Origin of the sequence: Bordetella pseudohinzii, assembly GCF_000657795.2 — a bacterium.
In the GTDB taxonomy this organism is placed as follows: Bacteria; Pseudomonadota; Gammaproteobacteria; order Burkholderiales; family Burkholderiaceae_B; genus Bordetella; species Bordetella pseudohinzii.
In genome coordinates this window covers 1-56,081 of sequence record NZ_JHEP02000018.1, presented here as the reverse complement: position 1 = coordinate 56,081, position 56,081 = coordinate 1, and the positions used below count along the sequence as shown (strand labels likewise).

Genomic DNA, 56,081 nt, shown 5'->3' with positions numbered 1-56,081 from the left:
TCCGCGCCTATCGCGACCGCTATCCCGGCGTCCATCTTTCGCTGTCCGAGAGCACATCGCGCGCGCTGCTGCAGGCATTGCGCCTGGGCGAAGTGGACGTGGCCTTTGTGCGCCCCCCTTATGCGCTGGACCCGGAATGCGCCTCCGAGCGCGTGCTGGACGAGCCCATGCTGGTTGCGCTGCCGCCAGGACATGCCTTGTGCCGCAAGCGCAGCGTGCCCATGAAAGACCTGGCCGAAGAAGCGTTCGTGCTGTATCCGCGCCCCATCGGCGCCGGCCTGTACGACGCCATCCTCTCGGCCTGTCTGCGCGCCGGCTTCACGCCCCGCGTCATCCAGGAGGCCCCGCAGATGGCCTCCATCATCAGCCTGGTGGCTGCGGGCGTGGGCATTTCCATTGTTCCGGCCGCCATGCGGCATATGGGCGCCGAAGGCATCGAATACCGGCCCATACGCGGCGATGCGCCGCGGGCCCTGCTCGACATGGCCTACCGGCGCCATGAACGCTCCACGGCCGCCCGCAATGCCATCGCCCTGTTGCGCGAATTGGCGCCGCCGGCCGCCTAAGACCCACGCGGCGCAAACGATCTAGTATCCTTCCCCGGCCAGTTCCATCGCCTATAGAGGATAGTCATGCCCGCCCTGAAAGTCGGAATCGCCGGATTCGGCGCCATTGGCCAAGCCGTCGCCCAAGCCCTGGACCGCGGCCTGCCCGGCCTCAAGCTCGCCGCCATCGCCGTGCGCGACCCGCAGCGCCATGCCGACCGGAGCTGGCAAGGCCCCGCGCCGGTCTACACAGACCTGGCCGGGCTGGCGCAGCACTGCGACATCGTGGTCGAAGCCGCGCCCGCCGCCGTCTTCCGCGAGCTGTCCGAACCGGTGCTGCGGGCCGGCAAGAAGCTGATGGTGCTCAGTTCCGGCGCCCTGCTGCGCAATGAAGACCTGATCGCCCTGGCCCGCGAGCATGGCGGACAGATCATCATCCCCTCGGGCGCCATCCTGGGCCTGGATGCCCTGACCGCCGCCGCCGAAGGCAAGATCCATGCGGTCACCATGATCACCCGCAAGCCGCCGCGCGGCCTGGCCGGCGCTCCCTATCTGGAAACCCACCGCATCGACCTGGACGGCATCACCGAGCCCACGCTGGTGTTCCGGGGCTCGCCGCGCGATGCGGCGGTGGGCTTTCCGGCCAATCTCAATGTCGCGGTCAGCGTCTCGCTGGCCGGCATCGGCGCGGACCGGACCACCCTGGAGATCTGGGCCGATCCCGGCGTCACCCGCAATGTGCACCGTGTCGAAGTGGACTCGGATGCGGCGAGTTTCGCCATGGAGATCCAGAACATCCCCTCCGAAAACCCCAAGACGGGCCGCATCACCGCCCAAAGCGTGGTGGCCGCCCTGCGCAAGCTCACCGCCCCGCTGAGGGTGGGGACGTAAAAAAAGTAGATTGTCGACAATCAGGCGACGCAAAAATCGGATACGCTTTCGCGCTCGCGGATCTTCCGGAATCACGGCCAGCCCCACCCCACCATGTCGCGTCTGCCTGATCTGCCTCGCGGAGGCCTTTAATGCTTGTCGGAAACTACGACCCCACCCTGGTGCTGGTCTCCCTCGGGGTCGCCATCCTGGCTTCCTATACGGCGCTGGGCATGGCCAGCCGCGTGACCTCGGCGCGTGGACTGGCGGCGCGCTTCTGGCTGCTGGGCGGCGCCTGCGCCATGGGCCTGGGCATCTGGTCGATGCATTTCGTGGGCATGCTGGCCTTCAGCCTGCCCATCGCCCTGGGCTATGACCCGGCGCTTACCGGACTGTCGCTGCTCATCGCCATCGCCTGCTCGGCCTTCGCGCTCTGGGTGGTCACGCGCAGCACGCTGCCGCGCTGGCGCCTGGCGGGCGCGGCCATGCTCATGGGCTGCGGCATCGCGGCCATGCACTATGTGGGCATGGAAGCGATGCGCATGTATCCGGCCATTGAATACTCGCCCTGGCTCTTCCTGTTGTCGGTGGTGGTCGCCATCCTGGCCTCGGGCGCGGCGCTGTGGATCACGCATCATCTGCGCCACAACCGGCCTGGCGCGCCGGCCTACCGCGTCTGCGCGGCCGTGGTCATGGGCCTGGCGATCGTGGGCATGCACTATACCGGCATGGCGGCCGCGCGCTTTGACGCCGACAGCGTCTGCATGGCGGTGCTGCACGGCATCAGCGCCGGCTGGCTGGCCGCCAGCGTCACCGCCGTGACCCTGAGCGTGCTCGGCATCGCCCTGGTGGTGGCGGTGCTGGACACGCGCCTGGAGGCGCGCACATCGGCCCTGGCCAGCTCCCTGGCCCAGGCCAATGAAGAGCTGCTGCATCTGGCGCTGCACGACGCGCTGACGCAATTGCCCAACCGCGCCCTGCTCGATGAACGCCTGATCCAGTCCATCGCGCGCGCCAAGGCCGCGCGCGGCCACTTCGCCGTGCTGTTCATCGACCTGGACGGCTTCAAGGCCGTCAATGACGCCTACGGCCACCAGAGCGGCGACAGCCTGCTGCGACAGCTGGCGCAGCGCATCCAGGCCGAGGTGCTGCGTCCGGGCGATTCGGTGGCCCGCCTGGGCGGCGATGAGTTCATCGTGGTGGCCGATGTGGTCGAACCCACCGATGCCGCCAACCTGGCCGAAAAGCTGATCGATGCGCTGTCGCGCGAAATCATCGTCGACGGCCACACGCTGTCGGTCACCGCCAGCGTGGGCATTTCCATCTATCCGGGCGATGGCGAAGACGGCCATACCCTGCTGACCCACGCCGACGCGGCCATGTATCACGCCAAGCGCCTGGGCCGCGACCGGCGCTACAGCTATTTCGAGCCGGCCATGAATGAAAACGCGCGCGAGCAGCTGCAATTGCTGCAGGACCTGCGCCAGGCGCGCGCGCGCGGCGAGCTCGTGCTGCATTACCAGCCCAAGTTCATCGCGCCGGCCGGCCCCGTGGTGGGCGCCGAGGCCCTGCTGCGCTGGAACCATCCCAAGCGCGGCCTGATCTCGCCCTCCGACTTCATCCCCATCGCCGAACGCACCGGCCTGATCTTCTCCATCGGCGAATGGGTGCTGGACGAAGCCTGCCGCCAGATGCGGATCTGGCGCGACCTCGGGCATGGCGACTGGACCGTGGCGGTCAATCTGTCGGCCATGCAGTTTTCCCAGGCCGGCCTGGTCGACACCATCCGCGACACGCTGGCGCGCCACCTGCTGCCGGCCAGCTGCCTGGCCATCGAGATCACCGAAACCACCGCCATGCGCGACGCCGAAGCCAGCCTGACGGTGCTGCGCGAACTGGCCTCGCTGGGGGTGTCCATCTCCATCGACGATTTCGGCACCGGCTATTCCAGCCTGCTGTATCTCAAGCGGCTGCCGGCCAGCGAACTCAAGATCGACCGCGGCTTCATCAACCAGCTCGAACATGACCAGGAAGACGCGGCCATCGTGTCGGCCATCATCGCGTTGGGCCAGCGCCTGAACCTGAAAATCGTCGCCGAAGGCGTGGAGACCCAGGCCCAGCAGCGCTTCCTGACGGACCTGGGCTGCGACTCGCTGCAAGGCTTTCTGCTGGGAAAACCCCTGCCGGCCCAGGACTTTCTCAAGGCGGACTTCGCCCGCCGGGCGGACTGAGCCCACGCCCCGCTTGCCAGGCGAAGCCGCTATCCGCTACAAACGGAAGGCGATCCGCCACGCCCTTTCTTCCGGCCCCTCAGAGACCAAGCCATGCGCCTTCGTCCGGATGTCGATTTTCAACAAGTGCTCTCCCGCAGCCTGCTTGATCTCTTCATCCGGGTCAGCCTCATAGGCGGCCTGGTCTATTGGTGCTACCGCGTCGCCGAACCCTTCATCGGCCTGCTGCTGTGGTCCATCATCCTGGCCGTGACCCTGGCGCCCATCCATCAGCGCCTGGCGCGCTGGCTGGGCGGACGGCCCAAATCGGCCTCGCTGCTGCTGGTCATCCTCACCCTGCTCGCCTTCATGATTCCCGGCGCGCTCCTGGCCGGCTCCCTGGCCGAAAGCCTGCCGCGGCTGTTTCATCATACGGAGGGCCAGCCCACGCTGCGCATCCCCGACCCGCCGGCCTTCGTCTCCAACCTGCCGCTGATCGGCGGCCGCCTGCACGACGCCTGGGCCCTGGCGACCGAAAACGTCGAGGCCGCCCTCAAGCCCCTGCAACCCGCCCTGACCACGGCGGCGAAATGGCTGATCAATAGCGCCACGACGGCCGGCATGGAGTTCCTGATCTTCCTGGCGGCGGTAGCCATCGCCGGGCTGGTGCTCATCTATGGACAGAACAGCAAGCGCATCGCCGACGATATCGCCGCCCGCATCGCCGGCCCGCAGCGCGGCCACGAGCTGGTGCAGCTGACCGCCACGACCATACGCGCCGTGGCGCAAGGCGTCATCGGCGTGGCCTTGATCCAATCGGCCCTGGGCGGGCTGGGCATGCTGGTGGCGGGCGTGCCGGGCGCGGGCATCTGGGCCATCGTGGCGCTGGCCTTGTGCATCGTGCAGCTGCCGATTTTCGTCGTGCTGCTGCCCGCGGCCGTCTACGTCTTCATGAACAACAGCACACCAATGGCGGTGGGCTTTGCCATCTGGTGCGTGCTGGTCGGCCTGCTGGACAACATCCTCAAGCCGTTGATGCTGGCGCGCGGCATCAGCATCCCGCTGCCCATCATCCTGATCGGCGCGCTGGGCGGCGTGGTCGCCGCCGGCCTGGTCGGCCTGTTCCTGGGACCCGTGGGGTTCGCGCTGGGCTATGTGCTCTTCATGCAGTGGGTGCGCGACCCCATGGTCCAGGGCCAGGTCAAGTCTTCAGGCGATAACCCGTCTTGAAGATCCAGCGCACGGTCACCAGGCAGATCGCCAGAAAGAGCAGCGTCATGCCTATGCTCACGCCCAGGTTGACGTCGGCCACGCCGAAGAAACTCCAGCGAAAGCCGCTCACCAGGTAGACCACCGGGTTGAACAGCGTCACGGCCTGCCAGAAAGGCGGCAGCATGTGGATGGAATAGAAGGTGCCGCCCAGGAAGGTCAGCGGCGTGATGATCATCAAGGGGATGATCTGCAACTTCTCAAAGCCATCGGCCCACACGCCGATAATGAAGCCGAACAGGCTGAAGGTCACCGCCGTGAACACCAGGAAGACCGCCATCCAGACCGGATGCTGGATTTCATAGGCGACAAACAGCCTGGCCGTGGCCAGCATGATGATGCCCAGCAGGATGGACTTGCTGGCCGCCGCGCCGACATAACCCATGACGATCTCGATATAGGAAATGGGCGCGGAGTGGATTTCGTAGATGGTGCCCGAAAAGCGCGGCATATAGATGCCGAAGGAGGCATTGGCCACGCTCTGCGTCAGCAGCGACAGCATGATCATGCCTGGCACGATGAAAGCGCCATAGCTCACGCCGCCGATCTCGACCATATGCGAGCCGATGGCCGAGCCGAAGACCACGAAATACAGCGAAGTCGAAATCACCGGCGAGGCCACGCTTTGCATGAGCGTGCGCCAGGCGCGGGCCATTTCGAAGAGATAGATGGCGCGGACCGCGTACCAATTCATGATTGTGCACTCACCAGACTGACAAAGATCTCCTCCAGCGTGCTTTCGGAGGACCGCAGGTCGTTAAAGCCTATGCCCAGGGCGTCGAGCTCGCGCAGCAGGGGCTGCACCGGATTGATCTCGCCCTGGCTGTCGTAGGTGTAGACAAGCGATGCGCCATCCTCGCCCAGCGCCAGGTCGTAATGCGACAAAGCCGCCGGCACGGCCGCCAGCGGCGCGGTGAGGATGAAGACCAGCTGCTTCTTGCCCAGCTTGCGCATCAGCGCATGGGTATGCTCCACCAGGATGATCTCGCCCTTGCGTATCACGCCGACACGGTCGGCCATTTCCTGGGCCTCCTCGATATAGTGCGTGGTGAGGATGATGGTCACGCCCTGCTCGCGCAGGCGCCGCACCATCTCCCACATGCCCCGGCGCAGCTCCACGTCCACGCCGGCGGTCGGTTCGTCCAGGAAGAGGATGCGCGGCTCATGCGACAGCGCCTTGGCGATCATGACGCGGCGCTTCATGCCGCCGGACAGCGCCATGATGCGGCTGTCTTTCTTGTCCCAGAGGGAGAGATCGCGCAGGATGCGCTCGACCAGGGCGGGATTGGGCGGCTTGCCGAACAGGCCGCGGCTGAAGTTCACCGTATTCCAGACCGTCTCGAAGGCATCGGTGGTCAGCTCCTGGGGCACCAGGCCGATGGCCTGGCGGGCGGCGCGGTAGGCCGTCACGTTGTCATGGCCGTCGGCCAGCACCCGCCCGCTGCTGGCATTGACGATGCCGCAGATGATGCTGATCAGCGTGGTCTTGCCCGCGCCGTTGGGGCCAAGCAGCGCGAAGATCTCGCCACGCCGGATTTCCAGATTGATGTTTTTCAGGGCCTGGTGCCCCGAGGCATAGACCTTGGAGAGGTCCTGCACAGAAATCACACTATCGCCGGACACGGCAACCTCGCTGGTTATTCTGGCCACGGGCGGGCCATCCGCAACGATAACGCACTCGCCGCCGGCGCCTCGAAGGCGCGCGGCCAAAGACTGATGTCGCGCCCACCGGCCAATTGAAACATAAGCAAAGCGCCGGCGGGCGCCCGGTCCCGGCTTCAGGCCAGCGTCAGCGTGACGTCGATATTGCCGCGCGTGGCATTGGAATACGGGCACACGATGTGGGCCTTGTCGATGAGCTGCCGCGCGGCGGCGCGGTCCATGCCCGGCAGCGAGATCGTCAGCTCGACCTCGATGCCAAAGCCGGTCGGCAGCGGGCCGATGCCCACCGCGCCCTGCACCGACACATCGCTGGGGATGGCGATATGGTCGCGGCCGGCCACGAATTTCATCGCGCCCAGAAAGCAGGCCGAATAGCCGGCGGCAAACAGCTGCTCGGGGTTGCTGCCCTCCCCGCCCGCGCCGCCCAGTTCCTTGGGCGTGGTCAGTTTGATATCCAGATGCTTGTCGGACGAGACAGCGCGGCCGTCACGGCCGCCCGTGGCCTGGGCGTGGGCACGGTAGAGGACTTTTTCGAGAGACATGGTGTTTCCTTTGAAGTAAGCCGCGCCGGGGCACGGAATGGCGGCAGGCCGCCGGGTTAAAAAATCGCTCGCTATTAAATAGCTCACTACTTATATGACAGGCAAACGCGGTGCCACGGACATCGCCGCGCCATGCAAACGGGATCAGCCCGGTTCGTCCTGCGCCAACTGCGCGCGCAAACGCTCCAGGCGGGCCTTGAGGGCATGCGCCTCCTCGGCCGAACAGGCCAGGGCCTGGGCGATGCCCTGCGGCACCGAGGCCGCCCGGGCCTTGAGGGCCTGGCCTTGCGGGGTCAGGCTGATGATGATCTGGCGCTCATCATGCTGGCCCCGGTCGCGCCGCAGCAGGCCGGCGGCCTCCAGCCGCTTGAGCAGGGGGGTCAGCGTCGCCGAATCCAGGAAGAGGCGCTTGCCGATGTCCGACAGCGTCAACCCATCCTGCTCCCACAGCACCATCATGACCAGGTACTGGGAATACGTCAGCCCCAGCGCGGCCAGCCGCTTGCGATAGACCTTGTTCATCGCCAGCGTGGTCGAATGCAGGGCGAAGCACAGCTGGTCATCGAGCAGCAGCGAAGGCGGGGCGGAGGACGTCTTGGCTTTCATGATGAAGGCATATTAGATCGCGTCCTATACAATAGCAAGCGATTTTTTAAGTTGCCAGGATGGCTAGTCTTCCTCGTCCGCGTCCCGGTCGGGCTGCAGCCACAACGTCAGCGCGCTGGAGCCGGCGCCCATGGCCCAGAGCAGAAAAAACGTCACGGTGTAGAAGCCGCTGCGGCCGACCGTGTGCGCGCCGAGGATGGCCACGTCCAGCGGATCGATGAGGGCGAAGATAAGGCCGCTGGCCAGACCGGCCGCCAGGAAGGACGGCCACAACACTCCTATCCAGAAGCCCAGGCTAGGTGCGCGGCGCATGTTCCACCACCAGGCCGCGCCGGGCCGCCCCTTGCGCCGGCGGATCGTCATGGGCGACCGCGAGATAAATGGTCAGGCCGCAGGCCGCCATGGCCAGGGCCGGCCCGGCCATCAGTAGCCACGGCCAGGGTTCGCGCCACCAGGGGCCGGACGGTTTTTGCATCGCGCTCTCCTTGTTCTGCACGGCGCCCGCCTTATTCGGGCACGTAGAAAATGGCGGCTTCCTCGACTTGCGGCCCGGCGGGGACCGTCCCGGCGCGCAGCACAATGGGATGCGAGCCCGGAGCCGCGCCCTTGCCGCGGATCAGCACGGGCACCAGCGTATTGCTGGCCGCCGGCAGCTTGAGCACCTCCCGCTCCTGCGGCAAGGCCAGCACGCGCAGCCCGGGCAGCCCCTGCGCCGTCAGGCGCAGCGTCAGGGGCCGGTCGGAGGTATTGATGAACTGCAGGCGGTAGACGTTTTCAATCTCGCCGCCAGCCGTCTCGCGGCCCAGCACGCCGCGATCGCGCATGACGTCCAGGCGCAGCGGGCTGCGCATCGCCAGCGATGCGGCCAATCCCAGGCAAAGCAGCAGCAGGAGCGCGCCATAGATCCACACGCGCGGGCGCAGCAGGCGCCTGCGCGCCTGCCCGGGCGACAAGCCCTGCTGCATGGCGCGCTCGGAGGTATAGCGGATCAGGCCGCGCGGATAGCGCATCTTGTCCATGACCGCGCCGCAGGCGTCGACACAGGCGCCGCAGCCGATGCACAGGTATTGCAGGCCGTCGCGGATGTCGATGCCCGTCGGACAGACCTGCACGCACAGGCTGCAATCCACACAATCGCCCATGCCGGCGCCGCGGTGATCAAGGCGGCGCGAACGCCCTCCCCGCGGTTCGCCGCGCGGCCGGTCATAGGTGACGACATAGGTGTCCGGATCCACCATCACGCTCTGGAAGCGCGCATAGGGGCACATGTATTTGCAGACCGACTCGCGCATGAAGCCGGCATTGCCCCAGGTGGCGAAGCCATAGAACAGCATCCAGAACCACTGCCAGGCGCCCAACTGGCCGGCGAACAGCTGTCCGCCCAGCTCCCGTATGGGCGCGAAATAGCCGATGAAGGTCGAACCCGTCCACCAGGCCAGGGCCAGCCACAGCGCATGCTTGGTGATCTTGAGACGCCATTTGCGCGCATCCCAGGGCGCTTCGTCCAGGCGGATGCGCGCCAGCCTGTCGCCTTCGACGCGGCGCTCTATCCACATGAAGAGTTCGGTGTAGACCGTCTGCGGGCAGGCATAGCCGCAGAACAGCCGTCCGGCGATCGCGGTGAACAAGAACAGCGCCAGGGCGCAGATCACCAGCAAGAGCGCCAGATAGATGGCGTCCTGCGGCCAGAGCACCAGGCCAAAAAGGTAGAACTTGCGCGCGCCCAGGTCGAAGAGCACCGCCTGGCGTCCGTCATACCGCAGCCAGGGCAGGCCGTAGAAGACGAGCTGCGTGACGATGACCAGCGCCACGCGCCAGCGCGCGTAGCGTCCGCTGACCGAACGCGGGTGGATCTTGCCGCGCACCTCGTCCAGCGCCTGCTCCACCGATCCCGGCGGCGGCAGCGCCGGTTGCCAGGGCGTCCCGGCGTCGGGCGGGTTCATGCCAGGCACCCCTGGATGGCCGGCCACCTCATGGCCGCTCCCGCGGCTCGCGCCGCGACAGATTCCACACCCAGGCGCTCAACAGCTGGATCTGCTCGGGACTGAGCAGCTCGCGATGCGCCGGCATCCGGTTGTCCCGCCCTTCGAGTATGGTGCGCGTGATGCTGGCCTCGGAACTGCCGTAGAGCCAGATATCGTCGGCGAGATTGGGCGCGCCCAGCGCCGGGTTGCCCCTGGCGTCCACGCCGTGGCAGGCCACGCAGTAGTTGCCGAACTCGCGCCTGCCCCGGAAGACGCGCACGGGATCGGCGGCCAGGCCGGAAAGCGAGCGCACATAGTGGGCGATATCGCCCGCCATCCTGGCGTCTATCGTGCCCTTCCATGCCGGCATCATGCCATGGCGCCCGTCGCGGATGCTCTGCGCGATGGCCTCGGGCGATCCGCCATGCAGCCAGTCATTGTCGGTCAGATTGGGAAAGCCCGGCCCGCCCTTGGCATCGGAGCCATGGCATTGCGAGCAGGTGTTGAGAAACAGGCGTTGGCCGATCTCGCGCGCGCCCGGGTCGGCCGCCAGCTGGGCCGGGTCCATGCCGGCAAAGCGCGCATACAGCGGCTTGACGGACTCGGCCAGCTTGTCCTGCTGTGCCCGGACCTCGCCCGCGCTACTGAATCCCAGCGCGCCCGCATAGGCGCCCAGGCCCGGAAAAAGATACAGATAGGCCAGGGCGAAGACGCAGGTCAGCAGATACATCCAGGTCCACCAGCGCGGCACCGGATTGTTCAGCTCTCTCAGGTCTTCGTCCCAGACATGGCCGGTATCCTCGACCGCGCCGCCCGGGGCCTTGTTCAACCAGCGGCGCTGGGAGAACAGCAGCCAGACGCACCAGGCGATGCCGCCCAGGGCAAGCACCGTGATGAACCGCCCCCAGAAGCCGCTGACGAAATCACTCATGGCAGCCCTCGTCCGGCAGGGCGAAGGGCAGTTGCGCCGATTCGCGGTTGGCTTGCTCGCGGCCGCGGCAACAGGCCCAGGCCACGATGCCCAGAAAGGTCGCCATCGACAGGACGGTCATCGCCGCAGTTATCCAGGCCATCTCATTCCCCTTCCTTTTGGCGCACGCCCAGGCTCTGCAGATAAGCCACCAGGGCATCTTCTTCGGTCTTGCCGGCCAGGGCGGCCGGCGCGCGGGCGATCTGTTCATCGCCATAGGGCACGCCCGCGCGGCGCAAGGCCCGCATGCGGTCCTTCACGTCGGCATCGGCGACGCTGCGCCGCTGCAGCCAAGGATAGGCCGGCATATTGGACTCCGGCACCACGGCGCGCGGGTCGCGCAAATGCATGCGATGCCAGTCATCCGAGTAGCGCTGGCCCACGCGGGCCAGATCGGGCCCGGTACGCTTGGACCCCCACAGAAAGGGATGATCGAATACCGACTCGCCCGCCACGGAGTAAGGGCCGTAGCGCTGCACTTCGGATTGCAGCGTGCGGATCTGCTGGGAATGGCAGCTCACGCAGCCCTCGCGGATATAGATGTCGCGGCCGATCAGGGTCAGCGCCTCGTAGGGCCGCAGGCCCGGCGCGGGCTCGGTGGTCGAATGCTGGAAAAACAGCGGCACGATCTGGGCCAGCGCGGCGAAGGACACCACCACGATACTGGCCACGATCATCAGGCCGATATTCTTCTCCAGCGTCTGGTGCGAAAAGAAACGCGATTGCTCCGACATATGCGCTCCTCAGGCCGCCAGCGCCGGGCGCGGCACCGAAGGGTTGACCGCCCGAGCGCCTCGCACCGTCATCCAGACATTCCAGGCCATGATGCCCATGCCGGACAGGAACAAGCCGCCGCCGAGCAGGCGGATGACGTAGAACGGCACCCGCGTCTTGAGTTCTTCCACGAAGCTATAGACCAGCGTGCCGTCCGGAGCCGTGGCGCGCCACATCAGCCCCTGCTGCACCCCGGCCACCCACATCGCGGCGATATACAGCACCACGCCCAGGGTCGCGATCCAGAAATGCAGCTCGATGGCGCGCACGCTGTGCATGGCCTGGCGGCCGTAGAGGCGCGGGATCAGGTAGTACAGCGAGCCGAAGGTGATCATGGCCACCCAGCCCAGGGCGCCCGAGTGCACATGGCCGATGGTCCAGTCGGTGTAGTGAGACAGCGCGTTCACCGAACGGATGGACATCATCGAACCCTCGAAGGTCGCCATGCCGTAGAAGGACAGCGCCGTCACGAGGAACTTCAGGATGGGGTCGGTGCGCAGCTTGTGCCAGGCGCCCTGCAGCGTCATGATGCCGTTGATCATGCCGCCCCAGGACGGCGCCAGCAGGATGAGCGAGAAAGTCATGCCCAGCGACTGCGTCCAGTCGGGCAGCGAGGTGTAGAGCAGGTGATGCGGCCCGGCCCACATATACGTGAAGGCCAGCGCCCAGAAGTGCACGATGGACAGGCGATAGGAATAGATGGGCCGCCCCGCCTGCTTGGGCACGAAGTAATACATCATGCCCAGAAAGCTCGTGGTCAGGAAGAAGCCCACCGCATTATGGCCATACCACCACTGCACCATGGCGTCCTGCACGCCCGCATAGGCCGAGTAGGACTTCCACATCGAGACCGGGATCTCGATATTGTTGACCACATGCAGCAGCGCGATCGTCAGGATGTAGGAGCCGAAAAACCAATTGGCGACGTAGATATGCTTGACGCGCCGCTTGACGATGGTGCCGAAGAACACCACCGCATAAGCCACCCAGACCAGGGTGATCAGGATATCGATGGGCCATTCCAGTTCGGCGTATTCCTTGCTGCTGGTATAGCCCATGGGCAGCGTGATGGCGGCCGCCACGATCACGGCCTGCCAGCCCCAGAAAGTGAAAGCCGCCAGGCGCGCGCAGAACAGCCGCGTCTGGCAGGTGCGCTGCACCACGTAATACGAGGTCGCGAACAAGGCGCTGCCGCCAAAGGCGAAGATCACCGCATTCGTATGCAAAGGCCGCAGCCGGCCATAGCTCAGCCACGGCGTGTCGAAATTCAATTGCGGCCAGATCAGCTGGGCGGCGATCAGCACCCCCACCGCCATGCCGACGATACCCCAGACCACGGTCATGATCGCGAACTGCCGAACCACGCCGTAGTTGAAGGCCTCTTCCTGTATTGCGACCGGGTCGCTCATGCCCTTCCCCTCACCCAAAGTTGGCGCTGCTTCTTCTCCAGGCAGGGATGATGCGCGAGCGGCATGGCGGCCGGCTTGATTTGCGTCAAGGAGTCTGAGCGTCAGCCTTCTTTGTCGCGCAATATCGACAGCGCGGCGTCTTCGGTCTCTTCGTACTGGCCGTCGAGCACGGCCCACCACAGGGCCGCGCCTATGCCCAGCACGAAGAGCAAGGACAGCGGCAGCAGCAGATAGAGGATGTTCATGCCCATCTCCGGCACAGCCGCCAGGCATGTCCGGCCACGGCCATCGAAGACAGGAACATCGTCAGGGCCGCCAGCCAGGGCGCCACCCAGCCGGCCAGCGCCAGCGGCACCATCATGAGATGCCAGGCCAGGGAGCCGTAAAGACTGCCCAGGGCATTGCGCCGCAGCTCGTGGCGCAGGCGCGCCAGCGCCGCCGGGCTGGCGCAGGCCTGTTCGCCCGCGGCCTTGTGGGCGGCGGCCAGGGCCGCCGGAACCGCCATCGCCATGGCGCAGGGGCAGCTCATGACGAGCAAAGCCACCATGACGGGCAGCGCGCGGGCGGGCTCCCAGTGCATCCAGGCCAGGCCCGCGCCCAAGGCGAGCACCACCTGCGCGGTCACGAACTGCGCGGCCACGCGGTCGGCCCGGCCCGATAGCGCGCGTCCGGTCAGGGCCAGCATCGTGCGCGCCGCCGGTGGCGCCAGCAGGCTGGCCTGGCGCGCGCAGAGATCGAGATAGCGGGCGCTCAACAGAAAGGCCACGAACATCGTGACCGAATCGAAATAGACGGCGCCCTGCCCCAGCCAGGTGGCCTGCGCGCTGGGCAGAAAGGCGGCCAGGATGCCCAGGGCCACCGGCACATCCATGCCGGCGCGGCCCTCGCGCACGCTGCGCCAGGCGCCGGCCCAGACGGGCCAGGCGCAATACAGCACGACCGGCACGCTCACCAGCAGGCTGGCCCAATTCATCAGCACGATCGCCGTGTCCAGGGTAGACAAGGCATCGGCGGGCATGGTCTCGGGCCGGACATAACCAGGCCAGGCGAACATCATGGCCTGCATCATCGCCAGCCAGGCCACGCCCAGGCGCAGCAAGGCATGCCGGCGGGCGAGGCGTTGCGGCGCGGGCAGGGCCGGCGGCAGGGCGAACAGGGAATGGGCGCGCATGGGCGCGATGCTAAGGCCGCCGCCGCCCGCCCCGCTTGACGCAAATCAAGCCGCGCCCATATGGCGCCCCGAAAAAAAGGGGGACCCGCCGGTCCCCCAAACACTCCACCCTACAAACAGGTACTACCGCATCCGAAATCGCGCCGCGCTCAAGCGGCCTGGGCCTCGCCGTGCTCGAACTGGGCCTCTTCGGTCGAGCCGGTCAGGGCCGTGGTCGAGGACTGGCCGCCCTCGATAGTCTGGGTGACGGCGTCGAAGTAGCCGGTGCCCACTTCGCGCTGGTGCTTCACGGCGGTAAAGCCCAGCTCGGCGGCGGCGAACTCCTTCTGCTGCAGCTCGACGAAGGCGCTCATCTGGCGGCGGGCGTAGCCATGGGCCAGCTCGAACATGCCGTAGTTCAGCGAATGGAAACCGGCCAGCGTGATGAACTGGAACTTGTAGCCCATGGCGCCCAGCTCGCGCTGGAACTTGGCGATGGTCGCGTCGTCCAGGTTCTTCTTCCAGTTGAAGGACGGCGAGCAGTTATAGGCCAGCAGCTTGCCCGGATACTTGCGATGGATGGCGTCGGCGAACTTGCGGGCGTACTCCAGATTGGGCGTGGACGTCTCGCACCAGATCAGGTCGGCATAGGCCGCATAGGCCAGGCCGCGCGAGATGGCCTGGTCTATCCCGGCGCGGGTGCGGAAGAAGCCTTCCACGGTGCGCTCGCCGGTAATGAAGGGACGGTCGTTCTCGTCCACATCGCTGGTCACGAGGTCGGCCGCGTCGGCATCGGTGCGCGCCAGCAGCAGCGTGGGCGTGCCCATTACATCGGAGGCCAGGCGGGCGGCGATGAGCTTGGCGACGGCCTCGCGGGTCGGCACCAGCACCTTGCCGCCCATGTGGCCGCATTTCTTCACCGACGCCAGCTGGTCCTCGAAGTGCACGCCGGCCGCGCCCGCCTCGATCATGCCCTTCATCAGCTCGAAGGCGTTGAGCACGCCGCCAAAGCCGGCCTCGGCGTCGGCCACGATGGGCGCGAAGTAATCCACATAGCCTTCGTCGCCCGGGTTCTTGCCTTCCATCCATTGGATCTGGTCGCAGCGGGCCAGGGAATTATTGATGCGGCGAACCACCTGCGGCACGGAGTTGGCCGGATAGAGCGATTGGTCGGGATACATTTCGCCGGCCAGGTTGGCGTCGCCCGCCACCTGCCAGCCGGAGAGATAGATGGCCTTCAGGCCGGCCTTGACCTGCTGCATGGCCTGGTTGCCGGTCAGCGCGCCCAGCGAATTGACAAAGGGCTCGGTATGCAGCGACTGCCACAGGCGGGTCGCGCCGCGGCGCGCCAGCGTGTGCTCGACCTGGGTGGAGCCGCGCAGGCGGATCACCTCGTCGGCCGAGTAGGCGCGCTTGATCCCCTTCCAGCGGGGATTCTCGGCCCAGTCCTGTTCCAGTTTGCGGATATCGGTTTCGCGTTGGCTCATGGTGTCTCTCCAGTAGTGAGGTTTGCGAAGCAAGGGATTCAGGGTCTGTCTTGCCGCGAATCCATGGAGGACAGTCTACGGACATGCTGCGCAGCAGCGTGCCTGCGAAGCCGGTCGTGAAAGGAAAATTTTTCCATTTAAAATCAATGAGCTACAGATTATGTTTCGCATTGCGAAATCATATTGATTGCCATGAAATGCCGCTTCGCTGCTGCGCAGCATGCGCTTTCACATGCCGCGAACGGGATTTCACCATGCAAAAAAAACGCCGCTTCCAAAGCCCTACAATGCGGGCATCGACCTGATTTGCCTTTCGTCCTCTCCATGCCGCTTACCGACGCGCCGCTGGGCCACAGCGTGGCCTATCCCTCCGAATACGATGCTTCGCTGCTCTTTCCCATTCCGCGCGCCGAAAACCGCGCCAGCCTGGGCCTGGACAGCCTGACGCCGCTGCCGGGCAGCGCGCTGCCCTTTCGCGGCGTCGATATCTGGAATGCCTATGAGGTCTCCTGGCTGGACGCCAAGGGCAAGCCGCGCATTGCCATGGCCAGCTTCCGGGTGCCGGCCGACAGCCCCAATATCATTGAGTCCAAGTCCTTCAAGCTTTACCTGAACTCCTTCAACCAGACGCGCCTGCCCAATGCCCAGGCCCTGCGCGAACGGCTTGAGGCCGACCTGTCGGCCGCCGCCGGCGCGCCCATGGAGATGGATTTCATCCTGCCGCAGCGCTTCGAGACGCTGCGCATCGCCGAGCTCGAAGGCATCAGCCTGGACAAGCTGGATGTCGAGATCGATTGCTATGAGCCGGCGCCGCAGCTGCTGGCCTGCACCGAAGGCGAGGTCGTCCAGGAGACCCTGGTCTCGCGCCTGCTGAAATCCAATTGCCCGGTGACGGGCCAGCCCGACTGGGGCAGCGTGCAGATCGCCTACCGGGGCCGCCCCATCGACCGCGCCGCCCTGCTCAAGTACATCGTTTCGTTCCGGCAGCATGCCGAATTCCACGAGCATTGCGTCGAACGCATCTTCTGCGACCTGATGCGCGCCTGCCAGCCCGAGCAGCTCAGCGTCTACGCCCGCTACACCCGCCGCGGCGGCCTGGACATCAATCCCTGGCGCAGCAACACGGCCGCCGGCGCGCCAGCCGATATCCGCACCGCCCGCCAATGAAAACAGGCCCCTCGCGGGGCCTGTTTCATATCAGGGCTGGGCCGGACAGGCTCAGGATGCCTTGCGCGCCTGGATCGCGATCCACTGCGCCAGGATGGCCGCGATCGCGAAGGCCAGGCCCGCCCCTATCCACGGCCCCTGCGCCAGGCCGGCATCCAGCAGGAGGCCGAAACCCAGGGGCCCCAGGGCCGAACCCACGTCCATGCCCGAATAGACCAGGCCATAGACCGAGCCGGTGGAGCCCTTGGGCGTGACGCGGCGGATCAGCATGTCGCGCGAAGGCGCGGCCACGCCCGAGCAGAAGCCGGCCAGGCCGACCACCAAGGCCGCCATCGACGCCGGCACCCAGCCCATGGCCAGCACCACCAGGGTCAGGCCCGCCAGGATGAGGGCGGCCGTCACGGTGCGCTCGGTGCGCGGCGTGGCCGACACCAGGAAGCCGCCCGCGGCCATGCCCACGGCCGAGGCCACCATATAGCCCGACAGCGCCGAGCTGGCCGCGACCTTGGACAGGTCATACAGCTGAGCCAGCAAGGGGATGGTGTAGTTCTGCACCGAGGACAGCGCGATCGAGGTGAAGGCAAAGAACAGGAAAGCGCCCCACAAGGCCGGGCGCGCCAACAGCGCGGTCAGGGTCTGCCAGGCGCTGGGCTGCGGCGCGGCGGCCTTGTCATCGGCGCGCGGCTGGACCTGGCCGCCCAGCAGATCCCGGCCCAGCACGGTCAGCAGCAGGATGACGGCCACCAGCGCCGCGGCCGAAAACGCCGCCACGCGCCAATTGGCCAGCAGCGTGATGGAGGTGATGAAGACCGGCGTGAGCGCCCAGCCCAGGTTGCCCGTCAGGCCATGGGCCGAGAACGCATGGCCCAGGCGGGCCGGGCTGACCCGGTGGTTGATGATGGAGTAATCCGCGGGGTGGAAAATGGAGTTGCCGATGCCGCCGATGGCGGCCGCCAATATCAGCATGCCGTAGCCGTTGGCCGAGCCGATCAGCACGGCCGACAGCACGAAGCAGGACAGGCCGAACCAGAGCACGGGACGCGCGCCGACGCGGTCGACGATAAAGCCCGACGAGGCCTGGCCCAGCCCCGAGACGACATAAAACACCGATACCAGCAGGCCCAGGCGGGCAAAGTCCAGCCCGAACTCATTGCCCAGCGAGACGTAGAGCGAGGGCAGGACAAGCTGGAAGAAGTGCGAGCTGGCATGGGCCACGCCGATCAGCAGGATGATCTGCCAGTCCCGGCGGCGCAGGTTGGGGGAATCGGATACAGCGGTAGCGGTGTTCATGCGCAAACAGGGCCGGCTGCGGCCCCCTGAAAAAGTCTCCGGTCCGTGGCGGCCGCGCCGCCACGCTCATCGGGCCACTCGAATGGCCTCTAGGGATGGGGGGCCGCCGGCGCCCGCGCGCCGTCCGCCCCGAAATCACTCAGCCCGCCTTTTCGCGGATGGCCGGCCAGGCGCGCTGCAGGTAATACAGCATGGACCACACCGTCAGCACGGCGGCCAGCAGGATCAGCCAGTTGCCCAGCAGGCGCGCATCCACGCCCCAGAGCTTCTGGTTGTAAAGCAGGCAGGGGATGGCCACCATCTGCGCGGCGGTCTTGAACTTGCCCAGGCGATGCACGGCCACGCTGGCGCTGGCGCCTATCTTGGCCATCCATTCGCGCAGGGCCGAAATCGTGATCTCGCGGCCGATGATGATGAGCGAGATAAAGGCATCCACGCGGCTCAGGTCCAGCAGCACGATCAGGGCGGCGCAAACCATCAATTTGTCCGCCACCGGGTCCAGGAAGGCGCCAAAGGCCGAGGTCTGGTTCCAGCGGCGCGCCAGCCAGCCATCGAACCAGTCGGTCAGGGCCGCCACGATGAAGGCCACGGCCGCCAGCGTATCGCGCACACCGACCGACATCCAGGCATCGGGGATATAGAACAGCCCGACCACCAGCGGAATCATGGCGATGCGCAGCCACGTCAGGAAAATGGGTACGTTTATCGGCATAGTGCCCCGTATGCTACATCAGCCGCCCAGCGGACGCCCGTCGTCAATGCAGGGCATCATAGATCCGCTGGGCCAATTCTTCTGAAATCCCCTCGACCGAAGCCAGGTCTTCGATGCCGGCCGAGGTCACGCCGGACAGCCCGCCGAAGCGCGCCAGCAGGCGCTGGCGCCGCTTGGCCCCCACCCCCTCGATCTCCTCCAGCCGGGACACATTGCGCGCCTTGGCGCGCTTGGCCCGCATGCCGGTGATCGCGAAACGGTGGGCTTCGTCGCGCACCTGGGCGATCAGCATGAGGGCGGCCGACTCCTTGCCCAGCGCCACGGGCGGACGCCCATCGGCGAAAACCAGGGTTTCGAGTCCGACCTTGCGTCCTTCGCCCTTGGCCACGCCGACCAGGGTGGCGATGTCCAGGCCCAGTTCGGCGAAGACCTGGCGCGCGACCTCCACCTGGCCCTTGCCGCCGTCGATCAGCACCAGGCCCGGCATGGGCGCCTCGCCATCGGCCACTTTGCCGAAACGCCGCGTCAGCACCTGCCGCATGGCGGCGTAGTCGTCGCCGGGCGTGATGCCGACGATGTTGTAACGCCGGTAGAGCGATGGCTGCATGTCATGATGCAGAAAGACCACACAGGACGCCTGGGTCGCCTCGCCCGCCGTATGGCTGATATCGAAGCACTCGATGCGCAGGGCGTCGAGCGCGGCCTCGTCGGTATCCATGTCCAGGGCTTCGGCCAGGGCCAGGGTGCGCGCGGCGCGCGCGCCGGATTCGGTCAGGGCGCGCGCCAGGGCCATCTCGGCGTTCTTCTGGGCCTGCTCCAGCCAGGAGCGCCGCACGCCCTGGGGCCGCGTCAGCAGCCGGCAGCGCGTGCCGGCCTGCTCGGCCAGCAGCCCGACCAGCGCCGGATCGGGCAAGGCGTGCGAGCACACCAGCACCGGCGGCAAGGCATTGTCCGCATAGTGCTGGGCGACAAAAGCCTCCAGCACTTCGGCCGCCGCCTCGCCCTCGGCGTGGGCGGGAAAAAAAGGCTTGTCGCCCAGGTGCCGGCCGCCCCGCACCATGGCCAGGTTGACGCAGACCTTGCCGCCGCCGGCGGCCACGGCGATCACATCGGTGTCTTCGCCGCCGACGTTTTCCATGGTCTGCTGGTGCAAGACCTTGGACAGCGAGCCCATCTGGTCGCGCAGGGCCGCGGCTTCCTCGAAGCGCAGCTCGCTGGAGGCCTGCAGCATGCGGGCCTCGATTTCGTCCATGACCTCGCGCGCCTCGCCATTGAGAAAACGCGCGGCGCGCTGCACGTCGCGCGCGTAGTCGGCCGCCTCGATGGCCTGCACGCAAGGCGCCGAGCAGCGCCCGATCTGGTGCAGCAGGCAGGGGCGCGAGCGGTTGGCGAACACCGTGTCCTCGCAGGTGCGCAGGCGAAAGACCTTCTGCAGGATCTGTATGGTTTCGCGCACCGCCCAGGCATTGGGATAAGGACCGAAGTACTGGCCGCGCTTGTTGGTGGCGCCGCGGTAGTAGGCGATGCGCGGCCAGGCATGTCCGGTGATCAGCAGATAGGGATAGGACTTGTCATCACGGAACAGGATGTTGTAGCGCGGGTGCAGGCTCTTGATGAGGTTGTTTTCAAGAATCAGCGCCTCGGCCTCCGAGCGCGTGACCGTCACCTCCACGCGCGCGACCTTGCCCACCATCTGCGCGATACGCGGACTGGCCAGGTTCTTCTGGAAATACGAAGACACGCGCTTCTTCAGGTCGCGCGCCTTGCCGACATACAGCACCTCCCCGGCGGCATCCAGATGCCGATAGACGCCGGGCAGATGCGGCAGATCAGCCAGAAACGATTTGAGATTGAAGTCGTCGGGCATGCTGATAGCGTGAATCGGCCTGCAGGCCATCCCAATCCGGGCTCGCGAAGGCCGGCGCCAGGCGGCGGATGCGCGCCACCGATTCCGGCGCCGGCGCAAGGTCGAGGCGGCCCAGCAATTCATCGGCCAGGTCCGGGCGGTTGCAGACCAGCACCATGTCGCAGCCGGCCGACAGGGCCGCCTGGGCGCGGGCCAGGATGTCGCCGGCCACCGAAGCGCCTTCCATGGTGAGGTCATCGGAGAACACCACGCCGTCATAGGCGAGCTGGCCGCGCAGGATATCGGTCACCCAGCGGCGCGAGAAGCCGGCGGGCCGGCTGTCCACCTTGGGATAGATCACATGGGCCGGCATGACCGAGGACAGGACGCCGTCGCCCAGCCAGCCATAAGGCGCGGCATCGTCCTTCAGGATGTCGGCCAGCGAGCGCTTGTCGACCGGGATCTCGTGGTGCGAATCGGCCTGGACATAGCCATGGCCGGGGAAATGCTTGCCGCAGGCGGCCATGCCGGCCAGCGCCAGGCCCTGGATCAGGGCACGCGCCAGCATGGCGACCACGCGCGGATCGTGATGGAAGGCGCGGTTGCCGATCACCTTGCTCACGCCGTAGTCCAGGTCCAGCACGGGCGTGAAGCTCATGTCCACGCCACAGGCCCGCAGCTCGGCGGCCAGCACATAGCCGGCCGCGGTCGCCAGCCGCATGGCCGCCAGCGGATCGCGGTCCCAGGCCTCGCCCAGCGCGCGCATGGGCGGCAAGGCCGTGAAGCCATCCTCGCGGAAACGCTGCACGCGGCCGCCTTCGTGGTCCACCGCGATCAGCAGCGGTTCGCCGCGCGCCTCGTGGATCTTGCGCGTGAGCGCCGTCAGCTGGGCGCGGTTCTCGAAGTTGCGCGCGAACAGGATCACGCCGCCCACCAGGGGATGGCGCAGGCGCTGCTTTTCTTCCTTGGTCAGCCGCGTGCCCGCCACATCGACCATGACCGGTCCGGGCGGCAGCTGGCGGTGTTTCTTGGATTTCGACATCAAACGGTCCTCAGTGGGTGGACGTCCCGGTCCGGGACTCCACGATGACATAGGCGGCGGCCATGTCGGATTCATCGGTGATCGAGACATGGGCCGCACCGAAACGCTGCTCGAACCAGGGCCGCAGCGCCGCGTCGATGACGAGCACGGGGCGGCCGCCCGGCGCGTTCAGCGTCTGCACCCGGTTCCAGGTCATGGGCATGCGCATCCCCAGGCCGATGGCCTTGGAGAAGGCTTCCTTGGCGGCAAAGCGCGTGGCCAGGAAACGCACGCCGCGCGCCGGATCGCGGGCGCTGCGGGCGCGGAATTTTTCCATCTCCTGGACGCCGAGTATTTTTTCGGCAAAGCGCTCGCCATGGCGCTCCAGGGCTCGGGAGATGCGATCGACGCGGATCAGGTCCATGCCGATGCCGGCGATGGCGCCGCTGGGGAGGCTGAAAGAGACCATGGCAAACCGGAAAAGGCCGGCGCCGGAAGGCGCCGCAATAGCGAAATCATACGCGAGCCCGGGCGCATCCACACGGCCTCGCCCGCCCATGAAAAAGGCCGCCCCGCGGGACGGCCCAGCCGGCGCCGGCGACGGTTTCAGCGGCCGCGCGCCTGGATCATGAGGGCCTTCATGTCGCGCACGGCCTTCTCCCAGCCGTCGAAGACGGCCCGGGCCACGATGGCATGCCCGATGTTCAACTCGGAAATCCCGTCGATGGCGGCCACGGATTGGACATTGCCGTAATGCAGGCCGTGGCCGGCATTGACGCGCAGGCCATGGCGCAGCCCCTCGCGGACCGCCTCGCGGATGCGCTGCAGCTCGCTGTCGGCCTGTGCGCCCTCGGCCTCGGCATAGGCGCCGGTGTGCAGCTCGATGACGGGCGCCTTGGCGCGCGCCGCGGCCTCGATCTGGGCGGCGTCCGGATCGATGAAGAGCGACACCCGGATGCCGGCCTCGGCCAGCAGGGCCACGGCATCGGCCACGGCGTCGAACTGGCCCAGCACGTCCAGTCCGCCCTCGGTCGTGAGCTCGGCCCGTTTTTCCGGCACCAGGCAGACATCGTCAGGCTTGACCGCGCAGGCGATTTCCAGCATTTCGGGCGTGAGCGCGCACTCCAGGTTCATGCGGGTGCGCAACTTCGGCCGGATCGCGTAGACATCGGCATCCTGGATATGGCGGCGGTCTTCGCGCAGATGCAGGGTGATCAGGTCCGCGCCGGCGTCCTCGGCGCGCACGGCCGCCTCCACCGGATCGGGATAAACAGTGTGGCGCTGCTGGCGCAGCGTGGCCACGTGGTCGATATTGACGCCAAGTTCAATCATTGTTGTTGCGTGGTCGTGGGTTGAGCCTGGGACAGGGCGGTATTTTCCAGCCAGCCGCCTCCCAGGGCCTTGTAGAGTTCGACGCGGTTGACGAGCGAGGCCAGGCCCGCCTGCACCAGGGCGATCTGGGCATTGAAGAAATCCACCTGGGCGGTCTGCACCTGCAGATAGCTGTCAATGCCGTTGACATAGCGCATATTGGACAGCTCCAGCGTGCGGGCCGAAGAGGCCTGCAGGCCGCGCTGCGCATCCAGCTGGGCGCTATAGGTCGCCTCGCCGGCCAGCGCGTCGGATACCTCGCGGAAAGCCTGCTGGATGGTCTGCTCGTACTGCGCCACGGCGATGTTGTCGCGCGCCTTGGCCAGGTTCAGGCCTTCGATGATGCTGCCGCCGGCGAACAGCGGCGTGGTGATCTGGGGCGAGAAGCTCCAATAGCCCTGCCCTCCCCGGAACAGCGTATCCAGCGAGGGGCTGGCCACGCCCAGCAGGCCGGTGAGCGAGATCGTCGGAAAGAAAGCCGCCCGCGCCGCGCCGATATTGGCCTTGGCCGCGCGCAGCTGGTTTTCGGCGGCCAGGATGTCGGGCCGCCGCTCCAGCAGGTCCGAGGGCAGGCCGGCCGGCACGGTCGCCAGAATCTGGTCGCGGCCGAATTCGGCCGGCTGCGGCAGGTCGGCCGGCAGGCTGGGCAGGCCCACGAGCACGATCAGCGCATTGAGCGCCTGGGCGCGCGCGCGCGCCAGCTGGGCCAGATCGGAAGACGCCGAGTCCAGCAGCGACTTGGACTGGTTCAGGTCGAGTTCGGAAGCCACGCCGCCGTCAAACCGCGTTTTGACGAGGTTATAGGACTCCTGGCGGGACTGCAGCGTCTTGCGCGTGAGATCCAGCTGGACCTCGGCCGCGCGCAGATTGAAATACGACTCCGCCACCGCCCCCACCAGGGTGATGTGCACCGACCGCTGGGCCTGCTCGGTCGACAGATATTGCTGGTACGCCGCTTCCGACAGATTGCGCAGGCGGCCGAACAGGTCGATCTCGAAAGTCGTCAGGCCGATGCCGGCCTGGTACTGGCTGCTGATCGACGTCGAATCGGGCCCGCCCACACGCATATTCTTGGGCAGATGCTGGCGCGTGCCCTGGACGCCGGCGCCGATGGACGGCCATTGCGCCCCGCGCTGGATGCCGTATTGCGCGCGCGCGACTTCGACGTTCTGCACGGCCACGCGCAGATCGCGGTTGTTGTTCAGCGCCAGCTCGATCAGCGCCTGCAGCCGCGGATCGCGGAAGAAACTGCGCCAGCCGATTTCGGCGGCCGCCGTTTCGGCCGGCGGCGCCACGGCGGCGGCCGGCTGCGTGCCCAGTTCGGTGGGCTGACTGTAGGCGCCGTAGCGGATCCTGGGCTGATCCGGCCAGTCGGCGTTCACCGGCGCTTGCGGACGATGGTAGTCCGGCGCCAGCGAGCAGCCGGCCAGGCCGGCGGCCAGCAGCACCGCCAGGGCGCCGCGCTTATGCATCAGGGCCGTCATTCCTTGTTCTCCTGACCGCCTTGGTTTTGGGTATTGGCTGCCTGTTTTTCCTCTTCGGCCTTCTTGGCGGCCTGCTCGGCCTGGAAGGCGCGAAGCTCGGCGCCCAGCAGGCGCGGACGGGTCTTGACCAGGCTCATGACGACCACGAAGAAGGTCGGCACGAAGATCACCGCGAAAGGCGTGGCCGCCAGCATGCCGCCCAGCACGCCGATACCGACGGCGCGCTGGCTGGCGGCGCTGGCGCCGGTGGCGATGGCCAGCGGCACCACGCCCAGGATGAAGGCCAGCGAAGTCATCAGGATGGGGCGGAAGCGCAGGCGCGCCGCCTCCACCGCCGACTCGTACAGGCCGTTGCCCCGCGCGTACTGGTCCTTGGCGAATTCGATGATCAGGATGGCGTTCTTGGCCGCCAGGCCGATCACGGTCACCATCCCCACCTGGAAGTACACGTCGTTGGACATCCCCATCACGGTGACCAGCCCCACCGCGCCCAGCATGCCCAGCGGCACCACCAGCATGACCGACAGCGGGATGGCCCAGCTTTCATAGAGGGCCGCCAGCACCAGGAAGACCACCAGCAGCGCCAGGGCCATCAGGATGACGGCCTGGTTGCCGGCCAGGCGCTCCTGGTAGGACAAACCATTCCATTCGTAGCCGAAGCCCGAGGGCAGTTGGGCGACCAGGCGCTCCATCTCGGCCATGGCTTCGCCGGTCGAGTGGCCGGGCGAGGCATCGCCGCCGATACGGACGGACTCATAGCTGTTGTAGCGCACCACCTGGGTCGGGCCTTGCGACCACTTGGCCGTCACGAAGGACGACAGGGGCACCATGCCGCCGTCCTTGTTGCGGGCGTTCAGGTTGAGCACGTCTTCCATGTGCATGCGGTACTTCTCGTCGGCCTGCACCCAGATGTTCTGCATCCGGCCCATGTTGGGGAATTTGCTCAGATAGGCCGAACCGACCGCCGTCGAGATCAGCTGCGCCGCTTCGGAGAAGTCCACGCCCAGCGCGGCCGCCTTGTCGCGGTCGATGTTCAGCGACAGCTGCGCGCCCGGCCCCAGGCCGGTGATGCGCACCTGCGAGAGCACCGGACTCTGCATGGCCATGCCCATCAGCTGCCCGGTCGCCGCGGCCAGGGCCTCGGTGCCGGCGCCGCCACGGTCCTGCAGGCGGAAGTCAAAGCCCGCGGCATTGCCCAGCGACGAGATGGCCGGCGGCACCACGGTGAACACCATGGCGTCCTTGATCCCCATGAACAAGTGCTGGAAGGCGCCGCCCGCGATCGCCTGGGCGGAATCCTGCGCGCTCTTGCGCTCGGCGAAGTCCTTGAGCGTGATGAAGGCCAGGGCCGCGTTCAGGCCGTTGCCGTTGAACGAGAAGCCCTGCACGGCCACGATGTTCTGGGTGGCCGGCTGCTGGCGGAAATAATGCTCCACCTCCTCGATGACTTCGATGGTGCGGTTGGCCGAAGCGCCCGCCGGCAGTTCGATATTGCTGATCACATAGCCCTGGTCTTCCTCGGGCAGGAAGGACGAGGGCAGGCGCAGGTAGAGCCAGCCCAGGGCCACCACCAGCAGCGCGAACAGGATCATCATGCGCCCGCCCTTGTGCAGCACGCGCGAGATCCAGTTCTGGTAGTGATGCGTGGTCGCCTCGAACTTGCGGTTGAACCAGCCGAAAAAGCCCTTTTTCTCTTCGTGGTGCCCTTGGGGAATGGGCTTGAGCAGCGTCGAGCACAGGGCCGGCGTGAAGCTCAGGGCCAGGAAGGCCGAGAAGAAGATCGAAACGGCCATGGCCACCGCGAACTGGCGGTAGATCACGCCCACCGACCCGCTCATGAAGGCCAGCGGCAGGAACACCGTCACCAGCACCAGCGTGATGCCGATGATGGCGCCGGTGATCTGCGGCATGGCCTTGGCCGTGGCCTCCTTGGGCGGCAGGCCCTCGGTCGCCATGATGCGCTCGACGTTTTCGACCACCACGATGGCGTCATCGACCAGGATGCCGATGGCCAGCACCATGGCGAACATGGTCAGCACGTTGATCGACAGCCCCAGCGCCAGCATCACCGCGAAGGCGCCCATCATGGCCACCGGCACCACCAGCGCCGGGATCAGGGTGTAGCGCACGTTCTGCAGGAATACGAACATCACCAGGAACACCAGCACCATGGCTTCGACCAGGGTGTGGATCACCTTCTCGATGGACACCTTCACATAGGGCGCGGTGTCATACGGGATTTCGTACTTGATGTTGTCCGGGAAGTACTTGGACAGCGCCGCCATCTGCGAGCGGATGCCGTCGGCCGTCTCCAAGGCGTTGGCGTCGGGCGAGAGCACGATGGCGAAAGCCGCCGTGGGCTGGCCGTTCAGGCGCGCGCCAAACTGATAGTTGTCCGCGCCCACCTCGATGCGGGCCACATCGCTCAGGAGCACCTTGGAGCCGTCGGTGTTGGCCCGCAGCACGATCTTGCCGAAGCCGTCGACCGTGCTCAGCTGGCCGTTGGCCGTGACGGTGGCCGTGACGCGCACTTCCTTGGGATTGGGCGGCGCGCCGATCGAGCCGCCCGAGATCAGCACGTTCTGCGCGGCGATGGCCTGGTTGACTTCCTGCATGCTCAGGTTGAAGCCCACCAGCTTCTGCGGATCGACCCAGATGCGCATGGCGCGGGGCGCGGCAAAGAGCTGGAACTGGCCCACCCCGGGCACCCGCGAGATCGGGTTCTTGATATTGCGGGTGATGTAGTCGGCCAGCGCCGCCTGGTCCAGCGTGCCATCCGTGGAGGACAGCGTCACGAAGAGCAGGAAGCCGGCGCTGGTCTGCTCGTATTGCAGGCCCTGCTGGGTCACCGCCGCCGGCAGCTGGGCCGTGACGTTGGAAATCCGGTTCTGCACGTCCACCTGCGCCAAGTCCGGGTCGGTGCCCGGGCGGAAGGTGGCGGTGATCTGCGACTGGCCATTGGAATCGCTGACGGACTCGTAATACAGCAGGCCCTTGGCCCCGTTGAGCTCGTCCTCGATGATACTGGTCACCGTCTCGGCCACTTCCTTGGCCGAAGCGCCAGGATAGGTCGCGGTGATGGTGATGGCCGGCGGCGCCACGTCCGGATACTGCGCGACAGGCATATTGGGGATGGCCAATATGCCCGCCAGCAGGATGAACAGCGCAACCACCCAGGCAAAAATGGGTCGATCAATGAAAAATTGCGGCATGTGGGCTGACTCTGAAAGCGATGCTCACGAACGAGGAACGCGGCTCGCGCCGCGCGCCGCTTAGGATTTGGATTCCTGCTTGGCCGGCGCCTGCCCTTCCGCGGGCTTGGCGCCAGGCTGGCCGGCCGCCTTGGCCTTGGGATCCCAGGGCGAGGTCTGCACGGGCGCGCCCGGGCGGATCTTCTGGAAACCCTCGACAACGACGACATCGCCGGCCGACAGGCCGCTGCTGATGATCCACTGGTTGTTGACCGAGGACCCGGTGCGCACCGCGACCTGCTGGACCTTGCCGTCCTTGACCACCATCAGGCTCTGCAGGCCGTCGGCGGTGCGCTGCAGGGCTTGCTGGGGCACCAGCAGGGCCTTCTCGTCCACGCCTTCGTCCAGGCGCACGCGCACATACATGCCGGGCAGCAGGACCTGGTCCGGATTGGGCACCTCGGCGCGCAGGTTCACATTGCCGGTCGAAGGATCCACGGTGATGCCGGTGAACAGCAGCTTGCCCGGGGATTGATAGACCGAACCGTTTTCCAGCACGATGGACACCCGCGCGGCGTCCGGCCCCAGTTTTTGCAGCTGGCCGGAGGCAAAGGCCTCGCGCAGGCGCGCGAGGTCGGAGGTGGACTGCGTGAAGTCGACGTAGATGGGATCCAGTTGCTGCACCACGGCCATCTGCGTGGCGGAGGACGCCTCCACCAGGGCCCCTTCGGTGACCAGCGGCTTGCCGATGCGGCCGGTGATCGGCGAGGTGACGTCGGTATAGCCCAGATTGATGCTTGCCGAGGTCTGCGCCGCCTTGGCCGCGGCCACCGCGGCGTCGGCCTGGCGATAGCTGGCCACGGCGTTGTCGTACTCCTGCTTGCTCACGGCATTGGCCTTGACCAAGGGCGCATAGCGGTCGGCGAGCAGCTTGGCGCTGTACAGATCCGCCTGCGCCTGCTTGAGCTGGGCGGTCGCCTGGTCATACGACGCCTGGTAGGAGGCAGGGTCGATCTTGAACAGCACCTGGTTTTCTTTGACGTCGCCGCCCTGCTCGAACAGGATTTTTTGCACGATGCCCGTCACGCGGGCGCGGATCTGCGCATCGCGCACCGCGTCCACGCGGCCGGGCAGATCGGAAATGATCGAGGCTTTCTGGGGTTGCACCGTCACAACGGCAACCTGCGGCAAGCTCGGGCTTGCTTGTGGCTTTTCGCCACATCCCGCCAACATCCAGCCAAGGGCGACAACAACGCCAAGACCCGAGACACGCTGAGGTGAAAAACGCATGGATCCCTCACGGAGTGAAAACACGTCTCCCTCACTTCCGCCCTCGAGCGGTTGTTCTGTTCATGAAGAGGGGGACGCGGACCCACGTAATGTAGCGTACTTTTTGAGGGGAAACCCTCAATTTCTGCCGAAAATAGTGAGCGAAGGCCAGGCCGGCGTGATGCGGCAACAACGGCCGTCGGGCGCGCTCAGGAAGGCTGGACCATCAAATGGCCGAGAAAGACATAACCCATGCCGTGCACGGTGTGCAAAGGCAGCTCCGCGCCCGCTTCGCCGACCTTTTTGCGCAGGCGGCTGATGGCCACGTTGAGGGTGCGCAGACTGGCCCCGGGCAGCGCCTTGAGCAGCGCATCCCGGGACAGCTCCCGCCCGGGGTGCTCGGCGATGGCCAGGAAACACACGCGCTCCAGCGCCGTGAGGCTGATGCGCACCCCCCGCGGCGTACTCAGCACCCAGCCGCGGTAAAGCAGATGCCAGGTCTCGTTTGCATCGGCCGGCAACCCCGCCGGCGGGGGGGTTGCGACATCGGCGGGCAGTCCGGGAGCAGGAGAATGTTGCGTCATAGTGGTATGTGAAGTTATACGGCAAGCGTGCGAACCACGCACCAGCTTGCCCAAGTGCACGTCAGGCTACAGTGGATTGCGTAACCTTCCGGCTTGCTTGCACATAAACCAGACTTACCTGATCTGGCTATCGTTCGCGAGGCGGCCGCCGCTACTTCCGGTGCACGTCATGCGCCACGAAGGAGATTTCCGGCGGCGGGCGGTCCAGCACCCCGGGCTGCTCCAGCGTGCGGCGAATATCGCTCAGCCCGCTGCGCCAATGCTCGCGCATGGCCTCGGTGCTGAACTCATAGTCCTTGGAGTGCCGTTCGTAGTGCTTGGCCTCGTAGATGAGGTTGACGATGTTGACGGCCGGCGTGCAGGCCTCGGCCCGGATATCCGCGAGTTCAGGGCTGTCGCGCTCGTCTTCGGGCAGGCGCTCGAGCAGGCGCTGCAGGCCGCGGCGCAGGCGCAGCACGCGCGCGAAATTGTCCGTCACTATCCGGGTGCGGCTGGAATACTGGATGTCCTTCTGCCTTTCGGCCACCTCGTCCATGGTGGTGGGCAGGGGCCCGCGGGCCGGCCAGAGATCCACCTGGAAGGCCAGCGTGTCGCGCAGGGGCGAGTCCGACAGCACCTTGGCCAGCGGCGTGTTCGAGACCATGCCGCCGTCCCAGTAGTACTGCCCGTCCACCTCGATGGCGGGAAAGCCTGGCGGCAGCGCCCCGGAGGCCATGACGTGCTCCAGGCGCAGGACGCGGTCGCGGCTGTCGAAATAATTGAAGTTGCCGCTGCGCACATTGACCGCGCCGAAGCTGGCGCGCACCCCGCTCTTGTTGAGCAGGTCGAAATCGACGAAGCGCCGCAGGGTCTCGGCCAGCGGCGCCGTGTCATAAAAGCTGGTGGAGGCCTGGCCCGCGTTGCGCAGCAGATAGGGCGAGGGATAGCGCGGCGTGAAAAAACCCGGCTGCCCCTGCCAGACCGCGTTGAGCGCGGCCAGATGGCCATTGACCTCGGGCGAGCCGAAGCCGAAAGGCAGGCCCTGGAACATCGGCCCCCAGACATCGCCCCAGGGCAGGCTGGCGAAACCGGTGGGGCGGCAGATGGCCTCCCAGAAACCGCGCAGCCGCTCGACCCGCTCGTCCTCGGGCGAGCCGGCGATGATGGCGGCATTGATGGAGCCGATGGAGATGCCCGAAATCCAGTTGGGCCGGATACCGGCCTCGTGCAGGCCTTCGTAGACGCCCGCCTGGTAGGCGCCCAGGGCGCCGCCGCCCTGCAACACCAAGGCCACCGTGTCATAGGCGCCCGATGGGCGCCGGTTGGCGGCGCGCTTGCCGGCGCCAGCCGGATCCTGCTTGGCCATGCTTGCGTCCCGCCCGCGGTTCTACTTGGCCGCCGGCGCCGCGCCACCGGCAAGAAAAGGATATTTCTGAAAGATCAGCGCGACGGCGGCATTGACGCGCTCCTGGTCCTGGGACCAATTGGGATCGGTCACTTCGCCGGTGGCCACGCCCTCCCAGACCAGCTGCTTGCGGCGCCGGTCCACGAGGTCCACATTGAGGGTGCCCTCGGTGTATTGATAGACATCATCGCCCCAGCCATAGCCCGGCCATCCGCCATAGAAGCCGCCGCGGTAGGCGTAGTACGGCATGGGCGGCGGCGGCGCCGGCACGACCTGAACCTTGTCGGCCAGCTTGGCGCTGAAATTGACCTGCAGGTCGGGCTGCTTGTCGTCGTAGACGTAGCCGCGGCGCTGCATCTCGCCGCGCACGGCGGTCTTGAGGCGTTCGGTCAGCAGGCTGCTATAGCCGGCGCGGTCGGTCCCCAGGGCAGGCATGAAGCCATAGCTGCGATACTGGCTGAAATCGACCTTGTGGTCGTAATCGCTGCGCACCGTCGGCTTGGACGCGCAAGCCGCGAGCGCGCCCGCCAGCGCCATTACACCGACTATCCTGGGTATTGCCTGCATCATCGTCTCCGCGCGGACCTGAGGGTGATTGATCTTGCCCTGAATACGAACAACTTGCAATAAACTCCCTGACACCTCTTTTGTCGGACCCGACCGAATGGCCCCCTCCCCCGACCTGGAACTCGATGGCTCCATCTGGCTGCGCAGCGGCGACCAGACCTGGGGCGGCGCCCAGCGCATCGCCCTGCTGGCCCAGATCGGCGCGACCGGCTCCATCACCGCCGCGGCCCGCGCCGTGGGCATGAGCTACAAAGGCGCCTGGGACGCCATCGACACCATGAACAACCTGGCCGGCGTTCCCCTGGTGGAGCGCGCCGCCGGCGGCAAGGGCGGCGGCGGAACCCGCCTGACCGCCCAGGCGCATGCGCTGATCGCCCGGTTCAACCGGCTGCAGGAAGAACACCAGCGCTTCATGCAGCACCTGGCCAGCCAGGGCCTGGCCGGCGATCTCGACCTCATGAGGCGTTTCATGCTCAAGACCAGCGCGCGCAACCGTTTACTGGGCCGTGTGGAAGACGTGCGGCCCGGCGCCGTCAACGATGAAATCCGCATCGCCATCGCCGGCGGCCATGTGCTGCGGGCGACAATCACCCGCGACAGCACGGCCGAGCTGGGCCTGAGGCCGGGGCGCGAGGTCATCGCGCTCATCAAGGCTTCCGCGGTCCTGGTCGGCGTGCCGGGCCCCGGCCTGCGCCTGTCGGCCGACAACCGGCTGCCCGGCCGCGTGGCGCAATTGCGCGGCGGCGCCGTCAACGACGAGGTGGTGATCGACCTGGACGGCGGCGGCACGCTCGCGGCCGTCATCACGGGCGACAGCGCCCGCGAACTGGCGCTGGCCGAGGACAGTCCCGTGCAGGCCATCTTCAGCGCCTCCAGCGTCATCCTCGGCGTCATGGACTGATCAGCTGGCGACGGCCAAGCCCGGATGGGCGGCGATACGGCCATCGCGCACCTCGAAGACGGCATCGCCCAGGGCGTCGATGTCGGCCGGATCGTGCGTGATGAGCATCATGGGCACGGACAGGCCGTCGAGCAGGCGGCGCAGTTCCACCCGCATCTTGCCGCGCAATTGCGCATCCAGCGCGGCGAACGGCTCATCCAGCAGGATGAGTCCGGGCTCGGCCGCCAGGGCGCGCGCCAGCGCGGCGCGCTGCTTCTGCCCGCCCGATATCTGCGCGGGATAGCTGTTGACGACCGGGCCCAGCTCGAAGGCGTCGATCCAGCGCCGCGCCTGGGCCGGCATGCCGCGCCGGCGGGGATTGAGCCAGCCGCCGCGCAAGGCGAATGCCACGTTCTGCCCCACGGTCAGGTGCGGAAACAGCGCGTAGTCCTGGAACAGATAGGCCACGCGCCGCTGCCGGGGCGGCAGGAAGACCTTGCTCGCGCTGTCGTAGAAGACCCGCCCATTGACCGCGATATGGCCCGAATCCGGCCGCAGCAGCCCGGCCACCGCGCGCAGCGCCAGGCTCTTGCCCGCGCCCGAAGGCCCGAACAGCACCACGCGCTGCGAATCGGTGCGCAACCGCACATCCATCTCGAAGCGGCGCCCCTCGGCCTGCAGCGTCTTGCGCAAGGCAATGTCGATCATGCCATCCCCCTGCGGCGCGGCAACAGCCGGCTGGCCAGCAGAAGCGCCGCCACGCAGGTCACCGACGTGATGATCACCAGCAGATTGGCCGTGCTGTCGTCGCCGGCCTGCACCGCCTCGTAGATGGCGATGGACAAGGTCTGCGTGCGGCCCGGCAGATTGCCGGCCACCATCAGCGTGGCGCCGAACTCACCCAGCGCCCGCGCGAAGGCCAGCAGCACGCCGGCCATGATGCCGCGCAAGGCCAGCGGCAGCGTGACACGGAAGAACACCGATGACTCCCGCAGGCCCAGCACGCGCGCCGCGGCCTCCAGCTGCGGATCGACCTGTTCGAACGCCGTCCGCGCGCCCTTGAGCACCAGCGGAAAGGCCACCACGGCCGCCGCGATCACCGCCCCCTGCCAGGTAAACACCAGCGCGATGCCCCAGCCGGCCAGCGCCTCGCCCAGCACGCCGCGGCGTCCCAGCAGCACCAGCAGGTAATAGCCCAGCACCGTGGGCGGCAAGACCATGGGCAGGGTCAAGAGGGAATCGACCAGCTCGCGCGCCGGCGAGCGCCAGCGCGCCAGCCAGAAGCCCGCGGCCGTGCCGGTCAGCGCGCTGATGGCGGTCGCCCAGCCGGCCACCTTCAGCGACAGCAGCAGGGGAACCCACACGGGGTCGTTCATGATGATGGCCTCAAGGCTTCTTGAAGCCGTGGCGCGCCAGAATGGCCTGCCCCTCGTCGGAGCGGGCATAGTCGATAAAAGCCTGCGCGGCGGCCTGGTTGGCCTCGCGCATGGTCAGCGCGATGGGATAGGTGATGGGCTGCGGCGTGGGCACGGTCTCGACCACCTTGACCTTGCCGGGCATCACGGCCGCATCGGTGGCGAACACAAAGCCGGCATCGACCTCGCCGCGCGCCACGTAGTCCAGGCTCTGGCGCACATTCTGGGCCGGCACGCCCTTGGCCGAAACGGCGGCCCACAGCCCCTGCCGCTCCAGCGCCGCCTGGGTGTAGCGGCCCACCGGCACCGAGGCCGGATTGCCATAGGCCACGCGCTTGATGTTCTCGCCCTTGAGGTCGGCCAGGCTGTTGACCGCCGCGCCGCCGGCGGCCGGCACGATCAGCACCAGGGCATTGGCGGCAAAGTCGACCCGGGTGCCGGGACGCACGGACCGGCTTTGCACGGCGCGGTCCATGGCGCGCTGGTCGGCCGAGGCAAACACATCGGCGGGCGCGCCCTGCTCGATCTGGCGCAACAGCACATCCGAGGCGGCGAAATTCAGCGCGACCTTGCTGCCCGGATGCCTGGCCTCATAGGCCTGGCCCAGCTCCTTGAAGGCGTTGGTCAGGCTGGACGCCGCCGACACCGTGAGGTCGGCGGCCTGCGCGGCCGCGCCCAGGCCCAGCGCGGCCAGGACAGGGAGGAACAAGGAAGTGCGGATGTGCATGGTCTGCCCCGGGGTGGCGGGCGCAAGGGCGCCTTGGCCTCGAAATATACCGAGGTATATAGCGATAGTCAAAGAAAAGGGGCCGCGGTCCGGCGGCCCCTGCGGTCAGCCCAGCAGCAAGGCGTCGTCGGAGAGCTTTTCGCCCCGGACCCGCTCGAACATCGCCAGCAGGTCGGGCACGTCCATGCCCTTGCGTTCATCGCCGGACACATCGAGCACGACCTGCCCCTGGTGCAGCATGACCGTGCGGTCGCCCACGTCCAGGGCCTGGCGCATGCTGTGGGTCACCATCATGGTGGTCAGGTGGTTCTCGGCCACGATGCGGGCGGTGAGCTGCAGCACGAAGTCGGCCGTGCGCGGATCCAGCGCCGCCGTATGCTCGTCCAGCAACAGGATGCGCGAGGGCTGCAGGGCCGCCATCAGCAGGCTGACCGCCTGCCGCTGTCCGCCGGACAACAGGCCGATGCGGTCGCTCAGGCGGTTTTCCAGGCCCAGGCCCAGCGTGGCCAGCCGTTCGCGGAAATGCTCGCGCATGGACGCCTTGACCGCGCGGCCGAACCCGCGCCGCGCGCCGCGGCATTGCGCCAGCGCCATGTTTTCCTCGATGGTGAGGTCTTCGCAAGTGCCCGCCATGGGATCCTGGAAGACCCGCGCCACCTGGGACGCGCGAGCCCAGACCGGCTGGCGCGTGACGTCGGCGTCATTGATCTGGATGCTGCCCGTGTCGATGGGCAGATCGCCCGACACGGCATTCAGAAAGGTGGACTTGCCCGCGCCATTGGAGCCGATCACGGTCACGAACTGCCCCGTGGGGATCTCCAGCGACAGCCCGCGCAGGGCCCGCGTCTCGATGGGCGTGCCGGCGTTGAAAGTGATGAAAATATCTTTTGCGCGCAACATCTCAACGCCCCTTCTTGCCGAGCAGGCGGCGTTTCAGCATGGGAATGACCAGGGCGATGGTCACCAGCACGGCGGTCACCAGGTTCAGGTCCTGGGCCTTCAGGCCGATGAAATCGCTGTTGAGCGCCAGCGCGATGAAGAACCGGTAAACGATGGCGCCGATGATGACGGCCAGCGTGGCCAGCACGAGGCGGCGCGAAGGCAGGATGCTTTCGCCCACGATGACGGCGGCCAGGCCGATCACGATGGTGCCGATGCCCATGGAGATGTCGGCGCCGCCCTGGGTCTGGGCGAACAAGGCCCCGGCCAGGCCGACCAGCGCATTGGACAAGGCCATGCCGCCCAGGATCATGGCGCCGGTGTTCACCCCTTGGGCGCGCGCCATGCGGCCGTTGGAGCCCGTGGCCCGCATGGCCAGGCCGCTTTGCGTCGAGAAATACCAGTCCAGCAGGAATTTGGCGGCCAGCACCACCACCACGAGGATGAGCGGACGGGCGACATAATCGCTCAGCCAGCCGGGCTGCAGGATGGTGAAGACCGTGGGCTCGGTGATCAGCGGCACATTGGGCTTGCCCATGATGCGCAGGTTGACCGAATACAGGGCGATCATCATCAGGATGCTGGCCAGCAGATCCATGATGCGCAGCCGCACGTTCAGCCAGCCGGTGACCAGCCCGGCCAGCGCGCCGGCGGCGGTCGCGGCGAGGGTCGACGTAAAAGGATCCACGCCGGAGGAAATCAGGGTGGCGGCCACCGCGCCGCCCAGCGGAAAGCTGCCATCGACCGTGAGGTCCGGAAAGCGCAGCAAACGGAAGGAGATGAATACACCCAACGCAACCAGGCTGAAGATCAGGCCGATTTCCAGGGCGCCGAGCAATGAGAAGAGGGACATGAGAACCTTGGCCGCCCCGGTCTTATGAACCGGAACGACGCTTGAACAGAGGGTTCAGGGCCGCCGCTGGGAGGCGGCCCGATGCACATAGCTTACTTGATGACCTGGGCGGCCGATTTCACGAGCGCGTCCGACAGGGTGACGCCCTGCTTGGCGGCGGCGCCCGGGTTGACATAGAGCTCCAGCTTGCTGCTGGTCTCGGAAGGCATGGCGCCGGGCTTCTCGCCCTTCAGGATGCGGACCACCATCTTGCCGGTCTGCACGCCCAGGTCGCGATAGTTGATGCCCAGGGCGGCGATGGCGCCGCGCTTGACGCTGTCGGTGTCGGAAGCCACCAGGGGGATCTTGGCGTCATTGCCGACCTTGACCAGGGCCTCGTAGGCCGAGACCACGTTGTTGTCGGTATTGGTGTAGATGACATCCACCTTGCCGATCAGGCTGCGGGCAGCCGAGGCGACATCGACCGTGCGCGGCGCGGCGGCCTCGACCAGGGTCATGCCAGCCTTGGGCAGCAGCTCCTGCAGCTGCTTGACCACCACGACGGAATTGGCTTCGCCGGGGTTGTAGACCATGCCCACCCGCTTGGCCTCGGGCACGACCTTCTTGATCAGTTCGATCTGCTTGTCCAGGACCAGCAGGTCGGAGACGCCGGTCACATTGGTGCCGGACGGGCCCATGCTGGGCACCAGCTGCGCGGCCACGGGATCGGTCACGGCCGAATACACCACCGGCACGTCCTTGGTCGCGGCGACCACGGCCTGGGCCGAGGGCGTGGCGATGGCGACGATGGCGTCGGGCTTGTCGCCGACGAATTTGCGCGCGATCTGCGCGGCCGTGCCGGTATTGCCCTGGGCGCTCTGGTATTGCCACTTGAGATTCTTGCCCGCGTCAAAGCCCGCTTGCTTCAGGGCATCCTTGATGCCGTCGCGCACCGAGTCCAGCGCCGGGTGTTCGACGATGGCGGTCACCGCCACCGACTTTTGCTGCGCCGCCGCAGCGCCAGCCGCCATGGCCAGCGCCAGCGCTCCCACGGTCAGAAAATGTTTTTTCCCGATCAGCATAGGAATGCTCCTTCCACCAGATTGATTTGTTTGATTGCGGTTGCTCCCGGCCCCGCGCCACGGGCTTCTGACCCTGTTTGCCGGACCAGGAAACCCCGTAGTCTAACGTGCGGCCCCGGGATTGTGGCGCGGGCCGGGGCGCGGGATATCCCTGAAAGGCCGGGCCGGGCCAAGAACGGATCGATATACTGGACCGCTTCGGCGCCCTCACCTCCAAGGAAGCTCCATGCAGACCCGTCCCTTGGGCCGCTCCGGCCTGGCCGTTCCCCCCATTGTTTTCGGCGGCAATGTCTTTGGCTGGACCGTCGACGAGGCAGGCACGTTTTCGCTGCTCGACGCCATGGTCGACGCCGGCCTGAATTTCATCGATACCGCCGACGTCTATTCCCGCTGGGCGCCCGGCCACCAGGGCGGGGAATCGGAAACGCTCATCGGCAAATGGCTCAAGAAAACCGGCAAGCGCGGCCAGATCGTGCTGGCCACCAAGGTGGGCATGGAGATGGCGCCCGACCGCAAGGGCCTGGCGCCAGCCTATATCCGCCAGGCCGTCGAAGACTCGCTCAAGCGCCTGCAGACCGACCACATCGACCTGTACCAGGCCCACCGCGACGATCCCGACACCCCGCTGGCCGACACGCTGGAGGTCTTCGCCGACCTGATCCAGGCCGGCAAGGTGCGCGCCATCGGCGCCTCGAACTACAGCGCGGCCCGCCTGTCCGAAGCCCTGATCACCAGCGAGCGCCTGGGCCTGCCGCGCTTCGAGAGCGTGCAGCCCGAATACAACCTCTATACCCGCGAGCCTTTCGAATCCGGACTGCAGGCCCTGGTGCAGGCCCAGGATCTGGGAGTGATCAATTATTCCGCGCTGGCCAGCGGTTTTCTGTCCGGCAAGTACCGGCAGGCCGCGGACGCCGGCAAGAGCGTGCGCGGCGCCAAGATTGTCGAGAAATACCTGGATGAGCGCGGCCAGCGGATCTTGGCGGCCCTGGACGAAGTGGCCGAGGCCAGCGGGGCGACGCCGGCGGAAGTCGCGCTGGCCTGGCAGATCGCCCAGCCAGGCATCACCGCCCCGATCGCCAGCGCCACCACGCAAGAGCAGTTAAGCGAACTCATCGGAGCGGCGCGCCTGCGGCTCGGCCGCGAGGCGCTGGATCGTCTGAGCCAGGCCAGCGCCTGGAAAAAATGATAAGCAGCCCCCGGCCTTGCCGCCGAGGGCCCTGCCGCTATTTGACGACGCCGCAGACGATGCGCCCGCCGCCGCCGCCCAGGGGCAGCGGGTGGTCGCTATGGTTGTCGCCGCCGGCATGGATCATGAGCGCATGGCCGGGAAACTCGCTGGCCTTCAGGCGCGGGGCCAGCACCGGGTAGGTGGCCTTGCCGTCGGCCGTCACGTAGAGCGCGGGCAGGTCGCCCTTGTGCCCGCTGTCGTCGTAGGGCCCTTTATGCGCCTTGGTGTTGTCGGGATCCCAGTGGCCGCCCGCGCCGCCCATCGCCACTTGCTTGCCGTCGGCCATGGTGGCATCGCAGGACGGTTTCTCGTGCAGGTGAAAACCATGTATGCCCGGCGGCAGGCCCTCGAGATTCGGAGTCAGCAAGGCGCCGTACTTGGTCTGCTCGATCTTGATGGTGCCCGCTTTTTGCTGCGGCCCCTTGGGGCCATCGACAAACATATCGACGGTCTGGGCCGCCGCGCCCCCGGCCGCCGCCAGCAGGGCGGCGCAAAGGGTCGATTGCAGAAGGGATTTCATGGGCTAGCCTCCGGGAAGGAAAGACAAGGCCGTCGGGACGGCTGGGGCCAGTGTATCTGCGGCCCGAGCCGAGCGGCAATGTGCTTTCCTTATCCGGACCTATTCGCTTGCCAATCCTAATCCAGGGTTACACCGGAATCCTTGACCACCTTGGCCCAGCGGCCGATCTCGCTATCAACATAGGCGCCGAACGCCGCGCCGGTCAGGTTGGGGGTCGCCGAACCGTTGGCCAGCCAGATTTCCTTGATCTTGGGCTGATTCAGCGCCTTGACCACTTCGGCCGTCATCCTGTCGACCGCCTCCTTGGGCGTGCCCGCGGGGGCCCAGAGCGCATACCAGGTCGAGACCTCGTAATTGGGCACGCCGGCTTCCTTGGCGGTCGGCACATCGGGGAAGGCCGGCGAGCGCTGGGCCGAGGCCACGGCCAGCGGCACGATGCTGCCGGCGCGGATGTGGTTGGCCGAGGAGCCCAGGCCATCGAAGGCCAGGTCCACCTGCCCGCCGATGAGCGCCGACAGCATGGGGCCGGCGCCCTGGTAGGGCACGTCCACCAGTTTGATGCCGTTTTGCAGCGCGAACAGCTCGCCGGCCAGGTGGTGCGTGCTGCCCTTGCCCGCGGTGCCGAAGTTGATTTCACCGGAATGCTGCTTGGCGTAGGCGATGAATTCGCCCAGGGTCTTGACCGGCAGCTTCTGCTTATTGATGACGATGACCTGCGGCGGCTGGGCCAGCAGGGCCACCGGCACGAAATCCTTCTGGATGTTGTAGTTCAGGCTTTTGTACAGCGACGGCGCCAGCGCATGGTGGGCGCCGCCCATGAAAAAGGTATAGCCATCGGGCTTGGCCTTGGCGGCCACGCCCGCGCCCACGGTGCCGCCGGCGCCGCCCTTGTTGTCGATGACCACGCTCTGGCCCAGCTGCATGCCCAGTTGCTGGGCCAGCGGCCGGGCGAAGGTGTCCGTGCCGCCTCCGGCGGGGAAAGGCACGATGATGGTCACGGGGCGCTCGGGCCACTGCGCCTGGGCGGCAGGGGCGGCCAGGGCAGCCAGGGCGGCGCAAGCCGCGACGATGATGCGATGCTTCATGGGGTTCTCCTCCTCGGGATGTGTCTCGCGGCGCTCGCCGCGTCTGTTATGCCCGCGCGCGCCCGGAAGGGGCGCCGCGACTGTCCTCCACCACGAACTGCGGTCACTCTCGGTCTGCGCCTCTTGCACCTCGACTGGAAAGAGAAATCGGAAAAGGGGGCCTCGCCCCCTTCGCAGAAACATCACAAGGCTTGATAGGTCTCGCGCAGCACGTTCTTCTGCACCTTGCCCATGGTGTTGCGGGGCAGCTGCTCGATGACATGGATGCGCTTGGGCACCTTGAAATTGGCGATGCGCGACTTCAGGACCTGCTGCATGGCCTCGGTGTCCAGCCTGGCCTGCGCCTTGGGCACCACCACGGCCACCACCGCTTCGCCGAAGTCCGGATGCGGCACGCCGATCACGGCGGACTCGGCCACCCCGGGCATGTCGTCGATCACGCTTTCGATTTCCTTGGGGTAGACGTTGTAGCCGCCGGAGATGATCAAATCCTTGCTTCGCCCGACGATGGACAGATAGTCCGCCGGCACGGCGCCGGCCGCCGCCTCGCCGCCCCAGCGGCCCACATCGCCGGTCTTGAACCAGCCATCGGCGGTGAACTCTTCGCGCGTTTTCTCGGGCATGCGCCAATAGCCCGAGAAGACATTGGGACCGCGCACCTGGATATTGCCGATCTCGCCCGCGGGCAGGGGCCGGCCCTGATCATCGACCACGCGCACCTGCACCCCAGGCAAGGCCCGGCCCACCGTGCCGCCCAGGCGCTCGCCCAGCTGCGCCGCATAGGGATTCGAGGTCAGCATGACCGTCTCGCTCATGCCATAGCGCTCCAGGATGGTGTGGCCGCTGCGCTCGCGGAAGGCATTGAAGGTCTCGGTCAACAGCGGCGCCGAGCCCGAGATGAACAAACGCATATTGGCGCAGACCTCGCGGTTGAACCGCGCATCGCTCAACAGGCGCACGTAATAGGTCGGCACGCCCATCATCACCGTGCTTTGCGGCAGGTAGTGCAAGGCCTGCTCCAGGTCCAGCTTGGGCAGCCAGATCATGCGCGCGCCGGCCAGCAAGGCGCCGTGCGAAGCGACGAACAGCCCATGCACATGGAAGATGGGCAGCATGTGCAGCAGCACATCGTCCTGGCGCCAGCCCCAGTAGTCATGCAGCACCCGGGCATTGGCGGCCAGATTGCCGTGCGTCAGCATGGCGCCCTTGCTGCGGCCCGTCGTGCCCGAGGTGTAGAGGATGGCCGCCAGGTCATCGGGCTGGCGCGCCACGGTCCGGAAGCTGCGCGGCATGCCGGCCGCGGCGGTCAACAGCGTGCCCTGGCGATCTTCGTCCAGCGTGAACACATGGCGCGTGCCGGCGGCATCGGCCACGCGCCGGACCCAATCAAGATTCTTGCTCGCGCACACCACCACGGCCGGCTCGGCATTCTCCAGGAAGTACTGGACTTCCGATTCGCGATAGGCGGTATTGAGCGGCAGGTAGACGTAGCCCGCGCGCAGCGTGGCCAGGTAAAGCAGCAATGCCTCGGGGGACTTCTCGACCTGGACGGCCACCCGCGCGCCCTTGGGCAGCTTGAGCGAGGTCAGCAGATTCGCCAGGCAGGCGCTGGCCTGGTCGATGTCCTTCCAGGTGTATTTCAGTTCGGGCGTCTCCAGCGCGACCTTGTTGCGGTCCTTGGGAAAGCCCGACGCCAGGACGGCGTACAGATTGGCATTGCTCACCGTGTTCAGTCTCCATGAAATTGCGCTTTTTCGCCGGCCAGGAAGGCGCGCACGCCCTCCTGATGATCGCGGCTGTCGGCATACGAGAAAAATTCGAAGTACTCCGCTTCGCTCAGGGGCGTGCCCTGCGCCAGGCGGCGGGCCAGGCGTTTGTTGCGCCGCGCGGCATCCGGCGCGCCGCGCAGGATGTCCTCGACCGAGGCCTTGACCGTGCCCGCCAGCGCGCCGTCCTCGGCCACCCGCGTCAGCAGGCCCAGCCGCAGCGCCTCGGCGGCATCGAAAATCCTGCCCTCCAGCAGCAGGGCGACGGTGGCCGCCCGGCCGGCCAGGGCCAGCAAGCCCTGCATTTCGTCGGGCGCCATGGGAAAACCCAGGCGGTTGATGGGCGCGCCAAAGCGCGCCCGAGGCGAAGCGATGCGGATATCGCACTGCGCGGCGATCTCCAGACCGCCGCCCACGCAGACGCCATCGATCTCGGCCACCACGGGCTGGGGGCACTCCGCGATGGCGGCCAGCGCCGGGGCCAGGATGTCGCGGTGATAGCGCATGACCGCGGCCTGCCCGGCGCGCACGCGCGGAAACTCGCGGATATCGGCGCCAGCGGCGAAATTGCCCCCGGCGCCGCGCAGCACCACGCAATGCACGCCAGGATCGGCCGCGATCTGGCCGAAAACCTCGCGCAGGCGCTGCCACATCGCCACGGTGATGGCGTTCAGACGCCCGGGATGGGCGAGCTCGACCCAGGCCACCCTGCCCTGCCGCCGCCAGTCAACGGTGCCGTCCATGCGCTATGCCACCCGTCCGAAGGCGCGGCTGGCCGTGATCTTGCCGTCCTGCAGGCGCGCCAGATTGCTGTCCAGGTCGTCCAGCACATAGAGGTAGTTGACCATCATGCCGCAGGATTGCTCCAGGCCTTTGTCGGAGACATCGGCCGCCCAATTCAGTCGTTCGAGGCGGGCGCCATTGCCCAGATGAAAGCGCGCCACCGGATCCAGCGGCTGGTCGTTCTTCAAGGTCTGCAGATAATGGGCGGCCAGTTTCACGCCGGCCCGGCGCAAGGCTTCGGAAGGCTTGCCGCGCGCGGCGCGGCCCAGGCGCGCCACCCAGCGCTGTCCGTCGGGCGCGCGGTGCTCGCTGTCCTGGTCGCCGCGCACGATGCGCTCGACCTCGGCTCCCTTCAGGCGCGCCAGCCAGGCGGCAAAGCCCGGTATGGGAGACAGCGTGGCGAAGGACTTGAGCTGGGGCAGCTCCTGCAGGAGGCGTTCGATCACGCGCTTGAGCAGGAAATTGCCGAAGCTGATCCCGCGCAGGCCCTCCTGGGTATTGGAAATGGAATAGAAAATGGCCCAGCGCGCCCGGCCCAGATCCTGCATGGGCGCCTGGGGATCGAGCAGCGATTGCACGCTGTCGGACATGCGCGCATCGAAGGCGATCTCCACGAAGATCAGCGGCACATCCGGCAGCTGCGGGTGGAAATAGGCATAGCAGCGGCGGTCCGGCGCCACGCGGTGGCGCAGGTCATCCCAGGACTGGATGGCATGGACGGCTTCGTACTTGATCAGCTTTTCCAGCAGCGATGCCGGCGAATCCCAGGTCAGCGGGCGCAGCTCCAGCAGCCCCACGTCGAACCAGGCCGACAGCAGGCCTTCCAGCACCTGTTCCAGGGGCTGCAGGCCGGCCACCTGCTTGCGCCAGCGCAGCATGTCGGCGCGCAGCGCCACCAGGAAGCGCAGGCCCTCGCGCTGGGCATTGAGGCGTTTGAACAAACGCGCGGCTTCTTCGCCCGCGGGGTTGAAACGCGCGTGCGCGCGCACCAGGCCGGCGAGCAGCGCGCGGCGGCGCGCCCCATCGCCCTGCTGGTAGGCCGCGCACCAGGCGGCGGCCAGTTTGTTGGCGCGCACATCGGTGGCGCGCGCCTCGAACAGCGCGAGGATCTCGGTATCGGCCAGGCGGTCGCGCTCCAGCAGGCGGCCCAGGCGCGCCATCAGGCTGTTGCCGCCGGGGGCCTCATCAGCCGGTTCGCGCGGTTCCGCGACGCGCGCGGACATGGGTCTGTCCAGGGATGACATGATCTTGATCCTCCGAATCGGGCAGCCCCCCGCTGGGCTGCATTGCCGCCAATCGGCGCAGGGCATCCATCTGCCGCAGCAGGTGCTTGCGCGTGAGCGCCTCGGCCCCTTCGGGATCCCGCGCCTGCAAGGCGGCATAGATCGCCAGGTGTTCGGCGCAGGACTCCTGCAGGCGGCCCGGCAGCGCGAGGCTTTTGTGCCGGAACAGGCCGACCACCTTGCGCAGCTTGTCCACCATGTCGGAGAGCCAGCGATTGTCCGCCAGCGCCTGCACCGCCACATGGATGCGGTAGTTGGTGTCGTAGTAGTCGTCCACGCGCCCGGCCGCGGCCTGTTCGCGCAGGCTCTCGTGCAAGGGGCCCAGCGCCTGCAGGTCGGCCGCCGTGGCCTTTTGGGCGGCCTCGTAGGCGCAGCGCCCTTCCAGCATGGCCATGAGCGGGAATATCTGCTCCAGGTCGCTGACCGCCAGCTCGTTGACAAAGCTGCCGCGGCGCGGCTCCAGCCGCACCAGGCCCTCGTTGGCCAGCACTTTCAGGGCTTCGCGCAAGGGGGTGCGGGAAATGCCCAGCTGCTCCGTCAGGCGCACCTCGTCTATCCACTGCCCCGATGCCAGGGCATGCGAACGGATCATGTCGCGCAGACGGTCGGCGACCTCCAGGTAAAGCGCCTGGCGGACGATGGGAGCAGCCATGGCCTATCCATAATTCATAATTACAGCCATGGTAAACCGTCCCAGAAGCGCTGTCTGCCCCGGGAGAAACCCTTAAAAATCAGAGATAAAGCGTGCCATTGACGGCATGGCGCGATAGCGAGCGGGCCCAGCGCCGGGCCGGCAGCCCGTACTGGGACTCCACCGTCTCGGCCCGCGCCAGCAGCTCGGCGGGCGTGACCGCCAGCGGCGGGCCGGCAAACGCCAGCACGATCTGGTTGCCCGCGTCGATTTCGGGCAGGAGAATGATGCGATCGTCGAAGGCCTTGGACAGGTTGTCGATGTTGCGGCCAAAGCTCTCGTGGCGGCCGAAAAGGTTGACCACCAGCACCCCGACCTCGCCCAGGACCCGGCGGCAATCGCGGTAAAAGCCCACGCTGTCGCGCACCGGTCCTTCGGCCTTGGCGTCGTAGAGATCCACCATCAGCACCGGGCAGCGTCCCGCGTTCAAGGGATCGGCCACCCAGACGGCGGCATCCTCATGGTGCACGGCCAGACGCGCGGGCGTGGGCAGCTTGAAGAACATCTGGCAGACGGCGGTCACCTGGGGATTCCACTCCACCACGTCCAGGGAGCTGCGCGTGTGTTTCAGGCAGAAGCGCGCAAGCGAACCCGCGCCCAGCCCCAGCAGGCCGATGGATTGCTCGCGCGGCGGCTCCAGGAACAGCAGCCAGGCCATCATCTGCGCGGTGTATTCGAGCACCAGTTCGGCCGGATTCTTGATGCGCATGGCGCCCTGTATCCATTCGCTGCCGAAGTGCAGGTAGCGAATGCCGTCGGCTTCCGACAGGGAGGGCTGGTCAAGCATGGAGGGTTGATTGCGTCGCGACATCGCGGCATTGTAGCGATAGCCCGGAGGAGACCATTGTGCACGACAATTTTTCCAGCACCCAGATCACCCGCAAGGTCGTATTGCATAGCGCCGACGGTGTCGTCGCCGCCCAGCATCGCAAGGCCGCCGAGGCCGGCGCGGCCGTCCTGGCCGCCGGAGGCGACGCCGTCGACGCCGCCGTGGCCACGTCTTTTGCCGCCGGCGTGGTCGAACCCTGGATGAGCGGCCCCATGGGCGGCGGCGCCATGGTCATCTATCGCGCCGACACGCAGCAGGCCCGGGTGGTGCATTTCGGCATGCGTTCGCCCGCCGCCCTGGATCCGGCCGACTATCCCCTGGCCGGCGATGGCAGTGTGTCGGCCGATCTCTTTCCCTGGCCTGCCGTGGTGGACGACCGCAATTGCCGCGGCGCCAGCGCCGTGGCCGTGCCCGGCACGGTGGCCGGCATGGCCGCCGCGCACCAGGCCTATGGCCGGTTGCCCTGGCGCGATACGCTGCAAGCCGCCATCACCCTGGCCGAGGAAGGCCCGCTCATCGATTGGTACACCACGCTCATGATCGCCGGCTCGGCCCGCTGGCTGGCCCGCGACCCCGCGGCCGCCGCCCTCTTCCTGGACGAGGGCCGGTGGCCCAAGGCCAGCGGCTGGACGGCCACGGCCAGCAACCGGCTGGACTTCCGGCGCGCGGCCCAGACCCTGCGCCAGCTGGCCGATGAAGGCGCTCGGGCGCTCTATGGCGGCGACATCGGCCGCGCGCTGGCCGCCGACGTCCAGGCCCTGGGCGGCCGCCTGGCCCTGAGCGATCTGCAATCCTATGAAGCCCAGTGGCTCGATGCGCTGGCCATCCCCTACCGGGGCGGCACCGTCTATGCCACGCCCCAGATGACCTCGGGCCCCAACCTGGCCCGCTGCCTGGGCCGCCTCGAAACCCTGCTGCGACCCGAGGGCCGCCCCGGCCCGGAGGCCTTCGAGCGCTATGCCGAGGTCCTGCTGGACGAATACCAGTGGCGCTTCCGCAACATGGGCGACAACGAGGACCCGCGCTCGCCGGCCTGCACCACGCATTTCAGCATCGTGGACCGCCACGGCAATCTGTGCGCGGTCACCCAGACCCTGCTGTCGGCCTTCGGTTCGCACGTCGTCGCGCCCTCGGCCGGCATGCTGCTGAACAACGGCATCATGTGGTTCGACCCCGAGCCCGGCAAACCCAATTCGCTGGCGCCGGGCAAGCGCTGCCTGATGAATATCTGCCCCGTCGTGGGCCGCCAGGACGAGCGCCTGTTCGCCCTGGGCGCCTCCGGCGGACGCAAGATCCTGCCCGCCGTGCTGCAGCTCACGTCCTTCCTGATGGACTACGGCATGTCGCTGGAAGAGGCCTTTCATCATCCCCGCATCGACGCCAGCACCGACACCCTGATCGTCGACCCGGCCCTGGGCGAACTGACGCTGGCCGCCCTGGCCGGCCGCTTTCCGCATGCCCAGGCCCGGCGCGGCGTCTATCCCTTCGCCTACGCCTGCCCCAGCGGCGTGCTGCGCGACGGCCGGGGCAACCAGGGCTGCACCGAAATCATGTCGCCCTGGGGCGATGCGGCGCTGGCCGAACATCAGGCCCGCCCGATCCAGCCTTCCTGAGCCAGGCTCCCTCCCCTTGAGCGCGGCCTGAGAGCCGCCGCGCGCCCGCAAAAAAAACCCGGACCCGGCGCGATGCCGGATCCGGGCCTTCGGGGACTGGGCCCTCGCGCGGAGCGCGCTTATGCGCCTTCGCGGGCGGCGCGGCGGCGCTCGTGCTCTTGCAGGTGGCGTTTGCGCAGGCGGATGGACTTGGGCGTGATCTCGACCAGCTCATCGTCATCGATGAATTCCACCGCGTACTCCAGCGTCAGCTGGATGGGCGGCACCAGGCGCACGGCCTCGTCCGTGCCCGAAGCGCGCACGTTGGTCAGCTGCTTGCCCTTGATCGGATTGACGACCAGGTCGTTGTCGCGGCTGTGGATGCCGATGATCATGCCTTCGTACAGCGGCTCGCCGGGGCTCACGAACATGCGGCCGCGGTCCTGCAGCTTCCAGAGGGCATAGGCCACGGCGTCGCCGTTGTCCTGGCTGATCAGCACGCCATTGCGGCGCTCGCCGATCGAGCCTTCACGCACCGGCGCGTACTCGTGGAAAGTATGGCTCATCAGGCCCGTGCCGCGGGTGAGCGTCAGGAACTCGTTCTGGAAGCCGATCAAGCCGCGCGCCGGAATGATGTATTCCAGGCGGGTGCGGCCGCGGCCATCGGGCTGCATGTCCTGCAGGTCGCCGCGGCGGCGGCCCAGCTCTTCCATCACCCCGCCCTGGTGCGCGTCTTCGACGTCCACCGTCAGGGCTTCGAAAGGCTCGCACTTCACGCCGTCGATGTCCTTGAACACCACGCGCGGACGCGAGACGGCCAGCTCATAGCCTTCGCGGCGCATGGTTTCCAGCAGGATGGTCAGGTGCAGTTCACCACGGCCCGACACTTCGAACACCGTGTCGTCGCCGGTGTCGCGCACGCGCAGCGCCACGTTGGACTTGAGTTCGCGGTCCAGGCGGTCGCGCAGCTGGCGGCTGGTCACGAACTTGCCTTCGCGGCCGGCCAGCGGCGAGGTGTTGACCATGAAGTTCATGGTCAGCGTGGGCTCGTCGATGCGCAGCACGGGCAGCGCCTCGGGCGTGCCCGGATCGGTCACGGTCGTGCCGATGTTGAGATCTTCGATACCGTTGATCAGGACGATGTCGCCGGCTTCGGCCTCCTCGACCACCTCGCGCTCCAGGCCGCTGAACTTCAGCACCTGGTTGATGCGGCCGCGCTGGACCTGGCCTTCGGGGCCGAAGCGGAAGGCGACGTCCATGCCGGGGCGCATGCGCCCGCGGTTGACCCGGCCCACGCCGATCTTGCCGACGTAGCTGTTGTAGTCCAGCGAGATGATCTGCATCTGCAGCGGGCCGTTGGGATCATCGTCGCGCTGCGGCACATGCTGCAGGATGGCTTCGAACAGCGGGCGCATGTCGCCGCTGCGCACGTCCTCGCTCAGGCCGGCGTAGCCCGACAGGCCCGAGGCGTAGATCACCGGGAAGTCCAGCTGCTCTTCGGTGGCGCCCAGCTTGTCGAACAGTTCGAAAGTGGCGTTGATGACGAAATCCGGACGGGCGCCGGGACGATCGATCTTGTTGACCACGACGATGGGCTTCAGGCCCAGGGCCAGCGCCTTGCGGGTCACGAAGATGGTCTGCGGCATGGGGCCTTCCACCGCGTCGACCAGCAGCAGCACGCCATCGACCATGGACAGCACGCGCTCGACCTCGCCGCCGAAGTCGGCGTGTCCCGGGGTGTCGACGATGTTGATGTGGGTGCCCTGGTATTCGACGGCGCAATTCTTGGCCAGAATCGTGATGCCGCGTTCTTTTTCCAGGTCGTTCGAGTCCATGACCCGTTCAGCAACCGCCTGGTTTTCGCGGAAGGTGCCGGATTGGCGCAGCAATTGGTCGACCAGGGTCGTCTTGCCGTGGTCCACGTGGGCGATGATGGCGACGTTGCGCAATGCGCGGGTCATAGCAGGTCCTTTAAGTTCAGTTGGCGGGCAGCAAACCCGCCGGCAATTCATTGATCGCAAGCAAGGCCGCCTTGGGATCGGGCATCGCTTGCAGGGCATCCAGGGTGATTGCGCGGTCCAGGGAGAACGGCCCGACCTGGGTGCGGCGCAAGGCCGCCAGGTGGGCATAGCACCCCAACGCGCGCCCGATATCCTGGGCCAAGGTGCGGATGTAAGTCCCTTTACTGCACGCCACATCGATCTCCGCCTGGCGCCCTGTAAACGACAGCAGTTCGATGCGATAAATCGTGACCCGCCGAGGCGGGCGTTCCAGTTCGATGCCGGCGCGGGCATACTCGTACAGCGGCTTGCCGTCGCGCTTGAGCGCCGAATACATCGGCGGGATCTGCTCGATGCTGCCCTGGAATCGTGACAGCACTTCGCGCAGCGCCGCCTCGTCGGCGCCATCCCAGCCGGGCTCGGCCCGCGCCACGATATTGCCGGTCAGGTCGCCGCTATCGGTCTCCTCGCCAAACTGCAAGGTGGCCCGGTAGGTCTTGTCGGCCTCCAGCATGGCGCCGGAGATCTTGGTCGCCCGGCCCATGCAGCACAAGAGCAGGCCCGTGGCGAAGGGGTCCAGCGTGCCGGTATGGCCGGCCTTGGCCGCATCCAGCGTGCGCTTGGCGCGTTGCAAGGCGTGATTGCTCGACAAACCCACCGGTTTGTCCAGCAACAACACACCATCGAGCGGCTGCCCGCGTCGTTTAGCCATCGTCGAGATCCGAAACAGAGAAAAAAGCGACGACAGCCCGATCAGGACTGGTCTTCAGGCTCGTCGGGGACGCCCGACTGCGGACCGCGGTTGGCGCGGTCGATCAGCATCGACATCTCGATGCCGCGCTCCAGCTGCGGATCGTGAACGAAACGCAGCGTGGGAACCGTATGGATATGCAAAAGCTTGTAGAGCTGCGAATGCAGCCAGCCGGCCTTTTCGTTCAGCAAGGCGGCGGCGGTCTCGGGCTCGGCGCCCAAGACCGTGAAGAACACCTTGGCGTGCGCGTAGTCGGCCGACAGCTCCACCCCGGAGAGCGTGATCAGGCCAGCGCGGGTCATGTCGATCTCGCGCTGGATGATCCCGGCCAGATCCTTCTGGATCTGTTCGGCCAGCCGCAGATTGCGGCCGGGGATGGATTTAGACTTATGACGGCTCATGTAACAACAACCCGCGCGGGGCCCTGTTTTTTACAGGGTACGCGCAATTTCCTTGATTTCAAAGACTTCGAGCTGGTCGCCCACCTCCAGGTCATTGCTGCCGCGCAGCGTCAGGCCGCAATCGAAGCCCGACTTGACTTCCTTGACGTCGTCCTTGAAGCGGCGCAGCGAATCGAGCTGCCCCGTCCAGATGACCACGTTGTTGCGCAGCAGGCGGACCTGGGAATCGCGGCGGACCACACCGTCGAGCACCATGCAGCCGGCGACCGTGCCGATACGGGAGATGGTGTACACCTCGCGCACTTCGACCTGGCCGATGACCTCTTCTTTCTTCTCGGGCGCCAACATGCCCGACATGGCCGCCTTCACCTCATCCACGGCGTCGTAGATGATGTTGTAGTAGCGCAGGTCGATGCCGTTGTTTTCGGCCAGCTTCTTGGCGCTCTGGTCGGCGCGGACGTTAAAGCCGATGACCACCGCATTGGAGGCGATCGCCAGATTGACGTCGCTTTCCGAGATGCCGCCCACGGCGGCATGCACCACCTGCACGCGCACTTCGTCGGTCGACAGCTTGGTGAGCGCGGCCACCAGGGCTTCCTGCGAACCTTGCACGTCGGTCTTGACGATGAGCGGCAGGGTCTGCGTGCCTTCGCCCATGTTGTCGAACATGGACTCCAGCTTGGCGGCCTGCTGGCGAGCCAGCTTGACGTCGCGGAACTTGCCTTGGCGGAACAGGGCGATTTCGCGCGCCTTGCGCTCGTCGCTCAGGGAAATCAGCTCGTCGCCGGCGGCGGGCACCTCGGTCAGGCCCTGGATCTCGACCGGAATCGAGGGACCCGCGGTCTGGATCTGCTTGCCGTTCTCGTCGAGCATGGCGCGCACGCGGCCAAAGCTCGCTCCGGCCAGCACGACGTCGCCACGCTTGAGCGTGCCGCTTTGCACCAGGATGGTGGCCACCGGGCCACGGCCCTTGTCCAGGCGGGCTTCGATGACCAGGCCCTTGGCGGGCGCATCGATCGGCGCCTTGAGCTCCAGGATCTCGGCCTGCAGCAGGACGTTTTCGAGCAGCTCGTCGATGCCGGCGCCGGTCTTGGCCGACACGGGCACGAAGGGCACGTCGCCGCCGTATTCTTCAGGCACGACTTCCTCGGCCACCAGCTCCTGCTTGACGCGGTCCGGGTTGGCTTCGGGCTTGTCGATCTTGTTGACCGCCACCACCAGGGGCACGCCGGCCGCCTTGGCATGGTGGATGGCTTCGCGCGTCTGCGGCATGACGCCGTCATCGGCGGCCACGACCAGGATCACGATGTCGGTCGCCTTGGCGCCGCGGGCGCGCATGGCCGTAAAGGCTTCGTGGCCCGGGGTATCCAGGAAGGTCACGCTGCCGCGATCGGTTTCGACGTGATAGGCGCCGATGTGCTGCGTGATGCCGCCGGCTTCGCCCGCGGCGACCTTGGCGCGGCGGATGTAGTCCAGCAGCGAGGTCTTGCCGTGGTCGACGTGGCCCATGACGGTCACGACCGGCGCGCGCGGCAGGGCTTCGGCCTCGGCGGCGCCCGGGGTTTCGTCCAGGAAGGCTTCCGGATCGTCCAGCTTGGCGGCGATCGCGACGTGGCCCAGTTCCTCGACGACGATCATCGCGGTTTCCTGGTCCAGCACCTGGTTGATGGTGACCATCTGGCCCAGCTTCATCAATTGCTTGATGACCTCGGCGGCCTTGACGGACATCTTGTGCGCCAGATCGGCCACGGAGATGGTTTCCGGCACGTGGATTTCACGCGCGATGAATTCCTGCGGCGCGGGCTCGTGACGGCGATCGTTGTGCTGATTGCGGCCGCCGCGGCCACCCTTGCCGCCGCCCTTGCCGCCGGCACGCCAGCCATCGCGGGTGCCAGGCGTGGCGGCCGCCTTGTCGGCCGGCTTCTTGCGCGAAGCGTCATCGCTCCAGGTCGAGGACACCTCGGCCGTCTTGATGGTCTTCTTGCCGCCAGCGCCGACAGCCGGCTTGTTGGCGCCGCCCTCTTTCTTGGGCGCGCCAGCGGCGTCTTTCTTGCCGGCCGGCTTATGCAGGGTGCCGGACAGGGCCGTATTGCTGGCGGGCGCCTGCTCGGGCTCGGGAGCGCGCAGCACCTTGCGCGGCCGGTTGAGCATTTCGCGCAGGGCGGCCGCTTCGGCCTCCGCGGCGCGGCGCGCGTCTTCGCGGGCGCGGTCGGCGGCCGCGGGCGCGGCCACGCGGCGCTCGACGGCCTGCGGACGCGCCGCGTCGGCCTTGGGCGCGGTCTGGGCGGATTCGGATTGGGCCAGCGGGGCCGAGGACTTGGGAGTTATTTCAGTTTGAGCTTGCACAACGGATTCAGGCCCGGCTTCTTGAGTCGTGGGCGCGGCGACAGATTCTTTCTTGGCTTCGGGCTCGACCGGCTGTGCCGTGGATTGCTTGCGGGAAGCCGCGGGTTGGGCGGACTGGGGCTCTGCTTCAGCCTTGACCGCGGGAGCAGGCGCCGGCGTTTCCGCCGGAGCCGGGGTTTCGGTGGCGGCATCTGCCGCCGGGGTCTTGCTGGATTCGGCGGCCTGCGGCTCGGGCGCCGGCGGCGCCGGTTCGGCCGCCGCGGCCTCCTCGGGCTTGTCCGCCTCGGGAGCTTCGGTCTTGGGCGCTTCAGTCTTGGGCGCCTCGGCCTGAGCGGCAAGCTGCGGCGCCTCGGCCACAGGAGCGGTCTCGGGCGCCGTCACCGGCGCGTCGGCCGGCTCCTGCGCGGCCTCGGCGGCCGCCTGTTCGGCGGCGGCCTTGGCATCGGCGGCGGCTTCCGCGGCCAGCTCGGCCGGATCGCGCTTGACGAAGACGCGCTTTTTACGGACTTCGACCTGAATCGTCCGCGACCGCCCCGTGGCGTCCGCCTGGCGGATCTCGGAGGTCTGGCGGCGCGTGAGGGTGATCTTCTTGCCTTCGGTCGCCCCATGCGCGCGCCGCAGCGAGTCGAGCAATTTCGCCTTGTCGCTGTCGGTGACGGCATCGTCGACCGATTTGAGGTCAACACCAGCCGAACGCAACTGCTCCAGCAGCACGTTGGCAGGCATTTTCAGCTCGGTAGCGAACTGGGCGACAGTATTACTCGACATTAGGCTCTCTTCCCTATCTGCAGCTATTTACAAATTCCAACGCGGGGCGGTCCAGCAACGCCAGGCAGCGGCGCGCTCATTCCTCGTCGAACCAGTGGGCGCGCGCACGCATGATCAGCTCGCTGGCCTGCTTCTCGTCCATGCCGGCAATCTCGGCCAGCTCGTCGGTCGCCAGTTCGGCCAGGTCATCCCGCGTGTGCACGTTGCGCTCGGCCAGCTTGGCGGCCAGTTCGGGCGTCATGCCTTCCAGTTCGAGCAGGTCCTGCGCGGTTTCCAGGCGTTCTTCCTGGGCAATGGCCTCGGTAAGCAGGGCATTGCGGGCGCGGGCGCGCAGCTCGTTGATCGTATCTTCGTCAAAAGCCTCGATCTCCAGCAGTTCCTGCATGGGGACATAGGCGATTTCTTCCAGGCCGGTAAAGCCCTCGTCGATCAGGATGTCGGCGACTTCTTCGTCCACATCCAGCTTGTCCATGAAGGTGGCGCGCAGCGAAGCACGCTCGTTCTCCTGGCGGTTGAGGCTTTCTTCCGGCGTCATGATGTTGATCTGCCAGCCGGTCAGCTCGGAGGCCAGACGCACGTTCTGGCCCTTGGCGCCGATGGCCTTGGGCAGGTTTTCTTCGTCGACCACGACATCCATGGCGTGCTTGTCTTCATCGACCACGATGGACTCGACATTGGCCGGGGCCAGCGCGCCGATCACGAACTGCGCCGGATCTTCCGACCACAGCACGATGTCGACCTGCTCGCCGCCCAGCTCGTTGCGCACGGCGGTCACGCGCGAACCGCGCATGCCCACGCAGGTGCCGATGGGGTCGATGCGCTTGTCGTAGGCCACCACGGCGATCTTGGCGCGCACGCCGGGGTCGCGGGCGGCGGCCTTGATCTCGAGCAGGCCCTGCTCGATCTCGGGCACTTCGTTTTCGAAGAGCTGGCGGATGAACTCGGGCGAAGTGCGCGACAGGATGACCTGCTGGCCGCGGGCGGCGTGATCGACACGCAGCACGAAGGCGCGCACACGGTCGCCCACCCGGAGGTTTTCCTTGGGGATCATCTCGATGCGCGGCAGGCGGGCCTCGATCTTGCCCGTCTCGACGATGCAATCGCCCTTGTCCATGCGCTTGATCGTGCCCGAGATGATGGTCTCGCCACGGTCGAGGAAGTCATTGAGCACCTGTTCGCGCTCGGCATCGCGGATCTTCTGCAGGATGGCCTGCTTGGCGGCCTGCGCGCCGATGCGGCCGAACTCGACCGGCTCCAGCGGCTCTTCGATGTAATCGCCTTCCTGGAGGTCGGGCGAAATCTCGCGCGCATCCGACAGCAGCTCCTGCTTGTCCGGCTCCTGCAGGCCGGCCTCGTCAGGCACCACGAGCCAGCGACGGAAGCCTTCATGGCTGCCCGTTTCACGATCGATCGAGACGCGGATATCGGCGTCTTCCTTGAAACGCTTTTTCATGGCCGAAGCCAGCGCGCTTTCCAGCGCCCCGAACACGACTTCACGTGTCACGTTCTTTTCACGCGCCAGAGCGTCGACCAACAGAAGAATTTCGCGACTCATCGCTTTTTGCCCTTGAAATCCAGAACGGGATCCAGCTTGGCGCGCTCGATGTCATCGAGCGTGAAGCTCAGTACCTGAATATCGTCCTTCTTTGCCTCAAATTCGAGACCGAACACCGTCTTGCCGTCGGCAGATGGTTCCGCCAGCCGCAGGATGCCGGTAAACACTTTGCGCCCGTCAACCGCCTCGCGCAGCTTGATCTCGACGCGCTCATCCGCGAACCGGCGGAATTCCGCCTCGGTACGCAGGGGACGGTCAACGCCGGGCGAGCCCACTTCAAGACGCTTGTAATCGATGTTCTCGACCTCGTAGACGCGCGACAATTGGCGGGAGACCTGTTCGCAATCTTCGATGCGAACGCCTCCCTCGCGGTCTATGGTCACGCGCAGCAAGCCCAGCGCGGCACGTTCGACATCGACCAGTTCGATGCCCATGCCCGCCAACGCTTCTTCGGTCAGTGCGAATAAATCTGCCATACGCTCAAAAAAAATGGGCTGCATGCCCAGCCCACCGTGTTGCCCGGACTGCCGGCTCTGTCCCCGCCCATGCGGAAACGGCCTAGCAGACCGAACGCTCTGCGACCTTTGTCGCCACTGCCCGCGGCCAGGCGCCGCCAGGCTCAACTCCCGGCCAGGGCCGAGTGCAATAGCGTAGCTCGTCTTTCTTTCGATTGCCTTTTTGCCGAAATCCCAGTGTTGGGACTCCGCAAACGCCAGTTGCCCCAGGCCTTGCTCAGCCACCTCAAGGGGCAAGCAGGTTAAGGGCAAACACGGATCAACTACGGTAAAGACGCGCCAGGAAACAAATGATTTTACCAGATAAACCGGAAATTTTCCTGATTCATCCAGGGTTTACGCGATAAAGGGACGCGCCCCACCGGCAATGGTGGTTCGCGCCCCACAGGCGGTCAACGATCGCCGCGTCCGCCGCGCCCGCCCAGAAAGCCCAGGCGGGATTCGTGGGCCGCGGCGCCCTTGGGCTGCCAGTCGTCGCCACGGGCCTCGCCGCCACGGCGCGGGCGCGATTTATTGCCGCCAGCCGGCTTGGCCGCGTTCTTGGCGCGGGCCGGATTCTTGCCGGCGGCCTTGGGACCGGCCGCGGCCGGTTTGGCCGACCGGCCGCCCGCCGGCTTGCCGGCCGCGGGCTTGCCCGCCGCGCCGCCCGCCGCATTCGCCGCGGGTTTGCCGCGGCCGCCAGCGGCCCGTTTGCCGCCGCGCGCGCCGGCCGGCTTGGCCGCGCCGGACTGGCCCGCGCCCTGCCCGCG

Annotated in this window: 53 protein-coding genes and 1 pseudogene (1 of these 54 running past the window's edge); 8 read left to right on the top strand and 46 right to left on the bottom strand. The window is 67.0% G+C overall.

Annotation, left to right across the window (positions count from 1 at the left end; genetic code table 11):
* From L540_RS19060 to L540_RS19045, 4 genes are all read left to right on the top strand, one after another.
* A protein-coding gene (locus L540_RS19060) for a LysR family transcriptional regulator (RefSeq protein WP_043214704.1) crosses the window boundary here: on the top strand, positions 1 to 566 show its 3' portion. 331 nt of this gene lie to the left of the window's left edge; only the last 566 of its 897 coding nucleotides appear in the window; the start codon falls outside the window, past its left edge; its stop codon occupies positions 564 to 566.
* A 66-nt stretch (positions 567 to 632) separates the two neighbouring features.
* Positions 633 to 1,436: an aspartate dehydrogenase gene (locus L540_RS19055; RefSeq protein WP_043214702.1), complete on the top strand. Its 804-nt coding sequence runs from the start codon at positions 633 to 635 to the stop codon at positions 1,434 to 1,436.
* 131 nt (positions 1,437 to 1,567) lie between these two features.
* The gene (locus L540_RS19050; protein WP_043214701.1) at positions 1,568 to 3,646 is read left to right on the top strand and encodes a putative bifunctional diguanylate cyclase/phosphodiesterase; all 2,079 of its coding nucleotides are present in this window, start codon (positions 1,568 to 1,570) and stop codon (positions 3,644 to 3,646) included.
* Positions 3,647 to 3,739: 93 nt separating this feature from the next.
* Entirely contained in the window at positions 3,740 to 4,855 is a 1,116-nt protein-coding gene (locus tag L540_RS19045) for an AI-2E family transporter (RefSeq protein ID WP_043214697.1), read from the top strand.
* Here the strand turns inward: L540_RS19045 and L540_RS19040 are convergent.
* From L540_RS19040 to aceA, 14 genes are all read right to left on the bottom strand, one after another.
* Positions 4,827 to 5,588, bottom strand: coding sequence for an ABC transporter permease (locus tag L540_RS19040; protein WP_043214695.1), 762 nt, complete (start codon positions 5,586 to 5,588; stop codon positions 4,827 to 4,829). The genes L540_RS19045 and L540_RS19040 overlap by 29 nt on opposite strands.
* Positions 5,585 to 6,493 carry an ABC transporter ATP-binding protein gene (locus tag L540_RS19035; protein ID WP_197085671.1) on the bottom strand — a complete coding sequence of 303 codons (909 nt, stop codon included), beginning with the start codon at positions 6,491 to 6,493 and terminating at the stop codon, positions 5,585 to 5,587. The genes L540_RS19040 and L540_RS19035 overlap by 4 nt, the downstream gene beginning before the upstream one ends.
* A 179-nt stretch (positions 6,494 to 6,672) precedes the next feature.
* On the bottom strand, positions 6,673 to 7,098 hold the full coding sequence (locus L540_RS19030; RefSeq protein WP_043214693.1) for an organic hydroperoxide resistance protein: 426 nt from the start codon (positions 7,096 to 7,098) through the stop codon (positions 6,673 to 6,675).
* 144 nt (positions 7,099 to 7,242) lie between these two features.
* Positions 7,243 to 7,704, bottom strand: a complete 462-nt coding sequence (locus L540_RS19025; RefSeq protein WP_043214691.1) for a MarR family winged helix-turn-helix transcriptional regulator — start codon at positions 7,702 to 7,704, stop codon at positions 7,243 to 7,245.
* Between the two features lie 63 nt (positions 7,705 to 7,767).
* A complete protein-coding gene (locus L540_RS19020; RefSeq protein ID WP_043214689.1) occupies positions 7,768 to 8,016 on the bottom strand; it encodes a hypothetical protein in 249 nt (82 codons plus the stop codon).
* On the bottom strand, positions 8,000 to 8,179 hold the full coding sequence (locus L540_RS19015) for a membrane protein (protein ID WP_043214687.1): 180 nt from the start codon (positions 8,177 to 8,179) through the stop codon (positions 8,000 to 8,002). The genes L540_RS19020 and L540_RS19015 overlap by 17 nt, the downstream gene beginning before the upstream one ends.
* A gap of 31 nt (positions 8,180 to 8,210) precedes the next feature.
* The gene (gene ccoG, locus L540_RS19010) at positions 8,211 to 9,647 is read right to left on the bottom strand and encodes a cytochrome c oxidase accessory protein CcoG (protein WP_048026651.1); all 1,437 of its coding nucleotides are present in this window, start codon (positions 9,645 to 9,647) and stop codon (positions 8,211 to 8,213) included.
* 28 nt (positions 9,648 to 9,675) lie between these two features.
* Entirely contained in the window at positions 9,676 to 10,599 is a 924-nt protein-coding gene (gene ccoP, locus L540_RS19005) for a cytochrome-c oxidase, cbb3-type subunit III (RefSeq protein ID WP_043214682.1), read from the bottom strand.
* Entirely contained in the window at positions 10,592 to 10,741 is a 150-nt protein-coding gene (locus L540_RS19000) for a cbb3-type cytochrome oxidase subunit 3 (protein ID WP_043214680.1), read from the bottom strand. Before L540_RS19000 ends, ccoP begins: the two co-directional genes overlap by 8 nt.
* Position 10,742: 1 nt before the next feature.
* Positions 10,743 to 11,372 carry a cytochrome-c oxidase, cbb3-type subunit II gene (gene ccoO / locus L540_RS18995; protein WP_043214678.1) on the bottom strand — a complete coding sequence of 210 codons (630 nt, stop codon included), beginning with the start codon at positions 11,370 to 11,372 and terminating at the stop codon, positions 10,743 to 10,745.
* A 9-nt stretch (positions 11,373 to 11,381) separates the two neighbouring features.
* Entirely contained in the window at positions 11,382 to 12,821 is a 1,440-nt protein-coding gene (ccoN, locus tag L540_RS18990; protein ID WP_043214676.1) for a cytochrome-c oxidase, cbb3-type subunit I, read from the bottom strand.
* Positions 12,822 to 12,922: 101 nt separating this feature from the next.
* Entirely contained in the window at positions 12,923 to 13,066 is a 144-nt protein-coding gene (gene ccoS / locus L540_RS21630) for a cbb3-type cytochrome oxidase assembly protein CcoS (RefSeq protein ID WP_043214674.1), read from the bottom strand.
* Entirely contained in the window at positions 13,063 to 13,992 is a 930-nt protein-coding gene (locus tag L540_RS18980) for a P-type ATPase actuator domain-containing protein (protein WP_043214671.1), read from the bottom strand. Before L540_RS18980 ends, ccoS begins: the two co-directional genes overlap by 4 nt.
* A 149-nt stretch (positions 13,993 to 14,141) precedes the next feature.
* Complete coding sequence (aceA, locus tag L540_RS18975) at positions 14,142 to 15,458, bottom strand: isocitrate lyase (RefSeq protein ID WP_043214668.1); 1,317 nt, start codon at positions 15,456 to 15,458, stop codon at positions 14,142 to 14,144.
* A 324-nt stretch (positions 15,459 to 15,782) separates the two neighbouring features.
* Here aceA and queF point away from each other — a divergent pair, with 324 nt between their 5' ends.
* Positions 15,783 to 16,625, top strand: a complete 843-nt coding sequence (gene queF / locus L540_RS18970) for an NADPH-dependent 7-cyano-7-deazaguanine reductase QueF (protein ID WP_043214665.1) — start codon at positions 15,783 to 15,785, stop codon at positions 16,623 to 16,625.
* 51 nt (positions 16,626 to 16,676) lie between these two features.
* Here the strand turns inward: queF and L540_RS18965 are convergent, their stop codons facing one another.
* The 12 genes from L540_RS18965 to L540_RS18910 form a co-directional block, all read right to left on the bottom strand.
* The gene (locus tag L540_RS18965; RefSeq protein ID WP_043214663.1) at positions 16,677 to 17,915 is read right to left on the bottom strand and encodes an MFS transporter; all 1,239 of its coding nucleotides are present in this window, start codon (positions 17,913 to 17,915) and stop codon (positions 16,677 to 16,679) included.
* 139 nt (positions 17,916 to 18,054) lie between these two features.
* Positions 18,055 to 18,627: a CDP-diacylglycerol--glycerol-3-phosphate 3-phosphatidyltransferase gene (pgsA, locus tag L540_RS18960; RefSeq protein WP_043214660.1), complete on the bottom strand. Its 573-nt coding sequence runs from the start codon at positions 18,625 to 18,627 to the stop codon at positions 18,055 to 18,057.
* A 43-nt stretch (positions 18,628 to 18,670) separates the two neighbouring features.
* Positions 18,671 to 20,494, bottom strand: coding sequence for an excinuclease ABC subunit UvrC (uvrC, locus tag L540_RS18955; RefSeq protein WP_043214658.1), 1,824 nt, complete (start codon positions 20,492 to 20,494; stop codon positions 18,671 to 18,673).
* Entirely contained in the window at positions 20,457 to 21,515 is a 1,059-nt protein-coding gene (gene nagZ, locus L540_RS18950; RefSeq protein ID WP_043214656.1) for a beta-N-acetylhexosaminidase, read from the bottom strand. The genes uvrC and nagZ overlap by 38 nt, the downstream gene beginning before the upstream one ends.
* A 10-nt stretch (positions 21,516 to 21,525) precedes the next feature.
* Positions 21,526 to 21,963 carry a holo-ACP synthase gene (gene acpS / locus L540_RS18945; protein ID WP_043215537.1) on the bottom strand — a complete coding sequence of 146 codons (438 nt, stop codon included), beginning with the start codon at positions 21,961 to 21,963 and terminating at the stop codon, positions 21,526 to 21,528.
* A gap of 137 nt (positions 21,964 to 22,100) precedes the next feature.
* A complete protein-coding gene (locus L540_RS18940) occupies positions 22,101 to 22,826 on the bottom strand; it encodes a pyridoxine 5'-phosphate synthase (RefSeq protein ID WP_043214654.1) in 726 nt (241 codons plus the stop codon).
* Positions 22,823 to 24,349, bottom strand: coding sequence for an efflux transporter outer membrane subunit (locus L540_RS18935; RefSeq protein WP_043214651.1), 1,527 nt, complete (start codon positions 24,347 to 24,349; stop codon positions 22,823 to 22,825). The genes L540_RS18940 and L540_RS18935 overlap by 4 nt, the downstream gene beginning before the upstream one ends.
* Positions 24,346 to 27,561 (bottom strand): efflux RND transporter permease subunit, encoded by a 3,216-nt coding sequence (locus L540_RS18930; RefSeq protein WP_043214649.1) that lies wholly within the window; start codon positions 27,559 to 27,561, stop codon positions 24,346 to 24,348. The genes L540_RS18935 and L540_RS18930 overlap by 4 nt, the downstream gene beginning before the upstream one ends.
* Before the next feature lie 60 nt (positions 27,562 to 27,621).
* Complete coding sequence (locus tag L540_RS18925; RefSeq protein ID WP_043214647.1) at positions 27,622 to 28,830, bottom strand: efflux RND transporter periplasmic adaptor subunit; 1,209 nt, start codon at positions 28,828 to 28,830, stop codon at positions 27,622 to 27,624.
* A gap of 188 nt (positions 28,831 to 29,018) precedes the next feature.
* Positions 29,019 to 29,393, bottom strand: coding sequence for a helix-turn-helix domain-containing protein (locus tag L540_RS18920; RefSeq protein WP_043214645.1), 375 nt, complete (start codon positions 29,391 to 29,393; stop codon positions 29,019 to 29,021).
* Positions 29,394 to 29,544: 151 nt separating this feature from the next.
* Complete coding sequence (locus L540_RS18915; RefSeq protein WP_043214642.1) at positions 29,545 to 30,738, bottom strand: DUF3734 domain-containing protein; 1,194 nt, start codon at positions 30,736 to 30,738, stop codon at positions 29,545 to 29,547.
* 21 nt (positions 30,739 to 30,759) lie between these two features.
* Positions 30,760 to 31,344 (bottom strand): DUF4136 domain-containing protein, encoded by a 585-nt coding sequence (locus tag L540_RS18910; RefSeq protein WP_180961683.1) that lies wholly within the window; start codon positions 31,342 to 31,344, stop codon positions 30,760 to 30,762.
* A 97-nt stretch (positions 31,345 to 31,441) separates the two neighbouring features.
* Here L540_RS18910 and L540_RS18905 point away from each other — a divergent pair, with 97 nt between their 5' ends.
* Positions 31,442 to 32,245, top strand: a complete 804-nt coding sequence (locus L540_RS18905; protein WP_043214640.1) for a TOBE domain-containing protein — start codon at positions 31,442 to 31,444, stop codon at positions 32,243 to 32,245.
* Here L540_RS18905 and L540_RS18900 read toward each other — a convergent pair whose 3' ends face one another.
* The 6 genes from L540_RS18900 to L540_RS18875 all read right to left on the bottom strand — a co-directional run bounded on the left by L540_RS18900 (position 32,246) and on the right by L540_RS18875 (position 37,219).
* Positions 32,246 to 32,932, bottom strand: coding sequence for an ATP-binding cassette domain-containing protein (locus tag L540_RS18900; RefSeq protein WP_043214637.1), 687 nt, complete (start codon positions 32,930 to 32,932; stop codon positions 32,246 to 32,248). It abuts the gene before it with no gap.
* Entirely contained in the window at positions 32,929 to 33,600 is a 672-nt protein-coding gene (gene modB, locus L540_RS18895; RefSeq protein WP_043214636.1) for a molybdate ABC transporter permease subunit, read from the bottom strand. The genes L540_RS18900 and modB overlap by 4 nt, the downstream gene beginning before the upstream one ends.
* Positions 33,601 to 33,610: 10 nt before the next feature.
* Positions 33,611 to 34,366 carry a molybdate ABC transporter substrate-binding protein gene (modA, locus tag L540_RS18890; protein ID WP_043214635.1) on the bottom strand — a complete coding sequence of 252 codons (756 nt, stop codon included), beginning with the start codon at positions 34,364 to 34,366 and terminating at the stop codon, positions 33,611 to 33,613.
* Positions 34,367 to 34,471: 105 nt separating this feature from the next.
* Positions 34,472 to 35,266 carry an ABC transporter ATP-binding protein gene (locus L540_RS18885; RefSeq protein WP_043214632.1) on the bottom strand — a complete coding sequence of 265 codons (795 nt, stop codon included), beginning with the start codon at positions 35,264 to 35,266 and terminating at the stop codon, positions 34,472 to 34,474.
* A 1-nt stretch (position 35,267) separates the two neighbouring features.
* The gene (locus tag L540_RS18880) at positions 35,268 to 36,158 is read right to left on the bottom strand and encodes an ABC transporter permease (protein ID WP_043214630.1); all 891 of its coding nucleotides are present in this window, start codon (positions 36,156 to 36,158) and stop codon (positions 35,268 to 35,270) included.
* Positions 36,159 to 36,250: 92 nt separating this feature from the next.
* Positions 36,251 to 37,219 carry an ABC transporter substrate-binding protein gene (locus tag L540_RS18875; RefSeq protein WP_043214628.1) on the bottom strand — a complete coding sequence of 323 codons (969 nt, stop codon included), beginning with the start codon at positions 37,217 to 37,219 and terminating at the stop codon, positions 36,251 to 36,253.
* Between the two features lie 226 nt (positions 37,220 to 37,445).
* Here L540_RS18875 and L540_RS18870 point away from each other — a divergent pair, with 226 nt between their 5' ends.
* The gene (locus L540_RS18870) at positions 37,446 to 38,405 is read left to right on the top strand and encodes an aldo/keto reductase (protein WP_043214626.1); all 960 of its coding nucleotides are present in this window, start codon (positions 37,446 to 37,448) and stop codon (positions 38,403 to 38,405) included.
* A gap of 37 nt (positions 38,406 to 38,442) precedes the next feature.
* On the opposite strand, the gene sodC is transcribed toward L540_RS18870, so the two are convergent.
* The 7 genes from sodC to L540_RS18835 form a co-directional block, all read right to left on the bottom strand.
* On the bottom strand, positions 38,443 to 38,967 hold the full coding sequence (gene sodC / locus L540_RS18865) for a superoxide dismutase family protein (protein ID WP_043214622.1): 525 nt from the start codon (positions 38,965 to 38,967) through the stop codon (positions 38,443 to 38,445).
* 116 nt (positions 38,968 to 39,083) lie between these two features.
* A complete protein-coding gene (locus tag L540_RS18860; protein ID WP_043214620.1) occupies positions 39,084 to 40,052 on the bottom strand; it encodes a Bug family tripartite tricarboxylate transporter substrate binding protein in 969 nt (322 codons plus the stop codon).
* Positions 40,053 to 40,234: 182 nt separating this feature from the next.
* Positions 40,235 to 41,776, bottom strand: coding sequence for a malonate--CoA ligase (locus tag L540_RS18855; RefSeq protein WP_043214618.1), 1,542 nt, complete (start codon positions 41,774 to 41,776; stop codon positions 40,235 to 40,237).
* Between the two features lie 5 nt (positions 41,777 to 41,781).
* Entirely contained in the window at positions 41,782 to 42,561 is a 780-nt protein-coding gene (locus tag L540_RS18850; RefSeq protein ID WP_043214616.1) for an enoyl-CoA hydratase/isomerase family protein, read from the bottom strand.
* A 3-nt stretch (positions 42,562 to 42,564) separates the two neighbouring features.
* Positions 42,565 to 43,845: a malonyl-CoA decarboxylase domain-containing protein gene (locus L540_RS18845; protein WP_165590434.1), complete on the bottom strand. Its 1,281-nt coding sequence runs from the start codon at positions 43,843 to 43,845 to the stop codon at positions 42,565 to 42,567.
* Complete coding sequence (locus tag L540_RS18840; protein WP_043214612.1) at positions 43,787 to 44,536, bottom strand: GntR family transcriptional regulator; 750 nt, start codon at positions 44,534 to 44,536, stop codon at positions 43,787 to 43,789. The genes L540_RS18845 and L540_RS18840 overlap by 59 nt, the downstream gene beginning before the upstream one ends.
* A gap of 79 nt (positions 44,537 to 44,615) precedes the next feature.
* The gene (locus tag L540_RS18835) at positions 44,616 to 45,386 is read right to left on the bottom strand and encodes a class I SAM-dependent methyltransferase (protein WP_043214610.1); all 771 of its coding nucleotides are present in this window, start codon (positions 45,384 to 45,386) and stop codon (positions 44,616 to 44,618) included.
* Positions 45,387 to 45,421: 35 nt separating this feature from the next.
* Here L540_RS18835 and L540_RS18830 point away from each other — a divergent pair, with 35 nt between their 5' ends.
* A complete protein-coding gene (locus L540_RS18830; protein WP_043214608.1) occupies positions 45,422 to 47,017 on the top strand; it encodes a gamma-glutamyltransferase in 1,596 nt (531 codons plus the stop codon).
* A 119-nt stretch (positions 47,018 to 47,136) separates the two neighbouring features.
* On the opposite strand, the gene typA is transcribed toward L540_RS18830, so the two are convergent.
* From typA to L540_RS18795, 7 genes and pseudogenes are all read right to left on the bottom strand, one after another.
* Positions 47,137 to 48,957: a translational GTPase TypA gene (gene typA / locus L540_RS18825; protein WP_043214606.1), complete on the bottom strand. Its 1,821-nt coding sequence runs from the start codon at positions 48,955 to 48,957 to the stop codon at positions 47,137 to 47,139.
* A gap of 16 nt (positions 48,958 to 48,973) precedes the next feature.
* A complete protein-coding gene (truB, locus tag L540_RS18820) occupies positions 48,974 to 49,708 on the bottom strand; it encodes a tRNA pseudouridine(55) synthase TruB (protein WP_043214602.1) in 735 nt (244 codons plus the stop codon).
* Between the two features lie 41 nt (positions 49,709 to 49,749).
* Positions 49,750 to 50,148: a 30S ribosome-binding factor RbfA gene (gene rbfA / locus L540_RS18815; protein ID WP_029579367.1), complete on the bottom strand. Its 399-nt coding sequence runs from the start codon at positions 50,146 to 50,148 to the stop codon at positions 49,750 to 49,752.
* A 30-nt stretch (positions 50,149 to 50,178) separates the two neighbouring features.
* Entirely contained in the window at positions 50,179 to 53,262 is a 3,084-nt protein-coding gene (gene infB, locus L540_RS18810; RefSeq protein WP_043214600.1) for a translation initiation factor IF-2, read from the bottom strand.
* Positions 53,263 to 53,338: 76 nt separating this feature from the next.
* Positions 53,339 to 54,817, bottom strand: a complete 1,479-nt coding sequence (gene nusA / locus L540_RS18805; RefSeq protein ID WP_043214598.1) for a transcription termination factor NusA — start codon at positions 54,815 to 54,817, stop codon at positions 53,339 to 53,341.
* Positions 54,814 to 55,293 (bottom strand): ribosome maturation factor RimP, encoded by a 480-nt coding sequence (rimP, locus tag L540_RS18800; RefSeq protein WP_043215532.1) that lies wholly within the window; start codon positions 55,291 to 55,293, stop codon positions 54,814 to 54,816. Before rimP ends, nusA begins: the two co-directional genes overlap by 4 nt.
* A gap of 431 nt (positions 55,294 to 55,724) precedes the next feature.
* Positions 55,725 to 56,081 (bottom strand): annotated as a pseudogene (locus L540_RS18795) (23S rRNA pseudouridylate synthase B); the annotation flags it as partial.

Excerpts from the sequence above, each read along its gene's own strand:
- acpS (WP_043215537.1), bottom strand. The coding sequence starts at position 21,963 with ATGGTCTCTTTCAGCCTCCCCAGCGGCGCCATCGCCGGCATCGGCATG.
- L540_RS18875 (WP_043214628.1), bottom strand. The coding sequence starts at position 37,219 with ATGCTGATCGGGAAAAAACATTTTCTGACCGTGGGAGCGCTGGCGCTG.
- nagZ (WP_043214656.1), bottom strand. The coding sequence starts at position 21,515 with ATGTCGAAATCCAAGAAACACCGCCAGCTGCCGCCCGGACCGGTCATG.
- nusA (WP_043214598.1), bottom strand. The coding sequence starts at position 54,817 with ATGAGTCGCGAAATTCTTCTGTTGGTCGACGCTCTGGCGCGTGAAAAG.
- ccoO (WP_043214678.1), bottom strand. The coding sequence starts at position 11,372 with ATGTCGGAGCAATCGCGTTTCTTTTCGCACCAGACGCTGGAGAAGAAT.
- ccoG (WP_048026651.1), bottom strand. The coding sequence starts at position 9,647 with ATGAACCCGCCCGACGCCGGGACGCCCTGGCAACCGGCGCTGCCGCCG.
- queF (WP_043214665.1), top strand. The coding sequence starts at position 15,783 with ATGCCGCTTACCGACGCGCCGCTGGGCCACAGCGTGGCCTATCCCTCC.
- truB (WP_043214602.1), bottom strand. The coding sequence starts at position 49,708 with ATGGCTAAACGACGCGGGCAGCCGCTCGATGGTGTGTTGTTGCTGGAC.
- infB (WP_043214600.1), bottom strand. The coding sequence starts at position 53,262 with ATGTCGAGTAATACTGTCGCCCAGTTCGCTACCGAGCTGAAAATGCCT.
- uvrC (WP_043214658.1), bottom strand. The coding sequence starts at position 20,494 with ATGCCCGACGACTTCAATCTCAAATCGTTTCTGGCTGATCTGCCGCAT.
- L540_RS18850 (WP_043214616.1), bottom strand. The coding sequence starts at position 42,561 with ATGGACGGCACCGTTGACTGGCGGCGGCAGGGCAGGGTGGCCTGGGTC.
- L540_RS18870 (WP_043214626.1), top strand. The coding sequence starts at position 37,446 with ATGCAGACCCGTCCCTTGGGCCGCTCCGGCCTGGCCGTTCCCCCCATT.
- L540_RS18860 (WP_043214620.1), bottom strand. The coding sequence starts at position 40,052 with ATGAAGCATCGCATCATCGTCGCGGCTTGCGCCGCCCTGGCTGCCCTG.
- L540_RS18840 (WP_043214612.1), bottom strand. The coding sequence starts at position 44,536 with ATGGCTGCTCCCATCGTCCGCCAGGCGCTTTACCTGGAGGTCGCCGAC.
- pgsA (WP_043214660.1), bottom strand. The coding sequence starts at position 18,627 with ATGCCGATAAACGTACCCATTTTCCTGACGTGGCTGCGCATCGCCATG.
- L540_RS18935 (WP_043214651.1), bottom strand. The coding sequence starts at position 24,349 with ATGACGGCCCTGATGCATAAGCGCGGCGCCCTGGCGGTGCTGCTGGCC.
- L540_RS18900 (WP_043214637.1), bottom strand. The coding sequence starts at position 32,932 with ATGATCGACATTGCCTTGCGCAAGACGCTGCAGGCCGAGGGGCGCCGC.
- L540_RS18965 (WP_043214663.1), bottom strand. The coding sequence starts at position 17,915 with ATGAACACCGCTACCGCTGTATCCGATTCCCCCAACCTGCGCCGCCGG.
- rbfA (WP_029579367.1), bottom strand. The coding sequence starts at position 50,148 with ATGAGCCGTCATAAGTCTAAATCCATCCCCGGCCGCAATCTGCGGCTG.
- rimP (WP_043215532.1), bottom strand. The coding sequence starts at position 55,293 with ATGGCAGATTTATTCGCACTGACCGAAGAAGCGTTGGCGGGCATGGGC.
- L540_RS19000 (WP_043214680.1), bottom strand. The coding sequence starts at position 10,741 with ATGGCCTGGATAACTGCGGCGATGACCGTCCTGTCGATGGCGACCTTT.
- L540_RS18835 (WP_043214610.1), bottom strand. The coding sequence starts at position 45,386 with ATGTCGCGACGCAATCAACCCTCCATGCTTGACCAGCCCTCCCTGTCG.
- L540_RS19040 (WP_043214695.1), bottom strand. The coding sequence starts at position 5,588 with ATGAATTGGTACGCGGTCCGCGCCATCTATCTCTTCGAAATGGCCCGC.
- modB (WP_043214636.1), bottom strand. The coding sequence starts at position 33,600 with ATGAACGACCCCGTGTGGGTTCCCCTGCTGCTGTCGCTGAAGGTGGCC.
- modA (WP_043214635.1), bottom strand. The coding sequence starts at position 34,366 with ATGCACATCCGCACTTCCTTGTTCCTCCCTGTCCTGGCCGCGCTGGGC.
- L540_RS18880 (WP_043214630.1), bottom strand. The coding sequence starts at position 36,158 with ATGTCCCTCTTCTCATTGCTCGGCGCCCTGGAAATCGGCCTGATCTTC.
- L540_RS18920 (WP_043214645.1), bottom strand. The coding sequence starts at position 29,393 with ATGACGCAACATTCTCCTGCTCCCGGACTGCCCGCCGATGTCGCAACC.
- L540_RS18940 (WP_043214654.1), bottom strand. The coding sequence starts at position 22,826 with ATGATTGAACTTGGCGTCAATATCGACCACGTGGCCACGCTGCGCCAG.
- L540_RS18905 (WP_043214640.1), top strand. The coding sequence starts at position 31,442 with ATGGCCCCCTCCCCCGACCTGGAACTCGATGGCTCCATCTGGCTGCGC.
- L540_RS19045 (WP_043214697.1), top strand. The coding sequence starts at position 3,740 with ATGCGCCTTCGTCCGGATGTCGATTTTCAACAAGTGCTCTCCCGCAGC.
- sodC (WP_043214622.1), bottom strand. The coding sequence starts at position 38,967 with ATGAAATCCCTTCTGCAATCGACCCTTTGCGCCGCCCTGCTGGCGGCG.
- L540_RS19025 (WP_043214691.1), bottom strand. The coding sequence starts at position 7,704 with ATGAAAGCCAAGACGTCCTCCGCCCCGCCTTCGCTGCTGCTCGATGAC.
- L540_RS18930 (WP_043214649.1), bottom strand. The coding sequence starts at position 27,561 with ATGCCGCAATTTTTCATTGATCGACCCATTTTTGCCTGGGTGGTTGCG.
- L540_RS19015 (WP_043214687.1), bottom strand. The coding sequence starts at position 8,179 with ATGCAAAAACCGTCCGGCCCCTGGTGGCGCGAACCCTGGCCGTGGCTA.
- L540_RS18910 (WP_180961683.1), bottom strand. The coding sequence starts at position 31,344 with ATGCAGGCAATACCCAGGATAGTCGGTGTAATGGCGCTGGCGGGCGCG.
- L540_RS18980 (WP_043214671.1), bottom strand. The coding sequence starts at position 13,992 with ATGCGCGCCCATTCCCTGTTCGCCCTGCCGCCGGCCCTGCCCGCGCCG.
- L540_RS19020 (WP_043214689.1), bottom strand. The coding sequence starts at position 8,016 with ATGCGCCGCGCACCTAGCCTGGGCTTCTGGATAGGAGTGTTGTGGCCG.
- L540_RS18915 (WP_043214642.1), bottom strand. The coding sequence starts at position 30,738 with ATGGCCAAGCAGGATCCGGCTGGCGCCGGCAAGCGCGCCGCCAACCGG.
- L540_RS19055 (WP_043214702.1), top strand. The coding sequence starts at position 633 with ATGCCCGCCCTGAAAGTCGGAATCGCCGGATTCGGCGCCATTGGCCAA.
- typA (WP_043214606.1), bottom strand. The coding sequence starts at position 48,957 with ATGACCCGCGCATTGCGCAACGTCGCCATCATCGCCCACGTGGACCAC.
- L540_RS18925 (WP_043214647.1), bottom strand. The coding sequence starts at position 28,830 with ATGCGTTTTTCACCTCAGCGTGTCTCGGGTCTTGGCGTTGTTGTCGCC.
- L540_RS18845 (WP_165590434.1), bottom strand. The coding sequence starts at position 43,845 with ATGTCATCCCTGGACAGACCCATGTCCGCGCGCGTCGCGGAACCGCGC.
- aceA (WP_043214668.1), bottom strand. The coding sequence starts at position 15,458 with ATGAGCCAACGCGAAACCGATATCCGCAAACTGGAACAGGACTGGGCC.
- L540_RS19050 (WP_043214701.1), top strand. The coding sequence starts at position 1,568 with ATGCTTGTCGGAAACTACGACCCCACCCTGGTGCTGGTCTCCCTCGGG.
- ccoN (WP_043214676.1), bottom strand. The coding sequence starts at position 12,821 with ATGAGCGACCCGGTCGCAATACAGGAAGAGGCCTTCAACTACGGCGTG.
- ccoS (WP_043214674.1), bottom strand. The coding sequence starts at position 13,066 with ATGAACATCCTCTATCTGCTGCTGCCGCTGTCCTTGCTCTTCGTGCTG.
- L540_RS18885 (WP_043214632.1), bottom strand. The coding sequence starts at position 35,266 with ATGTTGCGCGCAAAAGATATTTTCATCACTTTCAACGCCGGCACGCCC.
- ccoP (WP_043214682.1), bottom strand. The coding sequence starts at position 10,599 with ATGAGTGATTTCGTCAGCGGCTTCTGGGGGCGGTTCATCACGGTGCTT.
- L540_RS19030 (WP_043214693.1), bottom strand. The coding sequence starts at position 7,098 with ATGTCTCTCGAAAAAGTCCTCTACCGTGCCCACGCCCAGGCCACGGGC.